The sequence below is a fragment of the Streptomyces sp. NPDC021093 genome, assembly GCF_044333135.1.
GTDB lineage: Bacteria > Actinomycetota > Actinomycetes > Streptomycetales > Streptomycetaceae > Streptomyces.
In genome coordinates this window covers 170,609-227,977 of sequence record NZ_JBIRQJ010000009.1, presented here as the reverse complement: position 1 = coordinate 227,977, position 57,369 = coordinate 170,609, and the positions used below count along the sequence as shown (strand labels likewise).

The 57,369-nt window shown below is 70.4% G+C and carries 49 protein-coding genes and 5 pseudogenes; 39 read left to right on the top strand and 15 right to left on the bottom strand.

The window, feature by feature from the left end; translation table 11 throughout:
* Positions 1–219 precede the first annotated feature (219 nt).
* The 5 genes and pseudogenes from ACH4SP_RS28400 to ACH4SP_RS28380 all read left to right on the top strand — a co-directional run bounded on the left by ACH4SP_RS28400 (position 220) and on the right by ACH4SP_RS28380 (position 4,928).
* Positions 220–1,488: a cytochrome P450 gene (locus ACH4SP_RS28400; protein WP_398418765.1), complete on the top strand. Its 1,269-nt coding sequence runs from the start codon at positions 220–222 to the stop codon at positions 1,486–1,488.
* Positions 1,489–1,637: 149 nt separating this feature from the next.
* A pseudogene (locus tag ACH4SP_RS28395) lies at positions 1,638–2,128 on the top strand (exo-alpha-sialidase); the annotation flags it as partial.
* Between the two features lie 408 nt (positions 2,129–2,536).
* Positions 2,537–3,175: an ATP-dependent Clp protease proteolytic subunit gene (locus ACH4SP_RS28390; protein ID WP_398418763.1), complete on the top strand. Its 639-nt coding sequence runs from the start codon at positions 2,537–2,539 to the stop codon at positions 3,173–3,175.
* Positions 3,176–3,239: 64 nt separating this feature from the next.
* On the top strand, positions 3,240–3,896 hold the full coding sequence (locus tag ACH4SP_RS28385) for an ATP-dependent Clp protease proteolytic subunit (RefSeq protein ID WP_398419144.1): 657 nt from the start codon (positions 3,240–3,242) through the stop codon (positions 3,894–3,896).
* A gap of 306 nt (positions 3,897–4,202) precedes the next feature.
* On the top strand, positions 4,203–4,928 hold the full coding sequence (locus ACH4SP_RS28380) for a dienelactone hydrolase family protein (RefSeq protein ID WP_398418761.1): 726 nt from the start codon (positions 4,203–4,205) through the stop codon (positions 4,926–4,928).
* 198 nt (positions 4,929–5,126) lie between these two features.
* Here ACH4SP_RS28380 and ACH4SP_RS28375 read toward each other — a convergent pair whose 3' ends face one another.
* Both ACH4SP_RS28375 and ACH4SP_RS28370 read right to left on the bottom strand, forming a co-directional pair.
* On the bottom strand, positions 5,127–7,433 hold the full coding sequence (locus ACH4SP_RS28375; RefSeq protein WP_398418759.1) for an Rv1355c family protein: 2,307 nt from the start codon (positions 7,431–7,433) through the stop codon (positions 5,127–5,129).
* 7 nt (positions 7,434–7,440) lie between these two features.
* Complete coding sequence (locus tag ACH4SP_RS28370; RefSeq protein ID WP_398418757.1) at positions 7,441–8,157, bottom strand: GNAT family N-acetyltransferase; 717 nt, start codon at positions 8,155–8,157, stop codon at positions 7,441–7,443.
* Between the two features lie 668 nt (positions 8,158–8,825).
* Between ACH4SP_RS28370 and ACH4SP_RS28365 the strand changes: the two genes are divergently transcribed.
* The 11 genes from ACH4SP_RS28365 to ACH4SP_RS28315 all read left to right on the top strand — a co-directional run bounded on the left by ACH4SP_RS28365 (position 8,826) and on the right by ACH4SP_RS28315 (position 17,541).
* On the top strand, positions 8,826–9,878 hold the full coding sequence (locus ACH4SP_RS28365) for a methyltransferase (RefSeq protein WP_398418756.1): 1,053 nt from the start codon (positions 8,826–8,828) through the stop codon (positions 9,876–9,878).
* Between the two features lie 45 nt (positions 9,879–9,923).
* Entirely contained in the window at positions 9,924–10,334 is a 411-nt protein-coding gene (locus tag ACH4SP_RS28360; protein ID WP_398418754.1) for a hypothetical protein, read from the top strand.
* Complete coding sequence (locus ACH4SP_RS28355; protein ID WP_398418752.1) at positions 10,331–11,506, top strand: FAD-dependent monooxygenase; 1,176 nt, start codon at positions 10,331–10,333, stop codon at positions 11,504–11,506. The genes ACH4SP_RS28360 and ACH4SP_RS28355 overlap by 4 nt, the downstream gene beginning before the upstream one ends.
* Positions 11,507–11,602: 96 nt before the next feature.
* A complete protein-coding gene (locus ACH4SP_RS28350; protein WP_398418750.1) occupies positions 11,603–12,835 on the top strand; it encodes a cytochrome P450 in 1,233 nt (410 codons plus the stop codon).
* Positions 12,836–12,961: 126 nt separating this feature from the next.
* Entirely contained in the window at positions 12,962–13,090 is a 129-nt protein-coding gene (locus ACH4SP_RS28345) for a hypothetical protein (protein ID WP_398418748.1), read from the top strand.
* An 807-nt stretch (positions 13,091–13,897) separates the two neighbouring features.
* Positions 13,898–14,308: a DUF6653 family protein gene (locus tag ACH4SP_RS28340; RefSeq protein ID WP_398418747.1), complete on the top strand. Its 411-nt coding sequence runs from the start codon at positions 13,898–13,900 to the stop codon at positions 14,306–14,308.
* A gap of 227 nt (positions 14,309–14,535) precedes the next feature.
* Positions 14,536–14,853 carry a hypothetical protein gene (locus tag ACH4SP_RS28335; protein ID WP_398418746.1) on the top strand — a complete coding sequence of 106 codons (318 nt, stop codon included), beginning with the start codon at positions 14,536–14,538 and terminating at the stop codon, positions 14,851–14,853.
* Between the two features lie 113 nt (positions 14,854–14,966).
* Positions 14,967–15,428: a nuclear transport factor 2 family protein gene (locus ACH4SP_RS28330; protein WP_398418744.1), complete on the top strand. Its 462-nt coding sequence runs from the start codon at positions 14,967–14,969 to the stop codon at positions 15,426–15,428.
* A complete protein-coding gene (locus ACH4SP_RS28325) occupies positions 15,425–16,264 on the top strand; it encodes an NAD(P)H-binding protein (protein ID WP_398418743.1) in 840 nt (279 codons plus the stop codon). Before ACH4SP_RS28330 ends, ACH4SP_RS28325 begins: the two co-directional genes overlap by 4 nt.
* Before the next feature lie 160 nt (positions 16,265–16,424).
* Positions 16,425–17,045 carry a TetR/AcrR family transcriptional regulator gene (locus ACH4SP_RS28320; protein ID WP_398418741.1) on the top strand — a complete coding sequence of 207 codons (621 nt, stop codon included), beginning with the start codon at positions 16,425–16,427 and terminating at the stop codon, positions 17,043–17,045.
* Positions 17,046–17,100: 55 nt separating this feature from the next.
* On the top strand, positions 17,101–17,541 hold the full coding sequence (locus ACH4SP_RS28315) for a hypothetical protein (protein WP_398418740.1): 441 nt from the start codon (positions 17,101–17,103) through the stop codon (positions 17,539–17,541).
* A gap of 84 nt (positions 17,542–17,625) precedes the next feature.
* On the opposite strand, the gene ACH4SP_RS28310 is transcribed toward ACH4SP_RS28315, so the two are convergent.
* The 4 genes from ACH4SP_RS28310 to ACH4SP_RS28295 form a co-directional block, all read right to left on the bottom strand.
* A complete protein-coding gene (locus ACH4SP_RS28310) occupies positions 17,626–17,856 on the bottom strand; it encodes an anti-sigma factor family protein (protein ID WP_398418738.1) in 231 nt (76 codons plus the stop codon).
* Positions 17,843–18,523 carry an RNA polymerase sigma factor gene (locus ACH4SP_RS28305; protein ID WP_398418736.1) on the bottom strand — a complete coding sequence of 227 codons (681 nt, stop codon included), beginning with the start codon at positions 18,521–18,523 and terminating at the stop codon, positions 17,843–17,845. The genes ACH4SP_RS28310 and ACH4SP_RS28305 overlap by 14 nt, the downstream gene beginning before the upstream one ends.
* A gap of 228 nt (positions 18,524–18,751) precedes the next feature.
* Positions 18,752–19,048 (bottom strand): putative quinol monooxygenase, encoded by a 297-nt coding sequence (locus tag ACH4SP_RS28300; protein WP_398418734.1) that lies wholly within the window; start codon positions 19,046–19,048, stop codon positions 18,752–18,754.
* Between the two features lie 278 nt (positions 19,049–19,326).
* Entirely contained in the window at positions 19,327–21,075 is a 1,749-nt protein-coding gene (locus ACH4SP_RS28295) for an RICIN domain-containing protein (protein ID WP_398418732.1), read from the bottom strand.
* Between the two features lie 411 nt (positions 21,076–21,486).
* On the opposite strand from ACH4SP_RS28295, the pseudogene ACH4SP_RS28290 reads away from it, so the two are divergent.
* The 20 genes and pseudogenes from ACH4SP_RS28290 to ACH4SP_RS28195 all read left to right on the top strand — a co-directional run.
* Positions 21,487–21,675, top strand: a pseudogene (locus ACH4SP_RS28290) (helix-turn-helix domain-containing protein); the annotation flags it as partial.
* Positions 21,676–21,699: 24 nt separating this feature from the next.
* Positions 21,700–22,233: a L,D-transpeptidase gene (locus ACH4SP_RS28285; RefSeq protein ID WP_398418730.1), complete on the top strand. Its 534-nt coding sequence runs from the start codon at positions 21,700–21,702 to the stop codon at positions 22,231–22,233.
* A gap of 129 nt (positions 22,234–22,362) precedes the next feature.
* Positions 22,363–23,004 carry a hypothetical protein gene (locus tag ACH4SP_RS28280; protein WP_398418728.1) on the top strand — a complete coding sequence of 214 codons (642 nt, stop codon included), beginning with the start codon at positions 22,363–22,365 and terminating at the stop codon, positions 23,002–23,004.
* A 78-nt stretch (positions 23,005–23,082) separates the two neighbouring features.
* Positions 23,083–25,545: a hypothetical protein gene (locus ACH4SP_RS28275; protein ID WP_398418727.1), complete on the top strand. Its 2,463-nt coding sequence runs from the start codon at positions 23,083–23,085 to the stop codon at positions 25,543–25,545.
* Positions 25,542–26,600: an AmmeMemoRadiSam system radical SAM enzyme gene (gene amrS / locus ACH4SP_RS28270; protein ID WP_398418725.1), complete on the top strand. Its 1,059-nt coding sequence runs from the start codon at positions 25,542–25,544 to the stop codon at positions 26,598–26,600. Before ACH4SP_RS28275 ends, amrS begins: the two co-directional genes overlap by 4 nt.
* Positions 26,597–26,827 carry a radical SAM-modified peptide, FtsH ternary system-associated gene (locus ACH4SP_RS28265; protein ID WP_398418723.1) on the top strand — a complete coding sequence of 77 codons (231 nt, stop codon included), beginning with the start codon at positions 26,597–26,599 and terminating at the stop codon, positions 26,825–26,827. Before amrS ends, ACH4SP_RS28265 begins: the two co-directional genes overlap by 4 nt.
* Entirely contained in the window at positions 26,818–27,465 is a 648-nt protein-coding gene (locus ACH4SP_RS28260; RefSeq protein WP_398418721.1) for a hypothetical protein, read from the top strand. Before ACH4SP_RS28265 ends, ACH4SP_RS28260 begins: the two co-directional genes overlap by 10 nt.
* A gap of 7 nt (positions 27,466–27,472) precedes the next feature.
* Positions 27,473–28,576, top strand: a complete 1,104-nt coding sequence (locus ACH4SP_RS28255) for a ThiF family adenylyltransferase (RefSeq protein ID WP_398418719.1) — start codon at positions 27,473–27,475, stop codon at positions 28,574–28,576.
* Positions 28,555–30,114, top strand: a complete 1,560-nt coding sequence (locus ACH4SP_RS28250) for an effector-associated domain EAD1-containing protein (protein ID WP_398418717.1) — start codon at positions 28,555–28,557, stop codon at positions 30,112–30,114. The genes ACH4SP_RS28255 and ACH4SP_RS28250 overlap by 22 nt, the downstream gene beginning before the upstream one ends.
* Entirely contained in the window at positions 30,111–31,127 is a 1,017-nt protein-coding gene (locus ACH4SP_RS28245) for a JAB N-terminal domain-containing protein (RefSeq protein ID WP_398418715.1), read from the top strand. The genes ACH4SP_RS28250 and ACH4SP_RS28245 overlap by 4 nt, the downstream gene beginning before the upstream one ends.
* Positions 31,128–31,158: 31 nt before the next feature.
* The gene (locus ACH4SP_RS28240; RefSeq protein ID WP_398418713.1) at positions 31,159–32,094 is read left to right on the top strand and encodes a hypothetical protein; all 936 of its coding nucleotides are present in this window, start codon (positions 31,159–31,161) and stop codon (positions 32,092–32,094) included.
* A gap of 13 nt (positions 32,095–32,107) precedes the next feature.
* On the top strand, positions 32,108–34,153 hold the full coding sequence (locus ACH4SP_RS28235; protein WP_398418711.1) for an ATP-binding protein: 2,046 nt from the start codon (positions 32,108–32,110) through the stop codon (positions 34,151–34,153).
* On the top strand, positions 34,150–35,373 hold the full coding sequence (locus tag ACH4SP_RS28230; RefSeq protein WP_398418710.1) for an AAA family ATPase: 1,224 nt from the start codon (positions 34,150–34,152) through the stop codon (positions 35,371–35,373). The genes ACH4SP_RS28235 and ACH4SP_RS28230 overlap by 4 nt, the downstream gene beginning before the upstream one ends.
* A gap of 7 nt (positions 35,374–35,380) precedes the next feature.
* A complete protein-coding gene (locus ACH4SP_RS28225; protein ID WP_398418708.1) occupies positions 35,381–36,151 on the top strand; it encodes a hypothetical protein in 771 nt (256 codons plus the stop codon).
* A 28-nt stretch (positions 36,152–36,179) separates the two neighbouring features.
* Positions 36,180–36,458, top strand: a complete 279-nt coding sequence (locus ACH4SP_RS28220; protein WP_398418706.1) for a hypothetical protein — start codon at positions 36,180–36,182, stop codon at positions 36,456–36,458.
* Entirely contained in the window at positions 36,451–37,170 is a 720-nt protein-coding gene (locus ACH4SP_RS28215) for a hypothetical protein (protein WP_398418703.1), read from the top strand. Before ACH4SP_RS28220 ends, ACH4SP_RS28215 begins: the two co-directional genes overlap by 8 nt.
* Before the next feature lie 3 nt (positions 37,171–37,173).
* A complete protein-coding gene (locus ACH4SP_RS28210) occupies positions 37,174–39,063 on the top strand; it encodes a hypothetical protein (RefSeq protein WP_398418701.1) in 1,890 nt (629 codons plus the stop codon).
* A gap of 22 nt (positions 39,064–39,085) precedes the next feature.
* Positions 39,086–39,928: an effector-associated domain EAD1-containing protein gene (locus ACH4SP_RS28205; RefSeq protein WP_398418699.1), complete on the top strand. Its 843-nt coding sequence runs from the start codon at positions 39,086–39,088 to the stop codon at positions 39,926–39,928.
* Complete coding sequence (locus ACH4SP_RS28200; protein WP_398418698.1) at positions 39,925–42,354, top strand: hypothetical protein; 2,430 nt, start codon at positions 39,925–39,927, stop codon at positions 42,352–42,354. Before ACH4SP_RS28205 ends, ACH4SP_RS28200 begins: the two co-directional genes overlap by 4 nt.
* Positions 42,355–42,502: 148 nt before the next feature.
* A pseudogene (locus ACH4SP_RS28195) lies at positions 42,503–42,607 on the top strand (iron-containing redox enzyme family protein); the annotation flags it as partial.
* Positions 42,608–42,684: 77 nt separating this feature from the next.
* Here the strand turns inward: ACH4SP_RS28195 and ACH4SP_RS28190 are convergent.
* The 4 genes from ACH4SP_RS28190 to ACH4SP_RS28175 are packed head-to-tail and all read right to left on the bottom strand — an operon-like array spanning position 42,685 to position 49,858.
* On the bottom strand, positions 42,685–46,572 hold the full coding sequence (locus ACH4SP_RS28190) for an AAA family ATPase (protein WP_398418696.1): 3,888 nt from the start codon (positions 46,570–46,572) through the stop codon (positions 42,685–42,687).
* Positions 46,569–47,000, bottom strand: coding sequence for a hypothetical protein (locus tag ACH4SP_RS28185; protein WP_398418694.1), 432 nt, complete (start codon positions 46,998–47,000; stop codon positions 46,569–46,571). Before ACH4SP_RS28185 ends, ACH4SP_RS28190 begins: the two co-directional genes overlap by 4 nt.
* A gap of 16 nt (positions 47,001–47,016) precedes the next feature.
* Positions 47,017–49,239 (bottom strand): PQQ-binding-like beta-propeller repeat protein, encoded by a 2,223-nt coding sequence (locus ACH4SP_RS28180; protein ID WP_398418693.1) that lies wholly within the window; start codon positions 49,237–49,239, stop codon positions 47,017–47,019.
* 10 nt (positions 49,240–49,249) lie between these two features.
* The gene (locus ACH4SP_RS28175; protein WP_398418691.1) at positions 49,250–49,858 is read right to left on the bottom strand and encodes a toll/interleukin-1 receptor domain-containing protein; all 609 of its coding nucleotides are present in this window, start codon (positions 49,856–49,858) and stop codon (positions 49,250–49,252) included.
* Positions 49,859–49,984: 126 nt separating this feature from the next.
* Between ACH4SP_RS28175 and ACH4SP_RS28170 the strand changes: the two genes are divergently transcribed.
* Both ACH4SP_RS28170 and ACH4SP_RS28165 read left to right on the top strand, forming a co-directional pair.
* Complete coding sequence (locus ACH4SP_RS28170; RefSeq protein ID WP_398418689.1) at positions 49,985–51,175, top strand: helix-turn-helix domain-containing protein; 1,191 nt, start codon at positions 49,985–49,987, stop codon at positions 51,173–51,175.
* A gap of 99 nt (positions 51,176–51,274) precedes the next feature.
* Entirely contained in the window at positions 51,275–51,400 is a 126-nt protein-coding gene (locus ACH4SP_RS28165; protein WP_398418688.1) for a hypothetical protein, read from the top strand.
* 194 nt (positions 51,401–51,594) lie between these two features.
* Here ACH4SP_RS28165 and ACH4SP_RS28160 read toward each other — a convergent pair whose 3' ends face one another.
* Positions 51,595–52,416: a helix-turn-helix domain-containing protein gene (locus ACH4SP_RS28160; RefSeq protein WP_398418686.1), complete on the bottom strand. Its 822-nt coding sequence runs from the start codon at positions 52,414–52,416 to the stop codon at positions 51,595–51,597.
* A 329-nt stretch (positions 52,417–52,745) separates the two neighbouring features.
* Between ACH4SP_RS28160 and ACH4SP_RS28155 the strand changes: the two genes are divergently transcribed.
* Positions 52,746–53,885 (top strand): MFS transporter, encoded by a 1,140-nt coding sequence (locus tag ACH4SP_RS28155; protein ID WP_398418684.1) that lies wholly within the window; start codon positions 52,746–52,748, stop codon positions 53,883–53,885.
* Between the two features lie 238 nt (positions 53,886–54,123).
* Here the strand turns inward: ACH4SP_RS28155 and ACH4SP_RS28150 are convergent.
* The 4 genes and pseudogenes from ACH4SP_RS28150 to ACH4SP_RS28135 all read right to left on the bottom strand — a co-directional run.
* Positions 54,124–54,488 (bottom strand): annotated as a pseudogene (locus ACH4SP_RS28150) (GNAT family N-acetyltransferase); the annotation flags it as partial.
* Between the two features lie 330 nt (positions 54,489–54,818).
* Positions 54,819–55,112, bottom strand: a pseudogene (locus ACH4SP_RS28145) (sugar dehydrogenase); the annotation flags it as partial.
* A gap of 549 nt (positions 55,113–55,661) precedes the next feature.
* Positions 55,662–56,501 (bottom strand): RNA polymerase sigma factor, encoded by an 840-nt coding sequence (locus ACH4SP_RS28140; RefSeq protein ID WP_398418682.1) that lies wholly within the window; start codon positions 56,499–56,501, stop codon positions 55,662–55,664.
* 123 nt (positions 56,502–56,624) lie between these two features.
* Positions 56,625–57,143: a hypothetical protein gene (locus ACH4SP_RS28135; protein WP_398419142.1), complete on the bottom strand. Its 519-nt coding sequence runs from the start codon at positions 57,141–57,143 to the stop codon at positions 56,625–56,627.
* Between the last annotated feature and the right edge of the window lie 226 nt (positions 57,144–57,369).

Sequence of the window (57,369 nt, the reverse complement as noted above, 5' to 3'; positions counted from 1 at the left end):
CGGACGGGCCCGCGGGACACCCGCGTCGCCGACCGGTCATCACGACCTCCACCAGCGCAAGAGCTACCAACTCGCGTGCCCTGCGCGAGGCTTCTCAGGCACCCACCAGCCAGGGGAGCAAGTAGTTGTGCAGGTGGGGGTGCGTGATTAGAGTGACGGCCGTGCTCGGAGTGGTCGGCGGGGGCCGGTAACCCGGGCCTGAGGAAAGGGAATTCCGTCGTGACCGAGACCGAGAATGCCGCCGCCGATTCCGCGTTACCCGACATAACCAACCGGCCCGACAGCCTCGACGGGATCGAGGTGCTCGCCTCGCTCAGCCCCGACTTCGACGCCGACCCGTACACCGCCTACGCGCGGCTGCGCGAACGCGGTCCGGTGCACCAGGTAGTGACGCCCGACAGGGGCGTGGTGTGGCTCGTGGTCGGGTACGAGGCCGCGCGCGAGGCCTTCACCGCCCCGCAGCTCAGCCGGGACTGGCAGCGCGAGTATCGGCAGGCCGGCTGGAGCCCGCCGTACGCCCTGAACATGCTCGGCAACGCCAACATGCTGATGAGCGACCCGCCCCACCACACCCGGCTGCGGAAGCTGGTGTCGCAGGAGTTCACGGCCCGGCGGGTCGAGAGGATGCGAGGGCGCGTCCAGGAGATCACCGACGAGCTGCTGGACCGCATGTCGGCGGACGGAGCGCGCGGCGCCGACCTCATCGAGGCGTTCGCCTCTCCGCTCCCCATGATCGTCATCTCCGAACTGCTCGGCGTCCCCGGCCTGGACCGGGCCGCCTTCCACGCCTGGTCCAACGAGACCCTCGCGCCCACCAGCCCCGAGGCGGAGAAGGAGGCGTACGAGCAGGTCATGCCGTATCTCGCGGGGCTCATCGCCGCCAAGCGCGAGAGCCCGGGGGAAGACCTGCTCAGCGCTCTCGTCCACACGGTCGACGAGGGCGGCGACCAGCTCACCGAGGACGAGCTGGTCTCGTTGGCCTTCCTGATGCTCGTCGCCGGGCACGAGACGACGGTCAACACGATCGGCAACGCGGTGCGCGCGCTCCTCGCGCACCCCGAGCAGCTGGCGGCCGTACGGGCCGATCCGGCGGGGCTGGCGGCGGGGCTGGTGGAGGAGACGCTGCGCTACGACGGGCCGGTGGAGACCACCACGCCGCGCATCGCCCTGGAGGAGACCGAGATCGGCGGCGTACGGGTGCCGCGCGGTGCCATCGTGCTGATCACCATGGCCGGCGCGGACCATGACCCGGCGCGCTTCCCCGATCCGGCACGCTTCGACGTACGGCGGCCCGATGCCCGGAACAATCTCTCCTTCGGACACGGGATCCACTTCTGCCTGGGCGCCCCCCTCGCCCGTCTTGAGGGTGAGGTGGCGCTGCGCACGCTGCTGGAGCGCTGCCCGGATCTGACGGCGGACGGGGAGCCGGGGGAGTGGCTCCCGGGCATGCTGATCCGGGGGAGGCGGAGCCTGCCGGTGCGGTGGTGATTCGCCCGCCGCGGGCGGGCTGACGGGCGGATGAGCGGTCGCGGCACGCCGTTCGGGCAGGTCGGCGGGGACTGTCAGGGGCGGGGTCCACACTGTCCGCAGTGCTGCGACAGAGGCGTCACGCACCGGGCAGGAGAGAGGCGATCGTCATGACCGTGCCCCTGCTGCTGGCGAGCACCGGAGAGGGGCTCTTCCTCGCCCACCGGCGTGACGGGGCACGGGAGTTCGAGGAGCCGCACCTTTTTGATCGGGCCGTGTACGCCGAGGCCGTCCACGTGCGGCACCCGGGCGGGCCCCGGCTGCTCGCCTCCGGGGACAGCGCGCACTGGGGCCCAGAGTCTTCCACTCCGACGACCTCGGCGCCGGCCGGCAGGAGCCCGAGCGGCCCGCCGTGCGCTTCCCGGAGGGGACCGGTCCGCGGGCGGGGGCGAGACCTTCGAGCTCGTACGCGGCCTGTGGGACCGCCCGCACCGCCCCCGGTGGGTGCCCGGGCGGCGACGCGGGCGCCAGCTGGCGGGCGTCCGGCGAGGGCATCGAGGCGCGCTTCCTGCCGGAGTCGTATCCGGAGTACGGGCAGTGCGTGCACAAGATCGTGCGGGACGCGGACGATCCGGAGCGCCTCTACCTCCGGAACCACTGGTCGTATCCGGGCAGTCGCCTCCCGGGTACGAGTGCTTCGACGTGAGGTTCCGCCGCATCGCCTCCCCCTGTCCACAGGGGCAGGCGCTTTTCGCCTGGCCGGATTTAAAGCGCCGATTATTTCCTTATGCACCATTATTTGCAGACGTCGTCTTGATTGCGTCGCTTTCCCGGCCATGCGTGGGGCCGAACTTTGCGTAGTTTCAAGCCAATTGGAACTCAGTCGCATACTCCGCTCTGAGTGAACGGCCTCTCAACTCCCCCCGGATGGGGTCGGAGTGCGTGTTAGCTTCGATAAGTGAGAGGGGGCGAGTGGAGTGCTGCTTCCGGCTCCAATTGGTCGGATATCAGCTGAACGGACGCAGCTCAGGCCTTTAGCGGACACGCAAGGACAGAGGAGTGAAATCGCATGAGCACTCGGCAGTTGCCTCCTGAAGCAGGCCAGATGATGCCTTACGCCCGCGGTGGTGCCGGTGAGGGGGTCAGCGTGGATGCGGTTTACAACCGTCTTCTTGAGGACCGCATCATTTTCCTCGGCAAGGAAGTTGACGATGACATCGCCAACCGCGTTACCGCGCAGATGCTGATGCTCGCCGCGGATCCGACCCGTGACATTTATTTGTACATCCACTCACCGGGCGGCTCCGTCACCGCTGGCATGGCGGTCTACGACACCATGCAGTACATCAAGAATGACGTCGTGACCATTGCGATGGGATTCTGTGCCTCCATGGGCCAGTTCCTTCTGACCGCCGGTGCGAAGGGAAAGCGATTCGCCTTGCCGCACACAAAGATCCTCATGCACCAGCCTTCGGCCGGTTTCGCCGGCTCGGCCTCGGACATCAAGATCTACGTGGACCAACTGGTGCGCACCAAGCGGGAAGTGGCCGAGCTCATCGGGCAGCACTCCGGCCAGGACACCGAGACGATCACCCGTGACTCCGACCGGGACCGCTGGTTCACCGCCCAGGAGGCCAAGGAGTACGGCCTGATCGACGAGGTGATGAGCTCGACCGTGGATCATCCGGGCCTTGGCGTTGCCGGCTAGTCCTCTGCCCCACGGAGCAGCACATCCATCCACCTCGGGAGGACCACGCTCAGTGAGCGCATCCATGCCCACACCCGCCTCGCTCCCGTTCGGATCCGGCCACCTTCGTCCGGAAAGCCGTTATGTCGTCCCGCGTTTCGTGGAACGTACCTCGCAGGGCACCAGGGAGTACGACCCCTATGCGAAACTCTTCGAGGAGCGCGTAATCTTTCTCGGCACCCCGGTCGATGACGTCGTGGCGAACGACATCATGGCCCAGCTCTTGTGCCTTGAGTCGCAGGACCCTGACCGGGACATTTCTCTCTACATCAATTCGCCTGGCGGTGACCTCACTCCGCTCACCGCTGTCTACGACACCATGCAATTCGTGCGGCCCGATATCCAGACGGTCTGCCTCGGGCAGGCCAGTTCGGTGGCCGCCGTGATTCTGGCCGCGGGCACCCCTGGGAAGCGTCTGGCTCTGCCGAGCGCTCGGATCCTCCTCCAGCAGCCGCACAATGACGGAACCCAGGGCCAAGTGTCCGACCTGGAGATCCAGGGCCGTGAGGTCCAGCGTCAGCGGGAGCTGATCGAAGGGCTTCTCGCCAAGCACACCGGCCGGGACGTCGCACAGATCAACAAGGACGTCGACAGAGCCCAAGTCCTCACCGCCGATCAGGCGTTGAAGTTCGGGCTTGTCGACCAGGTGGTATCTCCTCGCGCCATCCCAGGTGCGGGTTGATGCGGCAGAATGCAGCGGCCTGAGGTTCGACTGCGAACGGACCTCGATTCCCCTGGACATGGAGGCTGCCGTACATGCCGGGCCCGGTGTCCGGATGGCCGTCGTCGGCGATCTTCATGATCTTGCTGACGACGGCCATCGACCGTTGACGAGGTCAACAGCGGCCTGTACTCCATGGTGATGACGCGCCCGGAACAAGATCGGCGACCTTCCGGCCATCACCGCACTTCAGAGACGTGCCGGCGACGGCCGGTCGGCCCTGTCAGTTCGGTCGTCCTGGCCCGGAGGTCGCTACAGTTCGGCCCCATGAGCACGGTTACCACACGCTCGGTCGCCTACCCGGCCGACGGTCTCACGATGGTCGGGCACCTGGCACTCCCGGCAGGCGCCGACCATCGGCCCGCAGTTCTGGTCGGGCCCGAGGGGACCGGACTGAACGACTTCCAGCGCAGCAGGGCCGACGCCCTGGCTGAGTTGGGGTACGTGGCGTTCGCCTTCGACATCCATGGCGGACGGTGGTTCACCGACCCCGAAGAGATGATGGCCCGAGTAACTCCCCTGCTCGCAGATCCCGACCGGATGCGGGGGATCGGTCACGCGGCGCTCGACGTGTTGCGTGCCGAACCGCGGACCGATCCCGACCGGATCGCCGTCATCGGCTACGGCACCGGGGGCGCCATCGGGCTGGAACTTGGGCGCGACGGTGTCGATCTGCGTGCGATCGGGACGGTCAACGCCCTGACCACGGGCCGACCGGGTGAGGCGGCGCGCATCCGCTGTCCTGTGTGGGCAGGGGTCGGATCGGAAGACCCGATCATGCCACCCGCGCAACGGGACGCATTCGTCGCCGAAATACTGGCCGCGGGAGTCGACTGGCGTCTCGTGGTCTACGGCGGTGCTTTGCACGCATTCCACCACCCCCCGGTGGACCAGCGCGTGCGCCCCGGAGTGGGCCACCACCCTCGACACGCGCGACGTGCCTGGAGCGACGTCGTCGGTCTGCTCGACGAGTGTCTGCCTGTAACGGAGTGATCCTTCCAGCAGTGCCGGTTTCGGGCTGCGCCGGTTTCGGGCTGCGCACCAGCAGGCGTCTTGCCCCGCGGCCGGGGCAACAAGGGCGAACCTGCTGATGGCGCACCCGTTGTTGCGGACGCTCTCGGCATTCGGCGCTGCGGAAACATGACCGCCTGAAGATCACCAACAGCGTTCCGAGGCCGTGCCGGAGCCACGTCACGCCCCGCTTCGCGAAGGCGGTCCTCCGAACTGAAGCACCGAGTCGACGGGGCGGCGCAGTGAGCGGGCCGTTGGCGGCGACGCGTAGGAGAGCCGAAAGAGCATGAGCTCGGCCTCGTCCGGCTTGCCGGGGACGACAGCGGTGAACCTGGTGCGCAGAGCGCGCAGAACGTCGGTCTCGGTGGCGTCGAATCCGGTCTCGCCACCACCTTCCACGCGGGCGAACAGGTAGAGCAGGGAGGTGTGGGGCTGGAATCCCAAGCCGAGGGAGGTGGCGGTGAGCCAGAGCCGTTGCAGGGCGCGGCCGCCGTTGGCGAAGGCGTGCGGGCCCTTGCCCGGGATGGTGAGGCAGCCGACGGCCGACGAGGCGGCAAGGGCCTTTCCGGCACTCTCCTCGAAGGCTTTGCCGCCGCCGATCCGGCGAACGAAAGCCAGACCGGACCATTGCCGTGCCAGACGGACGCCCGCGAGGTCGACGTCGTCGAGCCCCAGCGTGGCGACGTCGATGCCGTCCCGCGTGCGCCGCGTCTCCTCGGGGTCCCAGCGCAACTCGTTCATCATGTCCCGATGCAGTTGCGGAGAGAGTATCCGCAGCCGGTCGCCCGCCCCCAGGACCCGTCCCATCTCGTCCAACTGAGCGCGGTCGGTGACGAGGTGGAGTCGGGCGCCGCTCTCGGCGGCGCAGTCCGTCAGCGCTGCGGCGTGCGACTCGTCGAGCGGGCGAACGGGGCCGGGGCTGCGGTTGGTGGTGCGGTGCTCGATCCAGTCGAACAGCGCGGGGCGCGGGACGTCAGCCGCGCTGGAGAAGGTGAGTCGGCAGACCAGGCCGGGGTCGGCCGGGGTGGGGAAGTACTGCACATGGCAGGCCCAGCCCGAGGCCGCGGCCGCGAGGTGAATGTTCTCCACCGCCGCGCCGATGGCCAGATGGGAGGCGCAGCCTTCGAAGTCGAGCAGGGTCTGCGGCTGCGCGGCGTCGATGCGGCAGTCCAACGTCTCGTCATGGGCTATGAACTGCCAGGGCTGGCTGTTGCCGCCGGACGGTGCCTGGATGCCGTGGGCGACCAGGCGGCGCATGCCTTCTTCACCCAGGGTGGCGCCGGCGTTGCTGGGCGGCGGCAGGAGAAGGGGAGGGGAGGCCACCTCCGCAGTGGGCTCGGACGTGGGCTCCGCCGGTGTCAAGGAGGTCTCCGCGCCCTCGCGGATCAGCGTGCCGGGGTCGACGAAGTACCGCCCCGAGGCAGTGAATTGACCGAGGAGAAGGCGGCGAGCGGTATCCGTCACCAGCGCGGCGCCCAGGCTGACTCCCGAGGCGAGCTGTGGCCATGAGGAGATGGTCTTGCCCGTCTCGACGAGGGAGGAGACCAGACGCTCGGACGGCTCGTCCTGACCGAGGATGCGGAGGAGGTGCGGGAGCTTCTCGCGGGTCGACATCACCTTGACATTGGCGGCCGCCACTCCCTGCAGAAGGCCGTGCAGAAGTGGACGTTCCGGTTCTAGGTCGAACCGCTCCACATCCAGCATGCCGCGCTCGTTGGTCTCCATCAGGACGGGGATGCCGAGCGCGCGGGCGCGTTCACGGACGTGGACCTTGAGGTACATGTCGTCGCACTCCTCGACGAGGAGGTCGGTGCGGCCACCGCCCGCGAGGAAGGCGTCGGTGTTCTCCTCGGTCAGTCCCTCCGGCCAGACAGTGATGTCGAGGTAGGGGTCGATCTCGTACATCTGCCGTGCGGCGATGACGACTTTGGGCAGGCCGACATCGGCGACCGAGGCGCGGAGCCGGTTGAGGTTGGAGAGGGAGAGGAGGTCGAAGTCGGCGAGCCGGAATCGGTCGCCCACACCTTCCTGAGCGAGGGTGACCGCACTTGCGGCACCCACGGAGAGGCCGACCACGGCCACGGTCTTCCGCGACAGGAGGTTCTGCTCCTCCGCGGTGATCTTGTAGCGGTTGCGGGACTGACGGAGCTCGCGGTGCTCGGCGGGCGGCAGGACGTGGACGAGCTGCCGCGACCAGGCGTACCACGCCCATGTGCCGTACTCCGCCGGGGGCCTGCCGCCGAGGTGGTCAGTGACCGCAGAGGCCAACTCGTCGTCGTCCGGGCGCCAGTCGGGGCGCCGGGCGGAGAGGAGCTCTGCCAGCTGGTCGGCGCACGTGTCGTGGACGGAGTCGACGGCACCGCTTTCGAGGAGCTCTGTCAGGGCGGAGCGTTGCTCGGGTTCTACCGGTGCGTACAGCCTCGGTTGCCATGGAGCCGTGTTGTCGGCGGTCTGGGTGAGGGCGCCGAGATGCGCTTCCAGGTTCATTGATCTCCTAACGTGCGTTGCTTACGGATGCCGAGGTGGTGGAGTGCCCGAGGCCGAGTTCCTCGGCGACGGCGCGGACCACGTCGGTGGGGATGCAGGGGGCTTCGTCCAGTGCGCGGTCCAGCAGGACCGCCGCATTGGTCAGCCGCTCCTCGCGATGGCGGATGGCCTCGGCCCGGTTGATGGAGTAGTACGCCGTGATGCCCGGAAACGGGCGGTCGTGCAGGGGGCGGTCGTGCCGGAAACGGAGACCGCACCGTTCGTACCCCTTGATTCGCTCAGTGGGGCCGCTGCCACAGATCACGGTGGCCCCCAGTCGCTGAGCCGCCACGACGGAGCTGAAGCACAGCAGGGACGCGAGGTTGCGGCCCCTGCAGTCGTTGTCCACCCAGATGCCGCAGATCTCTGCCACCGACTCGCCGGCGGCGACTTCGTCCGCCAGAGAATCGTTGAAATCTTGACTCGCGAGGTGGATCTCGGACGGCAGTTGGCCCGCTATTTTCCGGTGGATGCGGATACCGCCGACGGGCCTCTCGCCCTCGCCACCTGCCGTCTCGTCGAAAACAGCAAGATAACTCAACGGGTCGCGAATAGTGCGCGCGTCCGTGCTTCCGTACTTTGTCAGCGTCTCGTAGCCGGGCGCGGAGTAAGCGCGTTGCTGGGATTCGAGATAGGCGTCATAGGTGGGATCGTTGAACTGTGCCTCAAGTAGCCGGATATACACCAAGGGTCCTCGTGGGTTGGGTCGGATCCGGATCATGGATAGGGCTGCGGACGGTACCGAAAAGTACAGGACACCCCGTGGGCGGCCAAGTTCTTTGCGGCCTTCTTCGACGCTCGCGCGTCTCGCAGACATTCTCCGGAGCGGATATTCAACCCTAGCGATCAATGAGCGTCATGGTTCCGGCACTCTGTCCGTTTTGGAAAGATGATCCAGTTACCTGCCGCCCTATTCAATGGGCAATTTTCAGCCTCTTGATCGCTCGGACTGTGGCCAGGGTTGGGACTCCTTCAGCCGAAAATGAAGGGGTGCAGAGGTGGAAGCGATCGATTCACGCCACCGACGAGGGGGCGATGTGACGTGAGTGGCCTTGTGCGGTTCTCGGGTTTGGTGTTGCCTCGTGGTGCATCGCGACCTGAACGGATTCGTCATTCGGACAGGACGCGTCAACGGGGAGGAATTTATCGATGATGCAGGTGAAGGCGGCAATCTAGCCCCGCTCACCTGGTGCCGCGTCCCCGGGGCGGGGTGGGGCACGCTGCGGGGATCTCGCTTCCACTGTCTGTCTTGATGTCGCCAATCGGTTAAACCGGACGTTGTTGGATTTCGCCACGCCACGACACGGCCGAGGGTGCACGCCCGAGGCTCGTAGCACCGTGAAGGAGATCGTCATGACCAAACCGTCAGCGACCGCCCTGGACGAGCTGTGGAAGCTGGTTTATACCAGCTTTCGGTTCCCCTTCCTGCACGCCGCACTGCGCCTGAAGTTATTTGCTCTGCTCAAGGAGCGGCCCGGTAGTACTCGCGAAGAGATAACCCAGGCACTGGAGTTGGAGGAACGCGCGGGTCATGTGCTGCTGTTGGGGTGCAGTACATTCGAGCTCGTGCGCAAGGAAGACGGTGGGTATCACAACACTGCCGCGACCGATATCCTCGCGGGCGATCCGGACGAATTCATGCCGGTCATCATCCGCTACACCCACGAGATGTTGTACCGCCCGATGGGCTGGCTCTATGAATCGCTGGTGGAGAACGACAACTTGGGGCTGGAGCGTGAGCTGCTCGCAGGCTCGTCGGCGACCACGCTCTACGAGCTGCTTGGCGAGGACAAGAACCTCGAAAAGGTATTCACCGCCATGATGGAACATCAGAGCCGCTCGGTGGTCGAGGATTTCGTCAACTCCGTGGACTTCTCGTCCTACCAGCATGTACTGGACGTCGGTGGAGGCACTGGAACAAATGCCATCGCCTTCGCTCAGCGGTGGCCGCACCTCCAGGCGACCATCCTCGAACTCCCCAACGTGGCGAAGATGGCGGAAGAGCAGATCGCCGAGGCGGGTCTTGTCGACCGAGTTCACGCAGTCGGAGCCGACATCTGGCAGGAAGAGTTCCCCACTTCCCACGACTGCGTCGTATTCTCTCGATTCCTTGAGATCTGGTCTCCGGAGCAGGTTCGCGACCTTTTCGCGAAGACCTACCGGGCGCTGAAGCCGGGAGGACACCTGGTGATCGTCGCCTGCGCGCAGGACGACGACGAGACCGGTCCCGCCCACGCCGCGTTCATGTCGGCGTACGTGCACACGATTGCGTCGCCCGAGGGCCGCATCTACACGCCGCAGGAATTCGAGCAGTGGTACACCGAAGCGGGTTTCGAGCCGATGGACCGTCAATACCCCGGGCGGTTCGACGTCATCCTGCGCGCCCGTAAGCCCGACGTCGGCTGAGTCGTCCTGCGGCTAAGGGCATGTGTCGCGTTGTTCGGTGGAGGCGTGCATCAGGCTGTGCGGCGGATCGGACACGCCACACAGGCGGGCGTCCTGCCCGCGGGCAGCTCACGCACCACCGTGCGCCGCCTGTTCCGGATGTTCAAGGCGCACTGGCAGGCGATCCTCACCTACCGGCCGGAACCTGCCGACGGGGACCTGGTCCTGCTCCGCGCCACCTCGGAACTGCCGGAGATCCTCCAGCCGATGCACGGAGCCGCGCAGAGCCTGCACGAGGACCCCACCAACGGCTGGGGCGACCTGACCACAGGACGGCTCCAGGTGGTCGACGTCCCCGGCGACCACCTGGTCCTCCTGGAGGAACCGCACGTGAACGACGTCGCCGAGAAAGTGGCACAGGTGATGACGGCCGGCCGACCGGGCCGGAGGCGGCCGTCGAAGAGGAGTGGGAGATGACGCAGTACCCCCCGCGCAAGGCCCTCGTCGTCGGAGCGGGCATCGGCGGTCTCACAGCCGCCGCGACACTGCGCCGCGCAGGCGTCGAGGTGCAGGTCTTCGAGCGGGCTCCCGAGCTGCGCCCGGGCACCACGGCAGTGTCGTTGATGTGCAACGCAGTCCTGGCGCTGCGCACTCTCGACATCGACATCGCCCCGGGGCTCGACAAGCGAGGCGAGGTCTTCGACGAGCTGAAGTTCCTCACCCGGCGCGGCCGTTCGATCAGGACCCTTGTGTTCGGTGAGGTCTCGGACCGGCTGGGGGCGTCGAACTACGCCGTGCACCGGGCCGACCTCCAGCAGACGCTGCTGGACGCGCTGGGGGACGAGAGCGTCATCGAATTCATTGCCACGGCAGCCGAGTTCGTCAGCAGTGAGGACGGGATCGAGGTTACCTTCGAGGACGGCAGGACCGCCTCGGGCGACTTCCTGATCGGGGCGGACGGCTTCAACTCGGTGATTCGCAGGCAGGTGGCGGGCGCCGACGAACCGCGGCCCGGCAACTACGCGTGCTGGCTGGCCACCGTGCCCTTCACGCACCCGCGGATGAGCAAGGGCTACGCAGCCCACTACTGGGGGCGCGGACAGCGCTTCGGCCTCGCGGACATCGGCCGTGGCCGCGCCTACTGGTGGGCGACGAAGAACGTGCCCCCGGGCGCCTCCGGACACCTGCGGCGCGGCAAGGAAGGGCTCGCGGGCCTCTTCGCGGGCTGGGCCGACGAGGCGCGGGAGGCGATCCGTACCACCCCCGAGGAATCGATCGCCCGCATCACCGCCCAGGACCGCCCGTACCTCCAGCTGTGGGGCACCGGACGCACAACCCTGCTCGGCGACGCGGCGCACCCGATGCTGGTGAGCCTCGGCCAGGGAGCGGCGCTCGCCATCGAGGACGCCGTCGTCCTCGCCCAGCACCTGAAAGCGACAGCGGACCCGGTCGCGGCGCTGCGCGGTTACGAGGACGAGCGCAGGCCGCGGACGGAGGGACTGGTCGCCGCGGCCCGTGCGTTGAGCGAGACCGAGCAGTTGGAGGGCCTCTTTCCTGCCCTGGCGCGCGACCCCTACTTTCGGTTCGCACCGCTGTCCAAGCTCACCGGTCAGAACGAAGCGGTCCTCACCTGGCCCCCACGGGGCTGACCACGCCCCACGACCGCTGATGGCCGACCCGCGGGTGGGCATACACGTGCCCACCCGCGGCTGCACCGGCATCCCCACTCTTCAGAGGAGCACATCATGGATCTGTCCCGTCCGCTGTTCACCCTCGACCCGTTCGCCGCCGACGCCCGAGCGGAAGCCAAGCGGCTGCTTGAGGCCGGCCCCGTCGTACCGGTCGACGTGGTCGGTGTGCCCGTCTGGGCGGTCAGCCACCACGCTGTCGCCCAACGGATCTTTGAGGACCAGAGCTTCTCGATGAACAGCAGCAACTTCGGAGCGCTTCAGCGCGGTGAAGTCCCCGCGGGCTGGCCCCTGATGAAGATCATCACCGCCCAGTACATGGGCACCGCCGACGGGACCGAGCACCGGCGGCTGCGCAACCTGGTGTCCCGGGCGTTCACCGCGCGCCGGGTCGAAGACCTGAGGCCGCAGATCCAGCGGATCGTCGACGACCTGCTGGAACGGCTCGCGTCCGCGCCCGCGCACGAGACGACCGACCTCAAGGAGGCGTTCGCCGTCCCGCTGCCGATGGGGGTGATATGCGAGCTGTTCGGCGTGCCCGACGAGCAGCAGGCCCCGCTGCACTCCCTGTGCCACGCGCTCTTCGACACCACCGAACAGCCGACGCAGGTGACCGCCACCGAGGAGGCGCTCCACCGCTTCATGGCCGAACTGGCCGCGAGCAAGGCCGCCTCTCCTGGCGACGACCTCACCTCCATTCTGGTCGAGCAGCACACCAGCGGTTCCATCACCCACGACGAACTCGTCGACACCCTCATTCTGGTGCTGACCGCCGGACACCAGACGACCATCAACTTCTTCACCAACGCCTTCCTCGCCTTCATGACCCACCCCGACCAGCTGGCGCGAGCGCGCGCCGGCGAGGTGTCGTGGGAGTCGGTGACCGAATCGGTGCTGGCCTGGGACTCTCCGGTCAACCAAGGGGCGTTCCGGTACCCGGTGCAGGACATCGAGATCGAGGGAGTGCTGATCCGTGCCGGCGAGCCGGTAATGATGTCGTACGTGTCTCTGGGGCACGACCCCGCCCAACACGGCCCGCTTGCCGCGTCGTTCGACGCCGGGCGCGACACCCGTCACCTCTCCTTCGGGCACGGCCCGCACTTCTGCGTGGGTGCTCCGCTGGCCCGCCTTGAGGCGCACATCGCGCTCCCGGCGTTCTTCGACCGCTTCGACGCCGTACTGGCCGTCCCCAGGGACGAGATCGAACCGGTCGCCTCGCTGGCACTCAACGGAGTCCGTGCCCTTCCCGCCATCGTCCGGCCGCGGCAGAAGGCCGTGGCAGGCGGCTGACCTCGATCCGCCGACACACCGCATCCACCCGCACGACGGGAGAAGGCATGGCTTCCGGGCGTCGACCGGTCCTTCGGGTACGGCCATGACTGACGCCGCGGGGAGCGCACGATCCGGGAGTTCCTCGTGCCCGACCTGAGGGAGGGGCCGCTCGACGCGACCATCGTCGAACGGCTGTTGGTGCCGGGAGACACCGTCACCGTCGTGGAACGGCGCGGCGAGCGGGACAGAGCCTGCCGGTGGGCACACCGCTGACCTTCATCGACAGCGGGGCGACTGCGGGCACCGGCAGGGGCCCGGGCGTCGCTGCGGACCCAGGTGCGGCCACGAATGCCGGACCGGACACGGCCGCAGGCGCGGACAGCGCCGGCCATACCGGGCGGGGAGCGGTCCGCGGACGCCCCGCTCCCCGCCGTTCGCCGTTCGCCGTCCACTGTGCCGACCGACACCGGGCGTCCCCGCGCCAAGCCGCCCGTACGGCATCTCGCCCGCAGGCTCGGGTGGACCTGGCCGCGCTGGGTACCGGCTCGGGTCCGGAGGACACCATCACCCGCACGGACGTCCACTCGGAGGGGCGTGCGCGCGGCCACGACGTGGCGGGTGCCGCGGCTCGGTTCCCTTCGGGACGTACAGCGGGTGATCACCGGCTCGATGCACCGGCCCGGTGCAGAGTCACAGTCCGGGATGTTCCCCCGGGCTCTGCGTGGAGGGAACCTTCGATGTCAGGGGCACCAGCCGGACAGCTCGGCGGCGAAGGAGACTGACCATCGGCTCGGGACACCGGCACCCGTCCGGGGTTCCGGCTGGTGAGCGACAGGGCCCAGGAGAGAAGACCCTCGCTGCGGCGATGACTGCGGCGAGGGCCGTGGCGGTGGGTGCTGACCAAGAGACCTGAGTATCAAGGGAGTTAGTGATCGGGAGGTGCTTTACCGTGCGCCGTGCGTGACCTATCGTCTGCCGAGGTGTGCCGGGAAGTCTGGTCGGCGTTGTACTGCGTCACGTGCCGACAGCCCTGAACGGAGCACACGGATGAACGCCCACTCCCGGAACCGGCTTGCCAGAGTGCGACGAGCGGTTTTCGCTCGGCATTCCAACCCCTGGAGCGCCTGGACGCGTTGGGCCACCACCCCTCTGGTGCTGTGGCTGGTGTGGACGCGCCGCGGGCCGCACGTGGCGGTGACGGCTGCCTGGTTCGCGCTCAACCCCGTCGTCTTCCCGAAACCCGCCGATGACCGGGCCTGGGCCAGCCGCGCCATGCTCGGCGAGGAACAGTGGCTCGCCGACCGCCCCAAGGATCTGGCGCTGGGCGTCAATGCTGCGGCTTCCCTGGCCTCCGCCTGCGCGGTGGCAGCCGCCTATCGCCGCAGGCCGGCCGCCGCGGCCTCGGCAACCGCCGCGCAGATGGCTCTGACGCTCGTGTACTGGGAGCTGATGGCCCGCTATCTCGACGGTCACCGGCGGACGACCGGCTGACGCGCTGCGGCCCCTCGGCGATCGGATCACGTCCAGGGGCCTGCTGGCGGCCCGTCCTGGACGTGCCGCAGTGGTGCGCGGGGATCGGCGGCGTCGATGCGGCCAGTGCGGCAAGGGGCCTCTCAGGACAGGGAACGTCCTGGCGGCGGGTGCAGCGGGTGTGGCGGGTGGCGGCGAATTGCCGGGGATGTGCGACCCCAGTGGGCCAGCGGGCCCGGCCGGCTGCTGTGCGCGTTCTTCGCCGCGATGGCGAGACCGAGCGGGAGAGCATCCGCGAGTCCACTCTCGAAGGCCTCGACGCTGCCGCCCGCAAGGGCGAGCACGGCGGCCGACCCCCGGTCAACGCAGACGACAGGCTCGACACCGCGCTCCGTCGCCGCGCCGCCGAGGGAGCCCAGGCCGACTTCGCGGCCCTGCGCCAGCGTTCAGCGACCGAGCTGGCCAGCTCATGGAGAAGCCGCTGCCGACCGTTCCGATCCTCCCCAGGGGCCGCCTTCGACCTGCGCCCCGTCGTCGAACGGCCCGCGCTCCGCCCCTCGGCCTAGCGAAGCGGACCGGTAGTCCGTATGATCCATCTATACGGACTGCCGGTCCGGTTGCGTGCCGGTGTCCGTCAGGTTCCGGAATTCATCGCTACGGAGAAACGGACGTCCTGACCATGACGAACTCACCGACACCCACGACAGCGCCTGAGACGGCGCCCGGCAGCACACCCGACGAGCTGTACCGCGAGGGCCTGCGACTGCTGCTGGAGAAGGACATCCCCGGGTGGGTGGACCTGTGGGACGAGGACGGTGTCCTGGAGTTCCCCTTCGCCCCCGAGGGGTGGCCCGCGCGACTGGAGGGACGGCAGGCCATCGCGGACTACATGCGGCACTACCCCGACCACATCGACGTCCACGACTTCCGTGACGTACGGATTCACCGGACCGCCGCCCCCGGAACCATCATGGTCGAGATGCGAGGAGTGGGCCGCCTGGTGGAGACGGGCAGTCCGTTCGACACGACGTACATCACTGTGATCACCGTCGAGGGCGGGCGCTTCACCTCCTGCCGCGACTACTGGAGCCCGCTCGCCGTCCAGCAGCCCGGCGCCGACTTCGTGGGAACGAACCGATGAACGCCCCCGGTTTCACCCTGGTCATCGGTGCCACCGGCACCACCGGCAGCCGGGTCACCGCAGGGCTGCTCGCGGAGGGGCGCCGCGTCAAAGCCGCCGGCCGGAACGCCACCCCGGTGGAAGGTGCACAGGCCGTCCGCTTCGACTGGAACGAGCCTGCGACCTGGGGCGGAGCCCTCGACCGTGTCGAGGGGGTCTACCTCGTCCCGCCCATCGGCTCCGCGGACCCGGCTGCGGTCATGCTGCCCTTCCTCCGCCGGGCCCGCGCCGCAGGGGTGCGGCGCGCGGTGCTGCTCAGCTCGTCCGCGATCCCCGCAGGCGGCCCGGCAGTGGGCCAGGTGCACCAGGAACTGCCCGGCCTGTTCGAGGAGTGGGCGGTGCTGCGGCCCTCCTGGTTCATGCAGAACTTCACCGGCTCCACCCCGCACGCGCGCAGCATCCGTGAGGACGGAGCCCTCCTGACGGCGACGGGTGACGGGCGCGTGGGCTTCGTCGATGCGGGGGACATCGCCGCTGTCGCCGTACGCTCCCTGATCGCGGATCAGGCGCCCAACACGGATCTGGTCCTCACCGGACCGCAGGCGCTCAGTTACGCGGAGGTGGCCGCGCTCCTCACCGAGGTCACGGGGCGTCCCGTGGTGCACCGGAGGCTGACGGTCGAGGAAATGCGCGACCGATGGGCGGCCGAGATACCGGCGGAGTTCGCCACCATGCTGGCCGGTCTGGACCGCGCCATCGCAGACGGCGCCGAGGACCGCACCACGGACACCGTCCAGCGGCTCACCGGCCGCCCGCCGGGCACCTTCCGCGACTTCGCCGAAAGGGAGCTGCGATGAGACAGTTCGACTGCCCCGACCACACCGACTGCCCCGACCGCACCCGCACCAGGTGCCCCGATGCCATGACCTGACCTGAGCTGTTCCGTACGACGAGGGCCGCCGGACGCCCTATGCCGTCCTGGGGCCCGCGGGGCGCAGGCCAGGAGAAGGAGGACCTGTGACCCAGCGCCCGGAGCGAGCCGACGCCCTGCGCAACCGAGAAGCCGTACTGACCGCCGCCGAGGCGCTGTTCGCCGAAAGTGGCAGACCCCAGGCCGTTTCGATGGACGAGATCGCCGCTGCCGCGGGCGTGGGCAAAGGCACCCTCTTCCGCCGGTTCGGAGACCGGGCGGGCCTGATCGGCGCCGTGATCGCCTCCCGTCTCGAACCCCTGCGGAAGGCGGTGGGGGAGGCGCGAGATGCGGCCGAACGCCCGCCACGACAGCGGGTGCTGGACCTTCTCGACATCTCCTTGCGCTTCAAGATCGAGAATCGGCACCTGATGTCGGCCGCGGAGGACGCCGGAGTCGGCAGCCTGTACCAGGCCGAGCACTACGGCTGGTGGCACGAGCTCCTCCGTACGGAACTGGACCAGGTGCCCGGCGTTCGCGACCCGGGCTTCACCGCCCACGCACTGCTGGCCGCCGTCCGCGCCGACCTCGTGATCCATCTGATCGACGATCAGAAGATGACGCCGGAGGGCCTGCGGTCCTCCCTCGCCGCCCACGTCGCCCGTGTCCTGGGCGACGGAGCCGATGCGCCCGGACCCCGTCGGGGGAGCGAACCGGCAGGGGCGTGAGCACCGGAACCACAGGGCCCTGCGGGCGATCCCGCCGTCGGGGGAGGGGCGGAACGTGCAGTGCCACGGAACCCCGCTGCTCGCCGGCGCCCACGGCAACGCGGACATGGAGCTCAGCGGCCACCTCGTCACGGGCCAACCGCGCACCACCGCCGCCGCGCACGAGACCAGCGGCGCGGTGGAGATCCAGCGCCTCGCGGACGGGAAGGCGGTCCTGCGCCTGACGAACCTGCGCCTGACGAACCCGCGCACCTCCGACGGCCCCGCCCTGCACGTCCGGCTCAGCGACCAGCCGGTCAAGCAGGACGGCGGCGGCAAACTCGACGACGGTACCCATGTCGACCTCGGTGTGCCCCGACGATGGCCGCGATCAGCAGGTGGACGGCGAAGCCGTCGTACGGCCTTTGCCCGGGGGAGCGCGGCAAAGGCCGAACGAGATCTCGGGCTCCTGCGCCCGCTGTCACACGTACAGCGCGGGCATGCCTGCCAAGCGTGACAAGTGCCTTGGAAACAAAGGGCACTGGCAGGGGGCGGAGCCGTCGGAGACGGCCCGGAACACGGTGCTACCGGGAAGGAAGGATCACTGCCGCTGCCAGTCCCGGAACGCAGTGAGCAACTGCTGTCTGGCGGTGGGCGAGATGCTGTCCGGGGTCAGTTCACCCGTGGCGGCAATCGTCTGACGGAACTGATCGAGGTAGCGCTCGCACCCGGAACACGCGGCCAAGTGCTCGATGAAGCGCTGCTCGTCCTCCTCGGGCAGTGCGCCCTCAAGGAATTCGGTCACCAGCTCCACGAACTCAACGCAGTCCATACCCGTTCCCTCCCGCCGCGAAGTCCGGTCCACCGGACAAGTAGCCCTCCAGCTTACGGCGTACGTAAGCCCTGGCCCGGTGGAGGAGGACGCGCTGGTTGCCGGGCGAGATGTCCAACAGGGAGCACACCTCCTCCGAGCCGTACCCGGCGACATCGCGCAGTGTCATCACCGAGCGGAGGCGGGGCGGGAGTTCACCGAGTGCCTCCTCCACCATCGCGCGGACTTCGCCGCGCAGCACGTGCTCCTCGGGAACGTGCCAGTGCTGCGGCCCCTGCCCGACGGCCCAATGTCCGGCGTACCGCTCGCCGGGAGCGCGGAACCGTGAGGCGTCCACCGTCGGCCCTTCCTCCTCCGGCAGCAGACTGGCGAACGGGATGGTCCTGCTCTCCCTCGTGCCGCGCGCCTTGGCCGTGTGGACCAGAATCCGGTACACCCAAGTCTTCAGGGACGAACGGCCCTCGAAGTCGCCGATCCCCTTGAAGACCGCCAGCCAGGTGTCCTGGACGGCCTCTTCCGCGGACGCCCTGGTCGACACGAACGACATGGCCAGCCGGAGCATTCCCCCCGACCACGTGTCCAGTACCAGCGTGAACGTCTCCTCGTCACCCTCACGCAACCGTTGGACCAGGACCTCGTCCGGCGGCAGTTCGCGTGCACCCAGCATTGTTCCCCCTCTTCCCCTCCTGGCAGCCTGTCGCCTGGTCGTCCGGTCGACTGGTCGGCCAAGGGGTGTCAGCGGCTGTCAGCGTAGGGCGGCTCGGCGGGGGAGAACTCATGGCGGCGGGTTCGGTCATACCTCGGTAAGAACTCGGACAGCGGAGCAGATCGGCCATGACGACCCCGGGCGGCGTTCGGCGAGCGGCCGGTCAGGGCGATCGCAGCCGTCAGCGGCTCAGTCGACGGTGCGCAGCACTACCGTCCTGGGCGGCACTCGCAGCACCCGGATCGCCTCGCCCATGCCGGTCTCCGCGGCGAATTCCATGTGCGCGCGGAACGCCTCCGCGTTCTCCCAGACCTGCACGGCGTAGAAGGCTCCCGGGTCGTTGAGGTCCTCGTACTCCGTCGAGCTGAGAAGTCCGGGCTTCTCGGAGGTCCGGATCGCGTGCGACAGCCTTTCGCGAGCCTCCTCCTCCTGTCCGTCCTTGGCGTGGATCTCGATGAGGACGGTCACCGCGCCGTGACTGCTCATGGCTGTCTCCCCTGCTTGTTCACGGCCCGTCATCACTTCCAGGTGGTGCACCTGGTCGTGTACGTGCTGTCGCGGTCGGCCATGGGGTGCGGTCGTGCGTGTCCGTGGCGACCTGGCCCGTGGCCGGGGCCGGGCGGGCACGGGCCCGTAAGGCTATGTGTTCGGCAGCTCGGGAACACTGTTGATCGTCCGGGCCGCGCTCCGTGCTGCGGCGCGGACACGACGCACCGTGCGGTACGTGGCCGGACCCCGGGCCGGGCCGGGGTCCGGCGACGGGTCTAACTGTCCAGCGTCCAGCGCTGGTTGTTCTGTCCGTTGCCCGGGGAGACGCCGACCGGGCGGTCCTCGCCGGTCAGGTTGCCCAGCACGTCCAGCTCCCAGCCGTAGTAGTCGTTCACCAGGTTCACGGACCCGTTGCCCGTGGGTTCGACCTCCCACTCCTGGGTGAACTGCCCGGCACAGTCGTACTGGTCGACCGGGTCACCCGCGGACGAGGCGGTGCCGTTGGCGACGTCCAGGCACTTGCCGGACTCCTCGTTGACGACGGTGACGGTGCCCGGCCCTGTGGCGTCGAGGTGCCAGCGCTGGTTGGCCCCGTCGTTGGCGGTGTGCGTGATCAGGCGGGCGTCATTGTCGTGAGAGGCGCCCTCGACATCGAGGAGTCGGCCCTCGTTGCTGACGCTGGCGAGCGTGGACGACTCCCGGGAGGCGAGTTCCCACTGCTGGTTGGCCCCGCCGTTGCACTCGTAGATACCGACCTCCGCGCCGTCACCGGTGTCCCCGCGGAAGACGTCGAGGCAGCTGTTGGAGTGGTACAGGTTCCGCAGGACGCCGGTGGCCGAGTCGTTCTGCGACGGCTGGAAGACCCACTCCTGGGTCGGCTGGCCCGCACAGTCCCACTGGTCGACCCGGTCCCGGCTGTGCTGCGTGCCGTTGTGGACGTCCATGCACTTGCCGGTCCGCTGGTTGACCAGCGTGTAGTACCCGGCCGGCGCGTTGAGGGAGGACCGCAGCCGCCAGGTCTGCTCCGGCCCCGCGGCGGGCACCGCGGCCTGTCCGCCGGTGCGGCTGGAGGGCTGGTAGGTGATCAGGTCCGTCTGGTTGGTCTCGTCGCCGTACGGGACCGCGAGGCGGCGTTCGTCGTTGCTGCGGCTGCGCAGCTCGACGGCTCCGGCCGCGGCCCGCAGCCGGGCGGGCAGCAGGGCCACCGGGGCGTGGTCGCTGCTCATCGCGTTCAGCCGCACCCCCTCGTACCCCTGGGCCACGGTCAGCTGCCGGCCGGTGAACATGTAGTCCGCCTCGGAGGGGCTGTCGCCGTAGAAGCCCACGGTGTACTGGGCGCTGCGGTACATCACGGAGCCGGCCGGTGCGTTGACCGGCCGCACGTCCGGGTCCCGGTTCCAGTCGCCCATGGCCAGCCAGTTGTTGTGGGGCGCCGCGGCCTGGATGGCCTGGAGTGTGGACTCCGCGTTGTTCTGCTGTCCGCCCCGGGAGTCGGCGTGCACGGTCCAGTACGTCGCGTTGCCGATCTCAATCCCGAACGACGGCCGCCGCCCGGGGTTCGGGGCGTACCGGATCTGGTTGGTCAGCCAGGGGGAGACGATGGCCAGGTTGACCCGGTTGCCGCCGAAGTCCGTGCGCAGGTAGTAGAGGTAGACGAGGTCCGGGTTGTCCGCGTTGCCGCGATTCCACTCGTGGACCTGCACGTTCTCGGGGCCGCCGGTCGGAAGTGTGCCGATGTTCGCCCCCGGCACCTCCTGCCCGGGACCGGCCTCCTGGACCGCGATCATGTTGTAGCCGGCCGCAAGGAGCTGCGGCAGATCCTTGGTCCACTTGTTGACGTCCTCGCCACTGCCCGCGCCCTGCATGTTGTACGTGGCGGCCTGGACGTCCTCCAGGTTGTTCGGCCGAGGGGGTGCCGCCGCCGTCGGTGCGGCCGACGCGAACGCCAGACCGGCGACGGCCAACAGCACCGCCACGACACCGGCTACGAGCCGGGCCGGCCCGGCACGTAACCAGGTCCGCACACCGCCCCTGCCTCTGAGTTGGCTCCCGCTACCGGATATCCGCATCGCTGTCCTCCGTTCGGTGAGGCCGCCAGGTCGCGGCCGACACGTACACAGAGTCGACCGACCCCCTGGGCGTTACACCGACGTATACGGACCGTCCTGCGGCTCACCCTCCAGGAGGAACCGTCCGGGCTCCACCTCGGTGGCCCGGCCCTGCACGGGCGCCGCTTCAGCCGTGAATTCGCCCTCTCCTCCCGTGCCGGGACCGAGGACTCGCTCAGGTTGCGTGGAACAGCCGCGTGGCGTCGGCGACGCGGATGATGTCGCCGACCGCCGCGTCGTGACGACGGACGGGTCCGCTCAGCGGCGGGCTGCCCAGAAGAGTCGTGCACCGTCTGCTTCGCGCAGACTGACGCCTACGGCGGGCACCTGGGCGAGCGGTCGCAACAGCCTGACGACCCTGACCAGCGGCTCGTCGACGGCGCGCGGCCCGGGTTTCCGCGTTCGACGGGCCGCCGTGTCAGTGGGCTGCGGCGCGAGGAGGTCGCCGTCCTGGCCGGGGTCAGCGCCGACTACTACGCCCGCCTGGAGCAGGGCCGCGAACGCCACCCCTCCGGCCAGGTCATCGACGCCGGCACGGCCGTGGACCGCGACCGGAAGATCTCCTTCACCGTCGGCGACTCGATGGTCAACAAGGTCGACCTGACCGCCCACACCATGACGGTCGTGCGCAACGGCGAGGTCGCGCGGGTGATTCCCGTCAGCGGCGGCGAGAAGCGCTTCAAGACCCGCGAGGGCATCAGGACCGTCCTCTCCAAGGACGGCCGCGTGATCATGGACTCGCGCACCATCGGCATCCCCCGCGAGAGCCCCGACGGGTACTACGACCCGTACAACTGGAGCATGCGCGAGACGGTCAGCGGCGAGTACCTCCACGCCGCCCCCGACAACGCCGAGGCCTTCGGCAAGGAGAACGTCAGCCACGGCTGCATCGGCATGTCCGAGGCCGACGCCAAGTGGCTCTACGGCCTGAGCCGTGTGGGCGACGTCATCGAGGTCACCGGTACCACCGGGAAGCCGATGGACCACTTCGGCAACGGCTACGGCGACTGGAACCTGCCCTGGAGCCAGTGGCTGGCCGGCAGCGAAGCGGGCGAGCGGCCGACCGCCGGATAATTCGGCTTCGTACCAACAACCCACAAAGAGTGAGTAGTTGGCTACTCTGTGACGACCACCCGCAGGGCTGAGGGGGTTGTCGCCTTGTTCGATCTCGTTCTCCCGGACCTGCCGCGCAGGGAACTCAGGATGACCGCGGAGGAGCCCGTGCGGGGGCCGGACAACGCGTCGCCGGTGCCGCCGCCTCCGCTGGGGAGCCGGATCCTGTTGGGCGGCCCGGTCTCGGTTCCCGTCGACGCCAAGGTCGTTGCCCACGACGTGGAGCTCCAGGCTTTCGTGGAGGGTGAGGCCGCCAGGGCCGTCTATCACCTGCTGCACCTCTCGATCACCTGTGAGCAGGAGGACGACGCTCCCGAACTGCACAGGGTCGACGTCGACTTGACGCTTTCCGTGGAAGAGGCGGCGGCCGTGGCCTTCCAGCCGGTCGCCTGGTCCATGACTCCCCGTCGGCTGACGGCGGACGTCGAGAGCACGACATCCGCCCAACTGGGCCCGCAAATGGCCTTCGTGGGCCACAGCAGGACCACCCGGCAGAGCACCGTCCTGCTGGAGGCGCTCCGCGAACTGCGCTCCGACCCCGGCTGGGAGATCCGTCGCACCAGGGCGACGAAGATCGGCGGCACCTACCGGCTCGCCATGGTGGTACGGGCGCCACGTGGTGTCACGAGCCGGGTGACGGTGGCCGTGGGGGCGGTGGTGCGCAAGGGGAAGATGCTGCGGCGGTACCGGGAGGAAGTGCCGGGCCAGGTGGGGCTGGCGACGACCTTGTGAGCGGGCCGGTGACGATTCGACGTTCGACGAGCGGCCCGGGAACGGCTTCATGAACGGGTTCCGGGAGGCGTGGGCTCCATGAGCCAGGCGCTGGAGACATGGGCGCGGGTGCATGCGCGGTCGGTGGGCAGGGGAGTGCCGACGGCCCCCGGCGCCGTCGGGCGGGGAGTCGCGGCGGACCGGCTGGTCGGCTCGCTCGGTGAGGTGCGGGACGTGACGCCGGCAGGCCTGCGCGCGTACACGCGGCTCTGTCTGGCGGCCCCGGAGGGCGGCCCTGTGGTGGGTGCGGCCAGTGCCGTTGCCCCGGTCGGGAATGCGGCCGGGCCCCGGACCGCGATGTTCGAGCTGGTGCCCGACGAAGGGGGCGGCCTTCGTACGGAAGAGTTCCACGCGCCGTTCGTCCCCGTGCCGGAATGGCCCGTCGGGTGGGCGTACCCGGGGGACGGCAGTGCCGTGCTCGCCATGTGCGGAGGAGGGTCGGGAGTGACCCTGCGGACAGCCGGAGCCGGGTACGGGGGCCGTGAGCGCGGCCCGGGCTACTCGGCCGTCGCCCGGGACCCGGGCTTCCCCCTCGTATCGGCGAAGTTCACGACGGGGCCGGGTGGTGCGCTGCTGCTGACCGCGGGAAGCCCGGGACGAATCCTCGTCTGGGACCTGGCCGACAGCGCACCGTGCACGTACTACGTGCCGGACACCACGGCGGTCGAGTGGGGGGAGGTGCAGCAGGACGGAACGGGCCTGGTGGCCACCGGCCACCTGGACGGCAGGGTGCGCGTCTGGGAATTCGATGGCTCGTTCCACCCGCCGCTCCATGTGATGCCGACGGCGGACGGACCCGTCCGGGCCGTGGCCTGGGGCATGCTGCCGGACGGCTCGGCCCTGCTCGCCAGCGGGCACGACCGCGGAACAATCAAGGTCTGGGACGGACTGACGGGAACACGCCTGGCCGCAGGCCCGCCCTGTTCCGGAAGCATCGATTCCGTCGTCTGGGCGGCCCGGCCGAACGGCCGGTGCGTCCTCGCCAGCGGCCACAGCGACGGCACGGTGCGCGTATGGAGCGGGGACTCGCTGCGGCTCCTCCGCGAGTTCGACGACCTCACCGCTTCGGGAACGGGGCCGTTCGACGCGGGCTGCGTGGTCAACTGGCTGCAACTTCCGGAGGGAGAGCTGTGGTTGTACGCCGCCAGTGAGACGGGCGCGAGGATCTGGGAGGTGGACCTCAAGGGCCTGGAGGCCGCGCCTTGGGCCACCGGGACGACCAAGACCACCGGGACGCCCAAGACCGTCGTGGCGGCCGAGACCATCGAGGCCGTCAGGTCCGCCGCCGGCCCCGGCCGTGGAGCGCACCCGTGGGACCGGCCCGTTTCCGAGCCCCTGCGCAGGGGCCTCGTCAGCCTGGCGGCGGGCGGGGCATGTCCGTCCCTCGGCCTGCTCGCCGACCTGGTCGCGCTGATCGGACCGGCCGCCTCCGCCGACCTCCTCGACGAACGGCTCAGCGCCCTTGCCGGCCATCCCGGGGTGAAGATCCTGCGCGACCTCGAATGGCCCGCCCCGTCCCGGGTGGGGCTCGCAGGGCTGCTGCTCGCGGGCCTTCCGGAGCAGGACACCGTCCCACTGCCCCCGCACACCTCACACACCCCGCGCGAGCTGTCGGACGTACTGCGCCGCGCCCTGATCGGGAGGAGTTCCCGGCCGCCCGACCGGGTGCCCCCGCTGGCCGCGCTCAGGACCGCGGCGGACACGGTGACCGGGCGTACGACCGCACTGCTCGCCGTCATCGGACCCGAAGCCGTCGCCGCCGACCCGATGCTTCCCCTGCGTACGGCACAACAGGCCGTGGGCATGCCCGCCGTCGACCTCCGCAGACTCCAGCTCCTCACCGGCTCCGCCTCGTCGGTGGCCCGGCACGCGGGCACCACCGTGCACGCACCAGGGTCGGGCGGCATCTCCCACCGGGGCCGGATCACCCAGATGCTGCCCAGCCAACTGGTCCTACCCGTAACCCTGTTGAACCTTCGCTACGCACGGCAGGAACTCCTCTACCGGCTGCACGGCTCCAGTGCTCAGTGGGAGCCGGAACCGGTGGCGCTCGTCCTGGACACCAGCCCACCGACCTTCGGGCCGGCCGAAGTCGTCCTGCGCTCGCTCGCGCACCTTCTCGCCACCACCCTGTGGTGCCACGGCCGCCACGCAGTGTTCGTCGGACTCGACCGGCCCGACCTGATGCGCCCCGTCGCCCGCCCCGCCGACCTCGCCATGCTGTGGACCTCGCGCACCCTGGAGCCGCCGGACCTCGCCGGCGCGCTGAACACGGCGGCGTCGACCGGAATGCCGACCGTGCTCCTGGCCCTTCACCACCTCGTACGGGACCAGGCTCTCGTCGCGGGCCCGCGACTGCGCCTCGCCACCACGCACCAGGGCGACGACCTGCCGCGCGCCCGCCCGCCGGAGAACCACCATGTGCACCTGCCGCCGGCCGCCGCCGGGGCGCGGCTCGCCGACGCCGTCCGGCTGCTGCTGGCGGGAGGCGGCCCGTCATGACGGTACGAGCGGCGGAGCCGCACTGGCGGGCGGCGCTTCTCGGCGAGCGGCTTACCGGTGAGCCGGGCGCAGGGGCTGAGGTGCGTTGTGAACTCTGCCCCTACCGCTGCCGGTTGAGGGACGGGCAGACCGGCTACTGCCGGGTGCGCCGCAACACCGCCGGCCGGCTCGAAACGGCGACCTTCACCGCCTCCGTCGCCCACCTCGACGCGATCGAACGCAAGCCCTTCTACCACGTCAGGCCCGGCAGCAAGGTCCTGACGCTGGCCGGCCCCGGCTGCAGCTTCCGGTGCGACTACTGCGTCAACCACCGGCTCTCCCAGTACGGCCGCGAGGTGGACGCGCCGTGGACGGGCGAGCCCGCCCGACCGGCGGAACTGGTCGCACTTGCCCACGCGCAGGGCGCCGACCTCGCGCTGTCCTACGCAGAGCCGTCCCTCGCCCCGGAACTCACGCTCGCGCTCGCGGAGCACGCCCGGCCGCTGGGAGTGCGGGTGTTGTGGAAGAGCAACGGCTTCCTGACGCCCCGGGCCGTCGATCTCGTGGCGCCCGTGCTCGACGCGGTGAACATCGACGTGAAGGCCGCGCAGGAGGCCCCGCACCAACGGCTGACGGGGGCGCCGCTCGCACCCGTACTGGCTGCTGTGGAGCGGTTCAGGGCTGCCGGGTCGTGGGTCGAGGTGAGTACGCCGCTGATTCCCGGTACGTCGGCGGAGCCCGGTCAACTCCGGCGGATCGCACGCTGGTTGGCGGCCGTCGACCCCGGAATCCCCTGGCATCTGCTGCGGTTCACACCGGACTTCCGGATGAGTACCGCGAACCCCACGCTGCCGTCCGCGCTGGAGGAGGCACGGTGCATCGGGGCCGATGAGGGCTTGCAATTCGTCTATGTGGAGCGGGCATTGGGGGCTGAGGGCCGCAACACCCGTTGTCCGCAGTGTGCGTTCACCGTCGTGCGGCGCGGAATCTGGGAGGCGCAGGACAACAGGCTCGCCGGGGGCGGCTGCCCCTCGTGCGGGACGGAGGTGCCAGGAAGGTGGGAGGCAGGACAGTGAGTACGGAGAGTACGGACAACGCAGGGTATGTCTTCACCGAGGCGATTCCCGATCTCATCGGACCGGAGGAGTACGCGGACCACCCGCACGGAAATCTCGTCCGCGTCCGCATCCGGGTCACCGGGTCCGGGATCGAGGTCGTCGGCGACGCGCTGCGGCCCCGCGCCGTGGAGGACGTACTCGCCGCGCTCGGCGAAGGGCCGATGGAGCAGATGCTGTGCGGGTAGCCGACGAAGGCCATGCGCGGGCGGACAGCGCGGACGGTACGGACGGTACGGACGCCGACGAGGCCCGTGCCTTCGAAGTGGGGATGGCGGCGGGCCTCGACCCGCAGGAGGAGACCGGCCGGACCGGTGAAAGCGCCGTCACGCACATCTCCTCGCCCTGGAACCACCGGCTGTGCACGACGTGCAGACACAGCTTCCGGCGCGGTGACCCGGTGCACCTGGGGGACGACGTCGCCCACCTCGATCCGGCGCTGGAATGCGCGGGCAGCACCTCGGCCGACCCCACCTCCACCTCCGCCGCCGCCCCCACCGGCTCCTCCGAATCCGCCGCCTTCGCGGCCGGTGTGCTGGCCACCTGGCCGCCGGTCGACGGGGTGCCCGTCGTACCGCTGGGGACGGGCGACTGGCAGGTGGCCGATCCCGTCGTGCACGGGGCGAGGCCGCCCCGCTGCCTGTACTGCGCCCACACCTTCCGCACCGGAGAGCACGTCGTGCTCTGCCCCTGCGCTCCGGACCGGCCCGTCTGCGGTGCGGCAGTCCACCGGGACCCTGCGGCGGGGCTGGTCTGTTGGGAGAGTTGGCGGCCCGAGGGGCGGCTGGCGGTCTGCCCCGTCAAGCTCGTTGCCGTACAGGAGTAACGGCGCCATGAAGGGAGCGGAAGGCGACCGGTTCGCGCGTGAGCGGCTCGTGCCCGAGTGGGATCCGGAGGCGATCGGCGCGGCCACGGCCGTCGTCGTCGGACTCGGTGCGCTGGGGAACGAGGCGGCCAAGAACCTGGCCCTGGCCGGGACCGGGCGGCTGGTCCTCTGCGACCCGGACGTCGTGGAGACCACCAATCTGAGCCGTTCGGTCCTCTTCGGCCCCGGCGACGTCGGAAGGCCCAAGACGGAGGCCGCGGCCGAAGGGCTGCGACGGCTGTCGCCCGGCGTCGTCGTCGAGTCCCGGCCGTACGACCTCGCCGCAGGGGTGGGGCTGGGTGAACTCGCTTCGGCGGGAGTGGTGTTGGGCTGCCTGGACAGCGTCCGTTCCCGGATGCGCCTGCTGGGCCGGTGCGCACTCGTCGAGGCATCGCTCGTGGACGGTGCGACCGGCCCCTGGGAGGGGGAGGTCCGGCTGCGCCTCGACACCCAAGAAGCTTGCTACGGCTGCACGTTGACCGCGCACCGGCGCAGTACCACCGACGTTCCGTGGAGCTGTCTCGACGAGACCGCGGCCGGCCCGCTCGGCACCTCCATCGGGACCACCGCCCTGGTCGCGGCCTGGATGACCCAGGCCGCACTGCGCAGCCTCCTCGGGGTGCGGCCCCCGTACCGCCTCCTGCGCATCGACTCCCTGACGGGCCGCACCGCACCCGTCGTGATGAGCCGTGACCCCGACTGCCCCCACCACCGGCCGATCGAGGGGGACATCACGCCCTGCGCGCTCAACCACCGTGCGACAGCCGGGGAGTTGATCGACTCCTTGCCGCCCGGCGACGAGCCGTTCACCTGGTCGCAGTTTCCCCTGCCGGTTCCCGTACGGTGCCGGGCCTGCCGGGGCTACGCTGATTCCGTCGGCGAACGGGCTGCGGCCGAGGACCCGTTCTCCCCCTGTGACCGCTGCGGACGCCTGAGGCGCCCGCGGTTCAGCATCCGCCTGAGAGACGCAGCTGTGGACACTCGGCTGAGTGACCTTGGAGTGCCCCCTCAGGAGATCCTTTCCGTCCGTCGGCCGAAGGGGGAGTACACATGGCATCGGCTGAGTTCCTGAGCGGCCCGCCTGAACCCCACGATGCGGCAGGCCCCGTGCGTCTGCCGGAGATTCCCATCACCAGGGAGGACAGGTACCGGCTGCTGGAAGTACTGGCCGGGCTCTACGGAACGGACAAGGAGGCCGCCGGGATCCTCGACCGGATCGACTTCCCCCGTGGCCGACGCCCCAACTTCGTCGGAGCGAAGCCCGAGGACACCTGGACCGAGATCTTCGTCGACCTCGCCAACGGGGTCGTCGAGGCTCCCTACCGGCAGCTGATCACCCTCGCGGTACGGACGTACCGGGCCAACGAGAGGCTGGTCGACCTCGCCCGGACGTACGGGATCCTTCCCGCGCCCCCGGTGCCCGAGCCGGCGCCCACGCCTCGGGCCCCCGTCCCACAGCCCGCCCCCGCCGAAGCCGCACCCCGTACCGAACCCACCTGCCACGTGATCGTCCGCGCGGACTCCGAGGACGACCGCCGACGGGCCGCCGCCGCCCTCACCTCCCTGGGCCTGCGCCCCCGGGAGGTCTGGTCGACCGCGCACGCCGTCTCCTTCCGCCTCGATTCCGACCAGCCCGATGTCGTACGGGAAGGACTGCGGGAGACCCTGTCGGGGTGGACCGTCGTCGCACCGGGCCACCCCGACTACCTGCTGCACCAGCTCTTCGTCGAGGGCCCGGACGGCAGGCAGTGGCGGCTCTACGACGCCCCGGCCCAGCAGACGAACAGCGACGTCGCCGCCGAGGTCGTCGACCAGTACGGGCCGGGGTTCGCCGACGCCACGCGCGCCACGGTCATCGACCACGTCCAGTCCGACGGCCAGGGCCGCCGCCTCGACCCCGAGGCCACCCTGCACGACTCGGGCGTCCAGGACGGGGACCGGCTGAGGGTCGGCTTCGAGACCACCGCCGGGGCAGTCAACCCCCTCGACCGGCAGGACGCCCTCTACCGGGTCCGCAACCAGATCGTCGCGTACGCCGACAGCCACCCCGGGTTCGTCGTCCGCACCGCTTCGGCGCTGCTGCCCACCGAATTCGAGGTGGAATTCGACCAGTTGAGCTTCGGGCCGCCCGCCGAGCCGGGCGGCGAACCGTCCGAGATCACCCGCCACGTCGTACTGATCCAGCTCGGCCCCGACTTCCCCGAGACGGCCCCCCAGGTCTACTGGCTGACACCCGTCTTCCACCCCAATGTGTTCCCCAACTACGACAACGAGCAGTCGCGGCTCTACGCCCAGAGCAAGGGTCTGGTCTGCCTCGGGCTGCTGGCCGAGTCGTACCAGCCCTCGCTCAGCTTCGGGGCGCTGTGCCAGATGCTCGTCGACATGGCGGGCTTCCGCAACTACTCCCTGTTCGAACCGACGGGCGAGCTCGGGCCCGAGGGCACCCCACGGGTGCGCGGCAACTTCTACGACCGCACCGCCGCCCAGTGGGTCGAGGACAACCAGGACCGGATCGGCGACATCAACGGCAGCGTCGCCGCCCCCGTCACCCGGGACACCCCCCGCTACCCCAATGTCGTCGAACCCGTAGAAGGCGGAGCCGGCCGATGAACACCCCGGGGGACATCGAGGTGGAACTCTTCCGCACCGACGACTACGTGCGGGCCGGACGCCTGCCGCTGCTGCCGCTGCTGCGCCGCGTCCTGGAACCCGTGGTCGGCCAGTCGCTGGAGGGCACCACGATCGAGCTGGCCTTCCTGCCCCTCACCGATCGCGCCTCCGTCCGGGGCAAGCCCTCCGTCGTCAACCTCAGGGGCAGCCACGGATACGTCCAGGTCCGGATCGTCCGACGGGACACCGTGCTCTACCGGCACCCGCACGCGGTGCGCGAGCTCGTCGGCGTACCCCTCCAGGAAATCCTCGGCGAAAGGCTCCCCGACGAGACCCACTGGGGGTTCGGGCTCCGTGGTCCCGGGCTGGAGAAGTCCCCGCTCGTCCGGCCGAGGCCGCCGACCGACAAGACGATGGAGATCACCGTCGGCGGCCCCAGGCGACGCCTCTTCGGCATGGAGGAAGTACCGGAACCCGACCCGCCGTTGATCACCCTCGAAGAACTCGGCGTCGCCGGACCCCACCCGCGGACGGCCGCCGAACCGGTCTCCGTGGTGCTCCACCCGAGGGTCCACCGGGCACTGAGCGATACGCGGCCCTTCTCGCGCGAGGTCGAGGAGGGTGGATTCCTCGCGGGGCACGTCCACCGCAACGGCACCCATCCGGACGGCCACGTGGTGGAAGTGACCGACGCACTCCCCGCGGAACGCACCGGCGCCTCGCTCCTGCACTTCACCTTCACCGGCGAGTCCTATCTGCGGATCGGCGAATCACTCGCCGCGCGCGACGACGGCGAATGCCTCGTCGGCTGGTACCACACCCACCTGTTCCCGGCCTCGGACCGCTTCGGGCTCTCCTCCGCCGACGTGGACCTGCACACCACCACCTTCCACCGGCCGTGGCAGGTGGCGGCCCTCGTCAACATCGACCGGACGTCACGGGTGGTGCGCCTCTACCGCAGGGACGGGACCGACCGGATGACCAAGGCCCCCTACTGGGTGAGGGAGCCATGAACACCTGGACCACATACGGGGTGAGGGAGCCGTGAACGCCCTGACCACCGCCCTGCGGGTGCTGCGCTGGGCGGTCGACGGGACGGGCCCGCCGCCTGGCGGCCCCCTCCAGCACACCGCTGCCCTCATCGACCCGGGCGCGGACGTGCACCGGGCGCTGGCCGAGCTGATCCGGCGCTTCGCGGCCCAGCACGGCGCCGGCCGACCGCCGTTCGGCGACCCGGAACCCGCAGGCGCAGGGGGTGTACTGCTCGCCGCGGCGATCGGCGGCCGCATGGACCCGGACTCCGCGTGCGCCGTCGCCGAGGCGCTGCCACCGCCCGCTCTGTCGGTACGGGACGGCGGCTGGTGCGACGCGCTCGCCCGGCACGCCGTCGTCGCCCCCTTCCTGGACGCCCTGCCGCGCCTCCCCGGGGCCACCCCGCAAGGGGCCGCGGGCACAGGCCGGGCCACAGCGGAAACGTACGAACGACGCATCTCCGAAGTGCTGCTGGACGCCTCCCCGCTGACCGCCGTGCTCCACCACCCCGCGTCCGGGCCGCTCTCCCGGGGGGCCACCGGCGCCGTGCGCACGGCGGGCGCGCTCGTCCGCAGGCCGGGCGGGCACCGGTTCCTGTGCCACGCGCTCGCCGACTGGCCGGGGCGTGCCCCGGTGCTGGACTGGCGCTCCCAGCTGCTGGCCCGGCTGTCCGCCGACCATCCCGAGGTCGTACTCGACACCTGCCTCACCGCCCGCCTGCGGTACGGCGCCGAGTGGGACCTGCGGATCCGCGAGGCGCGGCGGCAACTCGCCCTGCGCAGCCTGCCCGACGACCTGACGCTGGCCACCGTCCGGTTCTGGGCGCCGCTCGCGGACCTGGCCCGCAGGCACTCGGGGCTGGCGGCGGCCAGGCCCCTGCTGACCGGCCACCAGCCGGCCGTCGGGCTCGTACGCCGCTACCGGCTCACCCCGTCGGCGACCGGTTGAAAGGACGACCCCCATGCCCAAGCGCCGCCTCGTCCTCGTGTCGACCAGCCCGCAGGAGCTGCGGGACCGCGTCGTGATGGCCTCGGTCGACGACCCGGACCTCACTGTCGGTCAACTCCTCGCGGAATACCCCGCGTTGTCGCTGAGCGAGCTTTCCGAGGACCATCTGCGGCTTCTGGTGGGACGGTTGTACGTCGACGTGCTCGACGGCCCGCCCTCCCCGGACACCCCGCTCTACCTGCCGCCCGGCGTGCGGCTCGGCGCGCTGGTGGGCGGTACGGCCGACGACGCACCGACGGCGGAGCAGGCCCCCGGCCCCGTCGAGAAGCCGCAGGACCGCATGGTGGTGGCGGCGTCCGCGCACGACCACCCCGAGCGGCTGAGCGAGCGCGAGGCCGTCCTCCTCGCGCACGACGTCGAGATCAGCCGCGCCGCCGCCTATCTGGAAAGCGGCCTCTCGGTACTCATCCGCTGCGAGAAACTGCTGGTGGAACACCTGGCCACCGAGATAGCCGGACGGTCGGGACGCCCGCGCGAGACCGTCCGGCTCGCCGAGAGCGCCACGGACGCCGCCGCACCCGGCGCACCCGGCGGCTTCGGTCCTGGCCGCCGCGCCGAACTCCTCGCGCTGCTGCACACCGCCGTCACCGACGCCCCGCCCGAGCACGTCGTGGTCGTACCCCACCTCGACCTCCTCGCCGGCGGCAGCGACGCGGCGCTCACCGCCGAGGCCCGAGAGCTGACCGATGTGCTGTACGAGCGCAGCGAACGCGTCCTGCTGGCCTTCACCGACCCCTCTCTCGTCGTCCCCGAGGTACTCGCCGGCCGGTTCGGCGTCCGTCTCGCGCTCGACATCCTGCCGCGCGAGGTGGACGCGGCGGGCGGCGGGCGCGTACCGCTGGGACTGGCCCTGATCACCCGCGACGAGGCGCAACTGTTCTCCGGATTCGACCCGGGCGGCCTCTACAAGTACGTGGCGGGCATGAACGCCGTCCGGCTCCGGCACGCCGTGCGGTTCGCCTACCACCACCACGCGGGACCCGAACGCGCCGGCCGCAGGCCCACGTTCGCCGACCTCCTCCAGGAGCTGCGCATCTTCAAGGCCCGTACCTCCAGCGCCTTCGAGGTCCCCGACGTGCCGCTCTCCGCCATCGGCGGCTACAAGGAGGTCAAGGACGAACTCCAGCGGGCGCTGGACATCGTCGGCGGGGCGGCCGACCTCCCCGAACACCTGCGGCACGACCTCGTCCCGCGCGGGTTCATCTTCCACGGCCCGCCCGGCACCGGAAAGACGCTCTTCGCGAAGGCGGTGGCCAGCAGGCTCGGCGCGACGATCCTGGTCGTCTCGGGCCCGGAGATCACCGACATGTACGTGGGGGAGAGCGAGCGCAAGGTACGCGACCTGTTCGCGGAGGCCAGGCGCAACGCGCCCGCGGTCATCGTCTTCGACGAGTTCGACTCGATCGCCTCCCAGCGCACCGGACGCGACGACGGAGGCAGCCGGGCGGGCAACGCCATCGTGGCCCAACTCCTCACCGAACTCGACGGGTTCCGCCCCGAGGTGCCGGTCCTCATCATCGGCACCACCAACCGCATCGACCTGATCGACGACGCGCTCCTGCGCCCCAGCCGCTTCCGCCCCGTCAAGATCGACCTGCCGGACCATGCGGCCCGCATCGCCATCGCAGAGGTGCACGCGAAGCACTTCGGGGTGAGCGTACGGCCCGCCCTGCTGAACCGGATGGCGACGGCGACGGACGGGATGAACGGCGACGAGATCCGCTCGGTGTTCCGCGACGCACGCGCCGAACAGCTCGTCGGCGGGAGGGCCGCACCCGACGCCCGCAGGCTCGGCGAGCTCGTCGGCGAGATCCGCAGGTCCCGCCAGCAGCGCGACCTCGACCGGGCCCAGCAGCAGACCGGCCGGGGCGTCGCCAGCAGCGCCGCACAGCGCTCGCAGCGCGCCGCAATGATCGTTCTCGCGGGCCGCCCGGCGGCGGCCCCGACGGCCCCCGCGGGGGCAGCACCGCTCGACCGAGGGGACGGCACGACACCGTGAGCGACACGATTCCCAGCAGGCACGACTACACCCGGAGACTGGCCCGTACCTTCGCCACTCGGCTCGAAGAAGTGAAACAGGACTTCGTCGAACGCGACGAAGTGGTCGACCTGCTGGCCCTGGCCACCCTGTGCCGCGAACACGTCCTGCTGATCGGGCCGCCGGGCACCGCCAAGACCCGGCTGATCGAGCGGTACTGCCGCATCCTGGACACCTCGCCCTTCACCTACCTGCTCACCAGGTTCACCGAGCCTGCCGAACTCTTCGGCCCCATCGACCTGCGGAAGTTTCAGAACGACAGCGTGTACGAGGTGAACACCACCGGCATGCTGCCCGAAGCCCGTATCGCCTTCCTCGACGAGGTCTTCCAGGGCAGTTCGGCCATCCTCAACACCCTGCTGACCCTGGTCAACGAGCGGAACTTCTTCACCGGCAGCAAGACCATCCACGGTCGGCTGATCACCCTGCTCGGCTCGTCGAACGAGATCCCCGACGACCCGGTGCTCGCCGCGTTCAGCGACCGCTTCCTGTTCCGCTGTCGGCTGGACTACGTGGCCGACGACGAGATCGAGGAGGTGCTGGGCCTCGGCTGGCAGGCGGAACAGCTCCAGATCCGCGGCGAGCAGGACCGGGCCGAAGGATTCCCGGACGGCGGACCCGTCAAGGTCGCCGGCACGGAGCGCTCCCGGGTGGCGTTCCCGCTCACCGACCTGGCCGTACTCCAACAGGCCCTGGCCGACATCGACTTGACCGCCGTGCGCGAACCGTACGCACGCATCGTGCGCGCCCTGCGCGCCGAAGGCATCGCCTTCTCCGACCGCCGGGCCGTGAAGGCCCAGAAGGTGTTCGCTGCGTCCGCGCTGCTGGCCGGAAGACTGCGGGCGGAGGCCTCCGACCTGGCAGTCCTGGCCCGGCTGTGGACGGACCCCAGGGACGAGCAGTCGCTGCGCCGCATCGTCGCCGACCACGGTGTTCCGGTCGACACCCCGGGACGGGTCCTGCGCGACCCGTACGACCTCCGGATCGACCTGCGCGAATACCGCAACCGGCTTGCCCTGCTGCGCACTTCGGACGAGATCCGCGACGTGCTGCGGCTCCTGGGACGGCTGGCAGCCGAGGCGCGCCGCGACCACCCGGCCGAGCAGCAACTGCTCAAGGAGACGACCCAGATCCAGCGCGAGGCACTCACCAAACTGCGCGAGGACTTTCCCGAGGAGTGAGGCGAGCATGTGCAATCCGAGGCGCATCAGGGTGCGGGCCACACGTGAAGTGGCCGTCGCCTGGGAACAGGAGACCCGGCGGCGTGTGGTCAGGACCGCCGAGGCGACGGGCACCGCACAGGTCCGCGAACCGCTGCGCGGCTCCGTCGGCGCCCCGACACTGGCCGCGCTGCCCGGTGTGCTCGCCAGGACGGCGGGGTGGGAGGAGACCGAGGACGGGTTCCGGTTCACCTTCGACGGTGGCTGGGTCGCCTACCGCCAGGCCGAGGCCGAACTGGAGATCGTGGCGGCCGTGTCGGCGGAGGTCGAGGCGGCGGGCGAGGCGACGGAGACCGTACGCGGCGAAGTCACCGGCACGATCGAGGCCGAGGGGCTGGGCGTGTACGACGACGACTGGGGCAGGTCCGACCGTACGTCCGCATGGCGGCAGGCCCACGCCGATGCCGAGGCGGCGCTGACCCGGGAGACCGAGGAACGGGTCCGCAGCGCCCGCCGCGAGGCGGAGTCGAACACCGAGGGCGCGGCGCGGGAAGCGGCGGCGGGCCGCGCCGAGACGGCCCTCGCCGCAGCGGCCCGGGAGCGGGAGCGGGAACTGCGGGAGCAGGCGGCGGCACGGCTCGCCGCAGTGGGTGTGCTGGCCAGGAACCTCTTCCACCGTGCGCTGGCCGACGCCTACCGGGACGCACTGCTGGCGTACGCGCGCTCGCGTGGCGCGGAGTTCATCAGGTGCGAGGAGTCCGACGGGGTGCTGGAGATCGACTTCGAGCTCCAGATCTAGGGGTCGGGGCCGTCGTGAAAGGGGTGCCATGCGTGTACGAGTGAAGTTCCGCTACCGGGCCGACACCGGCGAGGTCGAGATGTACGAGGTCGAGGACATCGGCACCGGACCGCGCGTCGCCGACCACGACGCCCGGCACGACCGCGTGACCGCCGCGCTGGCCAGGCTCGTCGAGGACCACGCCCTGATCGAGGAGGTGTACGGCGCCACCGGCCCGCCGCGGCGCACCGTGGAGCCCGCATCCGCGTCCGTACCCGAGGCCGAGGAGCGCCGGGAGACGAGGCAGGAGCGGCGCGACCGTGACTGATTCAGCACTGCTGGAACGCGCCGCGGGCTGCTATCTGCGGTCCGGGCTGCCCGGCGAGGCCGCACGCTGCCTCAGAGAAGCGGGCGCCTACCGTCGCTCGGCCGAACTCTGGGCAGAAATGGGGCAGTTCAAGGAGGCGGCCAACGACTACGCGCGTGCGGGCCTGGCGGACGTGGCGGTCTGGCTGCTCGTGCACGACGCGGGGGACACGGCCGGGGCCCGGAGAATGTCGACCGCTCCGCCCCTCAGGATCTCCGACTTCGGTCAGGAGATTCTCTCGTTTCACTTCTGGCCGCAGATGACCGACGTGCCCGACCCGGAGAGGGACCCGATCGCCGAGCAGGAGGCCCGGGACAGTTCGCTGCGGATGCGGCTGGCACTGGCCCGCTGCGACGTGATGGACGGCCGTCCCGACCAGGAACCGCTCGCGGCCCTTGATGCGGCGGCGCGCTTCCTCACCTTCCGCGACCTCGTGTACGACCGGCTCGTGGAGGAGTGGGCGGTGGCGACGGCCGAGTCGATGAAGCGCTACGACCAGGTCGCACTGCTCTTCGCCGCAGCGGTACGGGGTCGGCGCAGCGGCGCAGCGCAGCGCTGGAGGCAGTGGGCGGCCCGGGTGCTGAACTCCGAGATCACGCTGCCCGACCCCGCGCCGTCCGGCTCAGTACCGGGCAACCGTCTGCGGTCCGTCCGCCCACCACGACAGGGGTGAACCATGAAGTGGCCACGCCGACGCCGCAACGACGACAACGACGACAACGAACAGCGGCCGGTACCGCTGCCTGAGCCGTCCGGGCCGACACCTGAGCCGTCCCTACCTCCGCGGGCCGTACCGCCCGTCCCCTCCCGGCGGCCCTTCGGGTCGCTGGAGGAGATCCCGAGGACTACGGTCCGGCCCTCGGTGACGGCTGCCCGCCCGGCCCCGGCCCCCGTCCCCGTCCGGAAGCCGGCCCCGGCACGTCCTGCGGCCCCCGGCCCCGGCCCCGCTCCCGGTGGCACCCGCGGCGGCGCCGGTGACTCCGCCGAATCGGCCCTCGCCGTGCGGTTCGCCACCGCCACCGCCGCCCTCGCCTTCGCCGGACGGCTCTCCGCCCTGGGCAGGCCCAGCGGCGACGACCACCGCTGGAACAGCGACGGAACGTCCTGGTGGGTGCTGACGCGCGTTGCCCTGGACCTCGGGCGGCAGCTGGCCACGGCAGCCGACGGAACGGCATTCCTGGTCAGGGGCACAGAGTTGGTACGGGACCAGGGCTGGGGCGACGCGAAGCGTGCCACGGCCAACCGGACGGCGGAGCGCCTGCCACTGGCCTCGCTGCGGCCGGCCGCACTCCTGGACCTGGTACGGCGGGCCGGTCTGCACGACGTACCCCGACGACCCCTGGAAGAGGCGGTGGTGCTCCTGGAGGCACGGCTCGCCGGAGGTGTGGTCCGGCGGGCACTCGACCTGGGCCTGGAAGTGACGTACCGCCCCACCCGCCTCGCCCCGCTCTTCACCGAGGAATCGCAGGCGGGCGAGGAGCCGCCCGACCCCGCCCCGCACGGCGTCGTACTCGAAATCACCCTGCGCGCCCCGCGCGGAGACCTGCCCGCCGGATTCCTCGACGCGCTCCACCGCGACCCCCTCGTCCTCCTCTGCCGCAACGTCGGGGGAGAGAACACCGTGCTGATGCAGTACGGCCGGGGCTCCGCGCTGAGCGACGGCCCGCTGCTCGAACTCGCCGGCCGGGGAGTGTGGCTGCTGGCGGGGGCGGAGTTCGGCTGCGCCCGGCTGGAGCGGCTGGGCGAGCCGCTCGACGGCGCGGCCCTGGTCGAGCTCGCCACCGACTACCCGTTGCAGGACGTGGGCGTCGCGCCGGACTGGGCCGACGGTGAGCGACTGGCCCCCGACGCCCCCCGCCTCACGGTCGTGCCCACCAGGACCCCGGGTGCGACGATCGATGCCACCCTGTTGGAGGGCTCCCAACTGGACTCCGTACGACTGATGTTGGAGGGGCATCCGCTCGCCGACTCGGTCCAGGTCGTCGCCGGGCGGGACCAGCATCTGCTGCTCGCGGCGGGTGGGCTGCTGGAGCGCCTGCCGTTGGGGGAGCCGCTGCACTGCATCGGACCGGGACCGCTGTACCTCCCGCTCGGTTTCCGTACGGAGCCGCTGCTGCCGCCGTCGGCGCTGCAGGACCTCTTCGAACCCGATGCCGACAGGGCCGTCGTACTGACCGTACGGGCCGCTCTCGTCTTCGACCTGACCCGGCGGTGCCCGGCCTGGAACCTGTGGCTGGGCCCGCTGCCCGAACCCGACCTTCAGCTTCCGCCCGAGGCGGAGACGGTGCTGCGCGTGGTCGACGAGCGGCTGACCCCCCAGCCCGTGCCGCGCCAGGCGCAACCGCCGCGCCGACCGCAGGATCAGCCGAAGCCGCCCGCGAACCGTCGCCGGCGTGCCGGTAGCGGTGGCCCGAACCGACCCAAGCACTGGCGGGAAACCGCGCTCGAAGCGGAGTTCGCCGGTGACCTGGTGCGTGCCGCCGAGCTGCACGAGCACGCCGGGGACGAACTGCGGGCGGCGAGCCTCTACGAACGGGCCGCCAGGAACGCCGACCGGAGGCGGTAGCCGCATGCCAGGTACTCCCGTCATGAACCTGACGGACGAAGAGATCCACGCACTCGCCCAGGCCTTCCCGCCGGGCCCGAGCGCCAGGGCCCTGCTGCACCGGGCCGGATTCCCCCGGGAGCACGTGCCCGGTCAATTCGGCGTCACCCCCCTCGAATTCTGGTACGCGGTGGCCGAAGCCGTCTCGGCGGGCATCATGGAGGACGGTCGGGGACGTCTGCTGGAGACAGCGGCACGGGACTACCCGCACAGTCCGGTCCTCCGTGCGGTCCCACGACCGGCCGTCGCACATGTCCTGGTCGTGGGAGCGAGTCCGCACGGATCCCCACGGGTGCGCACCGACCGGGAGTTGAGAGCCATCCAGCAGGCCGTGGCAGGCGGCCCCGTCGCCGTGGACTACTGCCCGGCCTCGGACGTCACCGATCTGGACCGCGTCCTGGACGTACGCCCCGACCTCCTGCACCTGGTCTGCCACGGCGAGGGCGAACAGCTCGTCTTCGAGGACGCCTACGGCGACGCCCACCGGGTGCCCGCACGCGACGTCGCACGACTGCTGGGTGTGTACGCACGCTACGCACGCGCGGAGCTGCGCGGACTGGTGCTGGCGTCCTGCGACAGCGAGGCCGTGGCGGAACTGTTCACCGGAGTGGTCGAGACGGTGATCGCCCACCGGGGACCGCTCGACGACGACACGGCGGTGCTGTACGCACGGGAGTTCTACGGACTGCTGGCACGGGTGCCCGCACTGGACGCCGCCGCACGGCTGGCGGCGGAACACGTGGCGGTGGCGCTGGGGGACGAGTACGGCGAGCAACTGAAGGCGAATCTGGTGGTGTTGGGGCACAGTGGGGGACATCCGCGATGACAGTGACAGGACCGGCCGACGAGCAGGCGCTGCGTGCGTGGGCGCTGACCCACGCACGCTCGGTGGGACGCGGTGGCCCGGATCTGGAACAGTCCGCCCCCGGTTTCGGCAAGGCCTCGCCGGAGCTGACACCCGGCGTCGCCGAGCTGGAGGGACTGTTCGACAAGTCCTATCAACAAGGCCTGCACGGTGGCGTGACCTGCATGGACATCGCTGCGGTGCCGGGCGGACCGCTGCTGGTGGCCGGGGGCACTCCGACGGGCAGGGTCCGGGTGTGGGACGGGCAGACCGGCAGACTGCTGCGCGTGATGCAGGACGGGTCGGAGCCGGTGCGGTCCGTCACCTGGAACACGACCGGCGGCCGGGCCCTGCTGGCGGTACGGCAGGCCTCCGGTTGTGCGATCTGGGACGGGGCGACGGCGGCACTACTGTTCCGGTTGCCCGGCCCCCAGGCTTCGGACCCGGTCCGAGTCCATGGAGCGGACCGCTTCCTGATCCGCGGTCTCGTCTACGGGCCCGGTGGGTGGTACGGCAACGTGCCGGGCTCCTCAGAGCTGGGGGAGGTGCTCTGCGGATGCGTCGAATCCACCGGAGCGGTGAGTGTCATGTGGGCCGACAAGGGGGCTCTCCGCATGGTGAGCCAGCCGACGAACAGAGGCTTTCGGGACCGGCCGGCGCGCCCCGAATCACTGGTGGCTCCCGTTCTCTCGCCGAGTGCCCTGAGCGCGACGACGTTGTCCAACGGACAGTTCCTGCTGGCGTCGGGATCCGGGGGCGGAATCTCGGTCTACGAAGTGACCTACCCCCAGGCGCACTTGGTCGTCGGCTATCGGGTGCCGGGGGTACGGACACTGGCCTGGTTCGACCTGCCCGACCGCCGGCACCTCCTCGTGGCGGTCTGCGACACGGGCGAGGTGGCGTTCATCGAGCTGGACGGCCCGGGTGACGCGGCGGCCGGCACCCCCGGCAGGTGGTTGTCGACCCGGATTTTCACCCGTACCTACGAACACCCCGGCATCGTCTGTGCGACCTGGTGCCTGTCCGCGTCCGGGGTGCCGATGAGTGCCGTCGTCTGCGAGGACTACGGCGTGCGGCGCGCAGTGGAGCCCTTCGCTCCCGTACGGCAGGCGGCGGGTGACGACGTGCCTCCGGTGCCCTCGGCCCGCGGTGCGCTCATTCGGCTGACCGACACGTTCGTGCCGTCCGAAACGACCCCGCCGCCCGACACACCGCTGGCCCCCGCCGCAGCTCCTGCTCCCGTACCCCTCCCTCAGGTCGACCCGGCCGCCCTCCTCGCCCTTGGCAAAGCCGACCTGTGGCCGCCGCTGTCCCTTGTCGAGGACCTCGTCGCGCTTACTGGCCGGGCGGCCCCCGGCACGCTCCACGACCGGCGCTTCCTCGCGCTCGCCAGTCACCCCGGCGTCGTCCGGCTGAGAGGCCTGGGCTGGCCGGGACGGTCGCGGGTCGGATTCGCGGGACTTCTCGCGTCCGCGACCGATCAACTCGCCGACTGCGTCCCCCCACCCGCCACCGGTGCTTCGGAACGCGTGGCGGCGCTCAGGGAAGCGTTGGCCTTCGGCCCGTCCGAGAGCGAAGTTCCGCCCGTCCCCCCGGCCTCGGTCGCCGCCGCCGCCGACACCGTGACCGACTGTACGATCTCCCTCCTGAGCGTGCTGGGCCCCGAGGCCGTCCAGGCCGATCCGGCACTCCCGCTCCTCCTCGCGCACGCGGCCGCCGACATGCCCCACCTCGCCCCGCACCAGCTCCTGCTGCTCGCGCCACGGGCCGGCGGGGGCTCTGCCCGTACGAGAACCACCGCCCACGCCCCCGGCACCAGCGGCACCAGCAACCGGGGCGCCCTGACGCACCTCCTGCCCACCCAACTCGCCCTGCCCGGACCAGTCCTGCTCATGAAGTACTCCCGCCACGAACTGCTCTTCCGCCTCCACGTCACGGAGGCGGAACCGCTGCCGGGCGAGGTCACCCTGGTCCTGGACACCAGCCCGCCCACGTTCGGACCGGTCGAGGGGGTGCTGCGGGCGGCGGCGCACCTGGTCACCCTTGAGTTCTGGCGGTACGGCCGCCATCCACACCTGGTGACCTTCGACCGGCCGTCCCAGGCCGTGCCCCTCGCCAGGCCCACCGACATCCTCGCGCTGTGGACCACTCGTACCCTCGACGTGCCCGACGTGGCCCGCGCGCTGGAAACCGCAGCCGCCACCGGCGCCCCCGCCCTCCTGCTCACCCAGCACCGGCTCCCCCGCGAGCTGGGCCTGGAGCCGGGCCCCGGACTGCGGCTGCTCACCACCCACTCGGCGGACGATGCGCCCGCGGGCCGCTGGGCCCGCCAGTTCCAGCAGCACGTACCGCCCTCCCCGCACCCCGGCGAGCTGCGGAACGCGATCTCAGCACTGCTGAGAACCTGACCCTCGCCCGCCTGCCCAGGCACCGCCTGCCCGCGCAAGGTCACGAACGCTGCCGCGGTCCGCCCGGCGATCTCGGGGTACCGCGTCTTCCATGCCCATCGACTGCACAGGCCCCACCCTGCCCCCCACCCCGGAGCGAGCTCTCCGCCACCGGCAGCGCGACGAGGGGGAGTGGTGGCAACTGCGCGAGTACGCGGCCCAGCGCTCCCTCCACCACCTCAAGGAGGCCGACCCGCACGTCTGGGTGCTGCCCTCGCCGAGCTGATGGCCGACCCATGAACAGAGCAACGACCCACCTGCCGAACCTTCACGGCAGATGCCGTTGCAGTACTAAGTTGTCGCGCAGGGTGGGGCGTAGGGGAGTTGGACAACGTATTGGTTCCATTGCTGCCGGTTCAAGGCGCCGGAGCTCGCGGCGCAGATGCGGCTGATGGCGGACTCGACCTTGAGGTCCCAGAGTGTGGCCACGCCGTCGTCGGTCGTGGCGGCCAAGGTGTGACCGTTCGGGCTGAATGCGAGAACGGCGACGAATCCGGTTTCCACGGTCAGCGGTCGGCCGATGGCGGTGGGACGGTCGGGATCGGTGACGTTCCACAGGTGGATGGTGCCGCTGTCGGTGTGGCCGGCCGCCGCGAGGGTGTGCCCGTCCGGGCTGAACGCCACGGACCACAGGCTGCCGCCGGGGACGATCAGGGGGCTGCCCCTGCGCGTGAGGTGGTTGGGGTCGGTGGAATCCCAGAGGGTGACGACGCCGCTGCTGTTCCCGGTGGCGAGCGTACGGCCGTCCGGACTGAACGCCACCCAGGTGCTGGTGGCGGTCGGCTGGTCGATCTTCTTCCCGATGCGGACCCCGAGGTCCTTCGAGCTCCACAGTCCGACGCTGCCGTTGCTTCCGTCGCCGCCGGCCGCCAGCACCGTGCCGTCGGGGCTGAATGACAGGGTCTGGACGGACTGCGTCTTCGAATTGGCGATGCCGGACTGGGAGACGGGGTGTGACGGGTCGCTGACGTCCCACAGGGCGATGCTGCCGCGGTCGGCGTCTCCGGCAGCGGCCAGGGTGTGGCCGTCGGGGCTGAACGTGAGGGCGAAGATGAGCCCGTTCGCACCGGTGAGGGGTTCGGACAGACGAACGGGGTGGCTGGGGTCGGCGGTGTTCCACAGCGTGACGCTGCCACCGCTGTCGCCTGCGGCCAGGGTGCGGCCGTCCGGGCTGAAGACCACGGCGTTGACCGGGCCCTTGGGGCCCGTGAGGGGATCACCGCGAGGAACCGGGTTGTTCGGGTCGGCGGTGTTCCACAGTGAGACGGTCCTGTTCTGGTTTCCCGCGGCCAGGGTGCGGCCGTCCGGGCTGAACGCCACGGATGCCACATTGCCTCCGGCGCCGATGATCCGGGTCGGCGGCAGATTCCACAGATCGACCTTGCCGTCGGTGTTTCCCGCGGCGAGAGTCCGGCTGTCCGGGCTGAACACCACGTCGGTGACCGCGGAGCCGGGGCCGGTCAGCGGTCGGCCCAGGGGGACGATGGCCTTGGGACGGGAGACGTTCCACAGGTGGATGGTGTGGTCGGCGCTGCCCGCCGCAAGGGTTCTTCCGTCGGGGCTGAACGCCACCGACATGACGGGCTGGGCGGGACCCTTCAACGGCATGCCCAGCCGAGCTGGGCGGTCGGTGTCCGCCTCCTTCCACAGGTGGACCGAACTGTCGGTCGCCCCGGCGGCCAGGGTGCGGCCGTCGGGGCTGAACGCGAGAGCGTCCACGGAGCGCCCGGCCTTCACGGTACGACCGCGGTCGGGCCGGGCCGGGTCGGTGAGGTCCCACAGGCTGATCGTGCCGGCGGCGTCGTCGCATGCGGCGGCCAAGGTGCGGCCTGTGGGGCTGAAGGCGACGCGATGAGAGAAGACACCGGGACAGTCGAGGCTCAGTGCCCCCGCGGGGCGGGCATCATCGGGGCGAGTGACATCCCACAGGCTGACCAGTCCGGCGTGCCATCCGGCAGCCAGCGTGCGGCCGTCGGGGCTGAACGCCAGCGACTCGACGGAGGCCAATGCGTCCAGTCCCTTGACGGCAGGACTCTTGGGGCGGCCGAGCAGGACGGGGTGGCTGGGGCTGGTCAGACTCCACAGGTCGACGAACCCGCCGGAACCGCCGTCGCCTTTGTTGCTGGTGTGGCCGCCCACGGCCAGCACTCGGCCGTCCGGGCTGAACTCGAGCGACCAGATCGAGTTGACGGACCGGTCCACAGGTACGGGTCGGCCCAGTGCCACCGGTCGGCCGGGATCGGAGACGTCCCACAGCCGGACGAGGTTCTGGTGGGCGTTCCCGGCCGCCAGCATGTGTCCGTCGGGGCTGTAGGCCACGGTGTACACCGCGCCGCGTGGGCCGGGAAGCCGGGTGGCCAACGGCGTGTTCTCGGTACTGATGAGCCGGGACGCCGCCTCCGCGGTCGGGTCCATGCGGTAGGCGGTCAGCGCGAGTTGAGCGGACAACGAGGGGTCGGTCGGCGCCAGTTGGACGGATGCGGAGGTGACTGCGGCGTTGATTGCCTGGTCGCGTGCCTGCAGGGCCCGGGTGGTGGCGTCCCTGGCCTGGGACTCCTGCCGGAAGGCGAACACCGCGGCCAGCGAGGCGACCACGGCCAGGGCGGTGAGGGTGGCGACCGCTGCGCGCCGCACTCGTTGCCCGCGCCGCTGGTGGCGGTCGGCGGCTGCCAGAAACGCCCGGGCGACGCCGCTGAGTTCCGTGCCGCGTGTCTCCGCCCAGGCCAGGGCAGCCGCCAGCCGGTTGCCGCGATACAGCGTGGCAGCCTCCTGGCCCGCCTGTTTCCAGGTCGCGGCAGCCTCTTCCACGTCCTGTCGTACGAGGTTCCCGTTGCGGTCGTGCTCGATCCAGCCCCGCAGCCGGGGCCAGGCGCGGATGAGCACCTCATGTGCCATCACCACCGTTTCCTGGTCCCGCGTCAACAACCGGCCTCGGGTGAAGTCGTCAAGGACTCTGGCGGCAGCGTCCGGGTCGGGCGCATCACGCAGCAGTTCGTCGTTCGGGACGCGACGGCGACTGTCGTCGGCGTCGCGCCCGACAATGACGAGCCGCAGGAACACCCATCGTGCGGCCTCGTGGCAGGACGGCGGCAGAGTGTCATAGAGCCTGTTCGCCGTGGTGGCGATGGCGCCCTGGATGCCGCCGGTTACGCGGTATCCGTCCACGGTGAGCGTGTGGCCGTGGCGCTGCTGCCAGGTGGCCCGCAGCGCGTGTGCGAGCAGCGGCAACCGGCCCGTGGCGCCCGTTCCGACCGGCCCGCCGACCGCGCCCAGGTCCGCCAGGAGTACCTCGACCAGCCCGTCCTCGACGCCGAGTCCCACGTTGTCGGCAGGGCGACGGATCACGTCCTTGAGTTCGTCCTCCGTCATCGGCTCCAGCAGGACCGGCTCGGCTCGTAGCGCCGCTCGGAGCTGCGGATGGGCCGTGCACGCCGCGTAGAAGTCCGCGCGGACTCCCAGCACCACGACCGCACCGCTCCCGGGCCGGGCCAGACGGTCGAGCACATCGATGAGCCATTGCCGTTCGGTCTCGTCACCGCAGGCCGTGAAGATCTCCTCGAACTGGTCGACCACGACGACCAGGCCCGTGGAGTGGGTCTCACCGGTGGGGACCGCGTCTTCGGCTTCGGTGATCTCGCGCAGTTCGGCAACGCACCGTGCGGGATCGGCTCGCCACGCCGGTACCGTGCGCCCGGCGGTCTCGGCGTCGAGCCCGGCGGCGGCCGCCAGTGCCAGGGCCGGGGAGGCCGTCGGGGTCAGCAGCAGCCGTGGCCAGGTGCTGGAGCCCGCCACCGGCAGCCGGCCCTCGTCCAGAGCCGGCAGCACACCGGCCGCGAGCAGGGACGACTTCCCGGCCCCCGAAGGACCGATCAGCACCAGCGGGCCGCCCTCACGCATCCGGGCGTCCATCCTCTCGCACACGAGGTGAACCATGCGCTCGCGGCCGTAGAACCACTGCTTGTGCCGGGCACCGAACGGGGCCAGGCCCGGGTACGGGCACAGCAGTTGGTCGGCGCCGGGTCCGGGCACGGTTCTGCGTCCCTCGTCGCCGTGGCGAACGTGGAGGTCCCGGCCCGCCTGGTAGACGCTGCCCCCGCCGGTCGCACTCGCCTCCTGCTGTTTCGGCTGCCAGAGGGGCGGCCTGTCGGGAGGCGGGGCGCCGGTGCCGTTCTCCGTCACGCCGGTCCGCCCCTGGTGACATTCATGTCCCGGCCGGCCAGGAACGCGTCACCGCCGGAGACATGCGCTTCCAGCGTCATCGAGCCCGTGATCCGCTGCTCCGGAGCCCCGGCGGTACGCAGGTCTCCGGCGAGCAGCGCGCGCAGCTCGTCCACGGTGTCCGGCCGCGTGGCCATGAGGCGGATGATGCGCGCCTGCCACTCGGCGGCCAGCAGCCCTTGCAGCTCCGCGTCGCCGCCCGTCTGCTCCGCCTGCATCAACTCCGCTCTGGCTTCCGTGAGTTCCTCCTCCACTCTCTCCGGGTGCGCGGTCCGCCACAGCGACAGGACCGACGACTTGACCGCGCCCCAGCCATCCGTCGCCAGCAGATCGATCAGGCGCGCTGCGGCCGCCGTTGCCAGCCCGGCGAGTTCCACGCTCGTCTCCATGTCCTCTCCTCCTTCCTCAACGCCCGTGGGCCGCGATCGCGGTAATGGTCAGATGGGAGGCGACGAACACGCGGTCGCCGCCCACCGTCCACAGAAATCCCACGTCCGGCTGGCTTGAGTCGCTGTATTTCCACCGGGCTCTGCCGGTGGCCGCGTCGATGGCCCACAGCGTCTTGGCGCTGTCCGTGGCGAAGACGGTGTCGGCCGAACACTGAGCGTTTCTGCCGCCCAGCGTGAGTGATGCCTTGAACAGGTTGGCACCGCCCATGTCGCCGGCCCCGTCGAGCGTCGCGACCCACCGGGCCGTGCCATCGGCCGTAGCCAGGGCTACCAGGTCGCCGCCGACCGGTACGTAGACGGTCGTGCCGTCCAGGCTGGAGAACGGGGTTCCGATGTGGACCTGGTCCCCGTTCTTCGCCTCGAAGCGCTGATGCCACTTCTCGCTGCCCGTGGCCGTGTCCACGGCGAACAGCGTGTTGCCGGTGCCGCCGGCGAAGAGGAACAGCCCGGCGGCGTAGCACGTCAGCGGCCAACCCATGGTGAAGTAGGACGAGGCGTGCGGGACGGACACCTTCCAGCCGCGGGCGCCCTTCCTGCCGGCGTCGATCATCTGGACACGGCCGGGCTTCTTTGCCGGAACGGCCGAGGCGGCCAGCAGACGTGAGCCGGAGGGCGGCACGAGCACGTTGTTGATGTCCGTGCCCTCGACCTGCCACAGCCTCTTGCCGGTGGTGGCGTTGAACGCGCGGATGTAGCCGGTGGTCGGCTCCTCGGCCGAGAACTTCCCGTCGAACTCACGCACCTGACCGCATACGTAGACCGTGTTCCCCGCGGCCGCCACGTAGTTGCTCCGGTACTTGGATATGAGCTTGGCGCCGCCGGGATCGCCTGCGGCGAGGTTGATCGCCCACTTCGCTTTCCCACTGGCGGCGTCGAACGCCGCCAGCAAGCCTGACTGACTCGGTGTGTCGCAGAGCAGGTAGAACACTCCGTCCACGTAGGCCGTCGGGTACCTGAACAGGCCCGTGCCGGAGTCGCTGGCCGTGTTCAGCGAGTCGAACGCGCGATTGCCGGTCGCGGCGTCCAGGAAGGACGTGGCCTTCTTCCCCACCACCATGATCACCTTGTCGGAGGCTTCCAGGCAGTTGGGGGCGTACTTTCCGGCCCGTGACCACGCCTCGGCGGCGTCGGGCCCGGCCAGGACGACCGGTTCCGGTCCGTCCGCCGAGGACGGTGGCGCGGAGGGGGCGGACGGGGATCGTAGGCCTGACGGAGGGGCCGGCCGCGCACTGGTCCCTGGCCCGCCCGCCCGGCCCTCGGGGGCCGGGGACGAGTCGCCGGAGAACGCGAGTGCCGCCGCCGCTCCGCCGAGTAGCGCCGCTCCGCCGGCCAGACCGATGATCAGGTTCCGGCGGCTGACACCTGTCCCGGCGGCGGGCACCGGCGGCGGCGGAACGGGGCCCCGGGCGCCGCCCCCGGTGGCGGAACCCACCGAGGCGGCCGCTGCGGCCATGTCGGCGGTGACCGCCGCCGGCAGCCAACTGCCCGCCGGCGCAGGTAGGTCCTGATGCTCCAGGTAGTCGACGAGTTGCTCCGCCGTGGGGCGATCCGCCGGTTCCGGGTACAGGCAGCCGCCGATCACCTCGCGCAGCGACGCGGGCAGGGCGCCCGTGTCCTGTTCGCCTCCGGAAGCTGCGAACAGCACGGTCGATCCGAGGGCGAAGATGTCGTCCGTCGGCGAGGAAGCCGGGCTTCCGGCGGGCTCCGGCATCCCCAGGACGCTGATGCGGGGCCCGTCCATGGTCAGCAGCACCGAGTCCGGGTCCACCTCGCCGTGGACCGTTCCGGCCTCGTGGAGTGTGGCCAGTGCCCGGGCGAGGCCGTCGGCGAGCACGCGCAGCGCCGGTTCGGCCAGCGCCCCGTGCCGGTCCACCACGTGCCGGAGCGACAGTCCGGCGGTGAACCGGGTCGCCAGCCAGGGAACCGGCGCGTCGGCGTCGGCATCCACTATCGGTACGAGGAAGGCGCCGGACAGCGTTCGTGACGCCTGGACGGTGGCTCGGAACCGGTGCCGGAACCCCGGGCCAGCGGCCCGTTCTGGTCCCACGACCGTGACCGTGACGAGTAGTCCCTCGTCGGTGCGGGCCGCGAAGAGTTCGCTTCCGCCGACCGTGCGCTCTCTTTGGAGCAGCACGTAGGGCCCGATCCGCTGCGTCCCCTCTGTTCCGGGATGGTTCATCGTCAGCCCCTCACGTCAGCCTGATCGTCTGATCACGGGCCGCTTGGTAGGCGCTGCCGCCGCCGGACACATGGGCCGTCATGGTCGTGGGCGGGCCAGGATCGGCGGTCGGCGCCGAGCCCTGCCCGGGGTCGGTAGCGGTGCCGGCGGCGGTACCGGACAAGAGAGCGGTCAGCGCGTCGCCCAAGTGCTGCAGGCCGTCCGGTAGATGGGTCTCCGGGACCCGAAGGAACTGCAGGCGCCCCAGCTCCGCCATCTCGACGGGCAGTACCGAGGCGTCGGGCAGCATCGTCGCGTCACCCAGAAGCACCGGGACGACTCGGTTTCCGGCCCGCAGAGCCGTAGCGATCTCCAAGCGGACCCAGTCATGGGCCCGGTCCAGGAGCCGCACACCGTCCTCACCCCGCGCGTCGAGCCACCCCGGCCCGATCAGTACGCACATGAGTTTGCATTCGGCAGCCTGGCTCAGCAGGATCTCGGCGAAATCGGCACCGGGTGGTATCGACTGGCTCGACTTGAAGATCTTCTCGGCACCGAGGCGGTCGGACAGCGCGCAGAATACGCGCTCCCGCATCCACCGGGAATCCTGTTTGCGAAAGCTGAGGAAGACGCTCGGCACATTTGCCCCTTCTCCGGCAGGTGTTGACTGCAAGGATCGTGTTCACCCTAGGGGCGGAATACGCCCTCGGTGGCTATTCCCCGAGGATTGAATAACCGCCGCATATCTCCCCGTACGCTGGCGGGTATGGATCCGGCAGACGGCACGGCAGCGACGACGACCTCGGCGGGGAGAGCCACGAGCACGCGTCTGCCGCCGGGCGACTTCGGCGTCGTCCTGGCCACGCTTCGGGCGCGCAACGGCTGGAGCGTGCGCGAATTCGCCCGGCGGGCCAACGTGTCCGAAGGGCAGATCTGCAATCTGGAGAGCGGATTGCGCAACCCGTCGCCCGCCGTGGCGGCGGCCTGCGACGCGGCCTTCGGCACCGGCGGGGACATGGTCGAGTTGGCCGGGTCCGGGCGCCGCGGCGCCCGGACCGACGACATCGTCGAGTCCGGCCCGGTCATCGTCGGATACGAGCGGGTCCTGAGGGAGCTGAAGGGCATCGGCAGGTCCACCGGACCGAGATTCGTCACCACATCGATGAAGTCGATCACCCGAATCCTGACGGACGCCGGTCAGCACGCCGTTGGCGATCAGCATGCCGAAATCTGGTTACTGGCCTCGAAGTTCGCCGAATACACGGGGTGGATGGCGCAGGAGGCGGGAAATCCCGCGGAGGCATTGCGCTGGACGAATCTCGCTGTCCGCTGGGGTGCACTCGGCGGGGACGAAACGGTGGCCGCCTACGCCCTGGTCCGCAAGGCGTACATCGCCCAGCACCGCGGCGATATCTGTGCCGCGCTCGAATTCGCTGACCAGGCGGTACGCCACCCGGCAGCGAACCCGGTGATCCGCGCCCACGCCGCCCGACGCGCGGCTCAGGGGCATGCGTGCCGTGGTGATGCCAGAGCCTGCCGGGACGCACTGGAGCGGTTCAGAAGCCACATCGCCGAGATCACCGGCGACCGTCCACCGCACTGGGGCCCCCGCGTCGGGAACGGCAGCCCGCACCTCCTCGAAGCATCCTGCATGCTCAGCCTCCGCCGCTTCGACCTGGCCGCCGACCTCTTCGCCACCGAGCACGGACCGGCCATTCCGGCGGACAGCAACTCCCGGGCCCGCTTCGCGGTGCGGCAGGCGACAGCCCTGGCCGGTGTCGACTGCCTCGACGACGCCTGTCACATCGTGGACGCCACGCTGCCCGTGATCAAACTCATCGACTCCGCCACCGTCCGCGCGGATTTGGCCCGATTCGTGGAGGAAGCCCGGCTCCGGCGAGCCAGCCCGGGCCAGCTCACCCTGATCGACGCATCAGCCGCCCTCGCGACCGGCTGACAGTGCAGAGCCCCGAATCAAAGTTCTTGGCCGCCCGGCCCTGACGTCGTCGGCTCCTGGGCCTTCACCGGCGCCCATCTCGTCGAGTACGTCCGCCTGTTGCCCGCCCTCACCGCCCGGTTCGACCTGGCGGGCCTGGTGACGGCGTTCCCGTTGGAGGAGCACGCCGACGCGCTCGCCGCGGTCGCCGCCGGATCGGTGATGAAGGCGGTACTCACGTCCTGATACCGGACGTGCCTCGACCCGCGCGTGCCCTGACACCGCACGTGCCCGATGCCCACCTCCTGGCGTACCGCCCACACCCCGCGGCACGCCAGTGACGGTGAAAGGACGGCCCGGCCGCGGCTCACCGCCGCGGCCGGGCCGTCACGCCGTCCGCCCGTGCGCCCGCCGTACGGGCCCCTGACCAGGGCACCGGCTCACCCGACGAGCGCCCCGAGCGCCTTCTCCGAGGCCGGGTCGTCGGGGAGGTAGGCCAGCAGATGGTGACCCGGCTCGTCCACGGCGGCGAGTTTGACGTAACGCAGCCGCAGATCCCCGGCAACCGGGTGCCGGAAATGCCGTACGGCGGGGTGGAACGCCGAGGTCTCCCGACGGTCGTACCAACGGGCGGCGTCCGGATCGGCAAGCAGCTCCTCGGCGATCTCGGAGTATCTGCCGTCCTCCGGGTGTCGGGCCGCCTGCGCCCGGAACTGGCCAAGGAGGCTTCGCGCCTCCGACTCCCAACTGGCCAGCAGTGTACGGGCGGGCTGCCAACAGAAGACCAGCCACAGCAGATTGCGCTGCTTGGGCGCGAGGCGCGCCAGGTCGGTGAGGAGCGCGCTGTACCCGGCGTTCCAGGCCAGCAGGTCCCAGTGCGGGTCGAGCACCGCCGCCGGGTTCGGGGCGAGCGACTCCACCAGTGACAGCAGATTGCGCGACACCCATCCAGGCGCGTGCCCGGCCCGCGCGGTGTGTTCCATGAACGACAGCACATGCGCGGTTTCGTCCGCGTTCAGCCGCAGCGCCCGCGCCACCGACCGCAGCACCTGCTCCGACGTCCGCACCCGGCCCTGCTCGAGCCAGGCGTACCAGGAGGTACTGACCCCTGCCCTCTCCGCGACCTCCTCGCGCCGCAGCCCCGGGGTGCGGCGCCGCGGCGAGCCGGGCAGCCCCACGTCGGCGGGTGCAAGGCGCTCACGGCGGGAGCGCAGAAAGGCGCCCAGTTCGCAGCGCGGGTCGTCGGGCTTGTTGCCGTGCACGCCCCGCACCCCTCCTACTGCTGTCGCCCTGATCCGTTCACGGGTCCGTACGCCGTGCCCGCAGGGTGTGAGCAAGGGTAATCGGCTGCGGGGCCGCGTGGCCAACCTGCGGTGATGGACTGGTGAACGCCGGGCCGACAGGACCGGCAGGCATGGACACAAGGAGCCCCATGAGCACGGCCGACTCACCCCCAGCCACCCCCACACCCACCCCCGAACCCCCTTCACCCACACCCCCTTCACCCACACCCCCTTCACCCACACCCCCTTCACCCACACCCTCTTCAGCCACCGCCGCGATCTCTCCCGCCGGCCCGACTGCCTCATCGATGACCGCCGCCTCGCTGCGCCTGCTGCGCGCCGCCGGCTTCGTCAGCAACTTCGACCGCTTCTGCATCACGCCGATGGTGATACTCATCGGCATCCAGCTCGGCGCCCCGCTGCCCACGGTGATGCTCGCCGCCAGTGGCTACTTCCTCGCGTACGGCCTGATGCAGCCGGTCTGGGGCCTGGCGAGCGACCGCCTCGGACGGGTGTGGGTGATGCGGTTCTCGCTGGCCGGAGCCGCCGTCGCCGCACTCGCCTCGGTGCTCGCACCCAACACGACCGTGCTGATCGTGGCCCGTGTCGCGGCCGGGGCATTCTTCGCCGCCTCCATCGCCGCGTCCATCACCTACGTCGGGGACACCGTGCCCGCCGCGGTCCGCCAGCGTCCGCTCAGCGAGCTGATGACTGCGTTCGCACTAGGCACCGCGGTGGCCACCATCATCGCCGGCGCATTGGCGCACTACGTCAGCTGGCGCCTGGTCTTCGCCCTGCCCGGCCTGCTCGCCGCCTACCTGGCAGTCGCCCTGCGTCGGCTGCCCGAGCCACCGCGCGAGGCGTCCGGTGCGCTGCTCGCCCCGTTCAAGGTCGTACTGCGCTCCCGCTGGCAGTGGTACGTCATGGCCGTCGCGATGCTCGAAGGCGCCGTCCTGCTGGGCTTCTTGACCTATATCGCACCGACGCTGGAGGCCCAGGGCGCCTCGGCAACGCTGGCCGGCGCGGTGTCCGCGCTCTACGGAGTGGGCTCGATGTCCGCGGCGCAGATCGTCAAGCGGCTGGTCGGGCGCTGGTCGCCGGTGCTGCTGATCGTGGCCGGCGGGATGCAGATGCTGGTGGCCTTCGGCCTCGCCGCGGCCAGTACGTCGGTGCCCTCGCTGGTGGGGTGCGCCCTGCTGCTCGGTGGCGGCTGGGCGTTCATGCACTCCACGATCCAGTCCTGGGCCACCGCCCTATCCCCGACGGCCCGCGCCACAGGCGTCGCGATGTTCGGTCTTGCCCTGTACGTCGGCAGCGCGCTCGCCAGCGCCCTGGCCGCCGGACCCGCCGAACACCATGCCTACCGGGGCATGTTCCTGACGGCCGCCCTCCTCACCATCCCGCTGACCATCGCCGCGGCCGTGGGCCGCGCCCGCTACCGGGGGTGAGTGGTGCGGGGCCCCGTGCTGCACGCCTGGCGGGCGTGGGGCGGGGTGGACGTCGGTGCCGAGGCGGGCGCCGTGCTCGATGGCGGTGGTGCGGTAGCAGGCCTCAGCCCAAGACAACGCTGGCCGCACTGCCCTGCGCGACCGGACCGCGACCCGATCCGGTGAACTACGCGACCAGGCCGGGCACTTGACCGCCGACCCGGCCGAGAAGCCAGCGCGACTTACGGACCTGGACCTGTCAGGTACGGGCCTCGCGCTGCTCTTCGCGGGCCGGAATCGGCACGGCCGACGGCTGCCACTCTCGCCTGAGCAACCCGAATACCCAGGTGTCGGACACCTCACCGTTCACGACGCACTCCTCCCGCAGCGCCCCTTCACGCACGAATCCGATCTTCTCCAGGACCTGGGCAGATGCCACGTTGCGCGTATCGGTTTCGGACTGGACCCGGTTCAGGTCCAGTGTGTCGAACGCCCACTGCAGCAGGGCGTGCGCGACCTCCGTCGCGTAGCCGTGGCCCCACATCCCGTCGCCGAGGCAGTAGCCCAACGACGCGCTGCGGTAATCCTCGTCCCATCCGGTCGGACGCACCAGCCGACGAAAGCCCAGGCACCGCCATCCAGCAGGTCGTGCACGCCTTCGACCAGCACTCCGGCCGGGCAAGCAGGATCCACGACCCCGAACCCTCCGCTCACCGGTCGGAGTTACCGCAGCCGGGGGAGGGGCGGACGAGGAGTGATGCAGTCGGACTCGGAGGTCGGCGGCCCTCTTTCAGGACCATGGAGAACACCATCGGGGGCGGCGTGCCGTCTCTTCGCCCTGCCGGTGAAGCCGGTGTACCTGCTCGGGCACCCGCGAGGGTGTGCCCCACCGTCAAGGGCTGACAGCCGGTGCCGTGGGCCCAGGGCACCGGCCGTGACGTGCCGGGGCAGTGCTCAGGCAGGGTCGAGGCGGGAGGTCTTGCCGCCGAGGTCGAGCACGTACAGTTCCCCGGAGCCGTCCTGCGCGAACGACACCACCTCGCCGCCGTTCACCCCGAGGTCCGTCTGCCCGGTCACCTTGCCGTCCTCGATCCGCAGCGTACGAACGGTGCCGTCGCAGTAGTCGCTGTAGACGTACTGGCCCGTCAGGTCGGCGATGGCCTCGCCCCGGTAGACGTATCCGCCGGTCACCGAGCAGGCCAGACCGCTGCGGTCGTACTCGAACACCGGTGGCACATGGTTCGCCGGCAGAAGCATGGGCCTATCAAAGATCCTTGCGTTCAGGCAGCGGAGGTAGTGCCGCGAGGGCACTGTTCGGTCCGCGACTGGTCCGAGAAGGAACCCCTTGAGGGGTGAATGGTGATGCAGGGCTCATGAATGATTACAGTGTGTGATCCTTTGTGGGGGTTGCCTGGGATGCAACGCAGCGTCCAGGCAACCCACTTGAAGCTCCAGAAGAAGCCCAACTTGTTCGGCGAGTACGAGACGAGGAGGTTCTTCGTCTGCTGGCGGTACATGGGCCATTAGCTTCCTGGCCAGCCAAAATGCCGTTCTGTGCGTCGTGTTGGACGGCACTGGCCCGTGATTGGCCTGGATCTTGGTCTGCTGGGGACCAGTTGTCAGGCCGGTCGGCCGCAGCGGGCGGCCTTCGTGACGTCTGACGATGCATGCGTGCGTGGCCGTGCCCAGGCGGGGTGCGGTCCTCGTCACGACGGACCGCACCCCTGGACGCGTGGCGGGGGCCAGCCAACAAGGCATGCAACGTCATGCAACCGCACCCCCGTAGCTCCCTAGGGCTCAGTCCCGTGCCAGCAAGGCTTCCGACCACCCCTCGGCATCCGCACCCAGCCGGTACCTCAGAAACTTCTTCATGTGTCGGCGGTGCGACCGGACCGTGGCGGGTGACAGGCCCAGCACGTTTCCGACCTGGGAATCGCTCCAGCCGTCCGCGGTCAGGAGGAGAACCTGGGCCTGGCGCTGCGGCAGGCCGGCCAAGACGTCCCGGATGCGATCGGCGGCTGCCAGGTCTTCGGGGCTCCAGCCGAACGCCGAGCGGAACATGCCCTCGAAGGAGTCGAGGAACCCCTCCACGGGCACGAAGACCTCACGGCCCGCCTTCTCCATGGCCCGCAGGGCCTTCTTGGCCGCGACCCTGCGCAGGTACCGGTCGGGGTGCGCCATCCGCCCGATCCGCGGCCAGTTGAACCACGCCAGTTCCATCGTGTCCTGGACGACGTCCTCCGGATCCAGACAGACCTCGAACCAGGAATCCCGGAACACCTTGCGGACCAAGCCGATCAGCCTGCCCCGGTGCTCGGTGCAGAACTCCTGGAAGTCCTGGACGCCCAGGTGTTCCTCGACGAGCTCGAAGGGAAAGCCATCGACGTCGCCGTAGCGCTTGTCCGGAACCGGCGCCCCGGGGACGGGCGGCAGTACGTCCTCGCCGACCTCTTCGATGACGAAGTAGAGGGGCGGCTTGTCAGGGGGCGCGTACCTGACGAGCCGAGGCGCGGCCGGGCTGTGCTTCACGGCGGAGAGCGGTCGCACCCGGTAGGAAGAATCAGCGGTCATCAGCTGCAGCAACTGGTCGGCAGTGCTGTCCTGTTCGGCCAGCCGGGCCCGAAACTCGCACAGCACCGAGTGATCGAGACCAGGATCTTCCAGCTCAAGGCCGATGGCGTGTGAAGTAGGCTGCCGACGAGGTGCCCCTGGTTGAGGTCCTTTTCCGACGGCCCCTTCCTGAACCGGGCATGCGGCCTATCACCGCACCCGGCTCTCCAGTGTCGTGCTTCGTGGGCTGCTGCGTGTGGGACGTCCAGCGTGGATGTCCTGGTGGCAGCGTTGACGGACGACCAGGGTTTTGCGACGACGTGCAGCCATCGTCTGGGCCCAGGCAGATCGCCGGGGCCGCCCCTTGACGTGCAGATCTTTGAGGCGACGGATGTGATGGACGTCCACATCCTTCCGCGAACCGCAGAGTTCACAGACCTCAGCCAGGAGCCGTTGCAGCAGCTCTGTCCGATCACCGTTCCAGACCTTGTGGGGCAGTTGTGGGTAGACGCCGAGGGTGGCGGCCAGCGGATCGCCGTTGGCCAACTGATCGGTGGTGTCGATCTCCACCGTGAGCGTGATGTTCTCGATCGACGCGCCGGACAGCCGCAGCGCCTCACTGCGGGCGCTGCCGGCCCCCGTCCCGCCACTGGGTGCCCGCGCCTGCAACGTCCGGGTCATCTCGTCCGGGTTGTACTGGAACACGACGAGGCCGGCGAGCGGGTTCATCGGGTCCACACCGACCAGCGCACCGCGGGCAGAGCGCGGCGACCCGGGGAACCCACTCATCCGCACGGCCTCAGACAGATTTGCATGCCGCGGTACTGGTCCGCCCCTGTCACTTCACCGTCACTGCGTTGTCACTCGGTACCTCCGCCGGTGCCAGTCCGGGACACTTCAGAATGATTGCGCGCAGAACCCAGGAACTGGTCTGCTATGTCTGCCGGTTGGCCGA

What these genes read in the sequence shown, in the direction of transcription:
- ACH4SP_RS28390 (WP_398418763.1), top strand. Translation starts at nt 2,537, where the DNA reads ATGAGCACTCGGCAGTTGCCTCCTGAAGCAGGCCAGATGATGCCTTAC.
- ACH4SP_RS28385 (WP_398419144.1), top strand. Translation starts at nt 3,240, where the DNA reads ATGCCCACACCCGCCTCGCTCCCGTTCGGATCCGGCCACCTTCGTCCG.
- ACH4SP_RS28380 (WP_398418761.1), top strand. Translation starts at nt 4,203, where the DNA reads ATGAGCACGGTTACCACACGCTCGGTCGCCTACCCGGCCGACGGTCTC.
- ACH4SP_RS28375 (WP_398418759.1), bottom strand. Translation starts at nt 7,433, where the DNA reads ATGAACCTGGAAGCGCATCTCGGCGCCCTCACCCAGACCGCCGACAAC.
- ACH4SP_RS28365 (WP_398418756.1), top strand. Translation starts at nt 8,826, where the DNA reads ATGACCAAACCGTCAGCGACCGCCCTGGACGAGCTGTGGAAGCTGGTT.
- ACH4SP_RS28355 (WP_398418752.1), top strand. Translation starts at nt 10,331, where the DNA reads ATGACGCAGTACCCCCCGCGCAAGGCCCTCGTCGTCGGAGCGGGCATC.
- ACH4SP_RS28350 (WP_398418750.1), top strand. Translation starts at nt 11,603, where the DNA reads ATGGATCTGTCCCGTCCGCTGTTCACCCTCGACCCGTTCGCCGCCGAC.
- ACH4SP_RS28330 (WP_398418744.1), top strand. Translation starts at nt 14,967, where the DNA reads ATGACGAACTCACCGACACCCACGACAGCGCCTGAGACGGCGCCCGGC.
- ACH4SP_RS28325 (WP_398418743.1), top strand. Translation starts at nt 15,425, where the DNA reads ATGAACGCCCCCGGTTTCACCCTGGTCATCGGTGCCACCGGCACCACC.
- ACH4SP_RS28310 (WP_398418738.1), bottom strand. Translation starts at nt 17,856, where the DNA reads ATGGACTGCGTTGAGTTCGTGGAGCTGGTGACCGAATTCCTTGAGGGC.
- ACH4SP_RS28305 (WP_398418736.1), bottom strand. Translation starts at nt 18,523, where the DNA reads ATGCTGGGTGCACGCGAACTGCCGCCGGACGAGGTCCTGGTCCAACGG.
- ACH4SP_RS28300 (WP_398418734.1), bottom strand. Translation starts at nt 19,048, where the DNA reads ATGAGCAGTCACGGCGCGGTGACCGTCCTCATCGAGATCCACGCCAAG.
- ACH4SP_RS28280 (WP_398418728.1), top strand. Translation starts at nt 22,363, where the DNA reads ATGACCGCGGAGGAGCCCGTGCGGGGGCCGGACAACGCGTCGCCGGTG.
- ACH4SP_RS28275 (WP_398418727.1), top strand. Translation starts at nt 23,083, where the DNA reads ATGAGCCAGGCGCTGGAGACATGGGCGCGGGTGCATGCGCGGTCGGTG.
- amrS (WP_398418725.1), top strand. Translation starts at nt 25,542, where the DNA reads ATGACGGTACGAGCGGCGGAGCCGCACTGGCGGGCGGCGCTTCTCGGC.
- ACH4SP_RS28255 (WP_398418719.1), top strand. Translation starts at nt 27,473, where the DNA reads ATGAAGGGAGCGGAAGGCGACCGGTTCGCGCGTGAGCGGCTCGTGCCC.
- ACH4SP_RS28250 (WP_398418717.1), top strand. Translation starts at nt 28,555, where the DNA reads ATGGCATCGGCTGAGTTCCTGAGCGGCCCGCCTGAACCCCACGATGCG.
- ACH4SP_RS28245 (WP_398418715.1), top strand. Translation starts at nt 30,111, where the DNA reads ATGAACACCCCGGGGGACATCGAGGTGGAACTCTTCCGCACCGACGAC.
- ACH4SP_RS28235 (WP_398418711.1), top strand. Translation starts at nt 32,108, where the DNA reads ATGCCCAAGCGCCGCCTCGTCCTCGTGTCGACCAGCCCGCAGGAGCTG.
- ACH4SP_RS28225 (WP_398418708.1), top strand. Translation starts at nt 35,381, where the DNA reads ATGTGCAATCCGAGGCGCATCAGGGTGCGGGCCACACGTGAAGTGGCC.
- ACH4SP_RS28220 (WP_398418706.1), top strand. Translation starts at nt 36,180, where the DNA reads ATGCGTGTACGAGTGAAGTTCCGCTACCGGGCCGACACCGGCGAGGTC.
- ACH4SP_RS28210 (WP_398418701.1), top strand. Translation starts at nt 37,174, where the DNA reads ATGAAGTGGCCACGCCGACGCCGCAACGACGACAACGACGACAACGAA.
- ACH4SP_RS28205 (WP_398418699.1), top strand. Translation starts at nt 39,086, where the DNA reads ATGAACCTGACGGACGAAGAGATCCACGCACTCGCCCAGGCCTTCCCG.
- ACH4SP_RS28200 (WP_398418698.1), top strand. Translation starts at nt 39,925, where the DNA reads ATGACAGTGACAGGACCGGCCGACGAGCAGGCGCTGCGTGCGTGGGCG.
- ACH4SP_RS28185 (WP_398418694.1), bottom strand. Translation starts at nt 47,000, where the DNA reads ATGGAGACGAGCGTGGAACTCGCCGGGCTGGCAACGGCGGCCGCAGCG.
- ACH4SP_RS28180 (WP_398418693.1), bottom strand. Translation starts at nt 49,239, where the DNA reads ATGAACCATCCCGGAACAGAGGGGACGCAGCGGATCGGGCCCTACGTG.
- ACH4SP_RS28170 (WP_398418689.1), top strand. Translation starts at nt 49,985, where the DNA reads ATGGATCCGGCAGACGGCACGGCAGCGACGACGACCTCGGCGGGGAGA.
- ACH4SP_RS28155 (WP_398418684.1), top strand. Translation starts at nt 52,746, where the DNA reads ATGACCGCCGCCTCGCTGCGCCTGCTGCGCGCCGCCGGCTTCGTCAGC.
- ACH4SP_RS28135 (WP_398419142.1), bottom strand. Translation starts at nt 57,143, where the DNA reads ATGAACCCGCTCGCCGGCCTCGTCGTGTTCCAGTACAACCCGGACGAG.